The organism is Hoeflea sp. AS16 (assembly GCF_038900095.1).
Classification (GTDB): Bacteria; Pseudomonadota; Alphaproteobacteria; order Rhizobiales; family Rhizobiaceae; genus Hoeflea.
The window spans coordinates 573,287-627,601 of record NZ_JBBMQQ010000003.1; the positions used below are offsets into that span (position 1 = coordinate 573,287).

Sequence of the window (54,315 nt, forward strand, 5' to 3'; positions counted from 1 at the left end):
CAATGTCTCGGCAATTGTCGAGGCGCCGGGATCGAAACGGATCCGGATTCACAATTTCTATGTGCCTGCGGGTGGCGATGAGCCGGACCGCGAGATCAATCCGAAATTCGCGCACAAGCTGGATTTCGTCGAGGAGATGAAGCTGCTTCATGCCGAAGCGGAACTGGCCGACGGCGTGTCTTCGATTCTTGTCGGTGACCTCAACATCGCGCCGCTTGAAACCGATGTCTGGTCGCACAAGCAACTTCTCAAGGTGGTCAGCCACACTCCGGTCGAGACCGAGAATTTCCTGGCGATGCAGAAGGCGGGTGCCTGGGTCGACCTGATTCGCACCCATATTCCGCCGGAAGAGAAGATCTTCACCTGGTGGAGTTACCGGGCCAAGGACTGGGATGCGGCCGATCGCGGGCGGCGGCTGGACCATGTCTGGTCATCGGCGGATCTGGCGCCGGCGCTCAAGCGCATCGATGTGCTGCGTGAAGCGCGCGGCTGGGAACGGCCATCCGACCATGTCCCCGTGACGGCCCATTTCGATTTTTGAAGGCTGACGGATCGGGCAACCGGACGGGTCAGGTGGCGAAGCGCCCGGATATCTTGCCCAGATCTGCATTGAGCGCCGCCATGTTTTCCTCGATCCGTTGACGGACGATACCGGCGATGTCCGGATATTCTTCCAGCATGCGGCGGAACAGCGGCCGGTTGATGCGGATAACCTCGGCATTGTCCGGCGCAATTGCGCTCATCGACCGGTTGACCGAAGTCACCATCGCCAGTTCGCCAAGCAGGGTGCCGCGTTCAGCGAAGCCGAGAGAGATGGCGCGGCCATCCTTGCCGGTCCGCGACAACTCGAAACGGCCGCTGGCGACCACGAACGCGCAATCGGCGGGGGTGCCTTGCCGGAACAGCATCTGGCCGGCCTGCATCTTTCGCCGTTCCGCGCCAAACGCGATCAGCCGCAGCTTGTCCTCGCTGATATCGCTGAACAGCGGGACAATCGACAATAGGGCGATATCGTCATTCAGAGCCACGGATGCACTCCTTGAAAACCGGTGTCAGTGAAAGCCGGCCAATGGCAGCAGGCCGACATCAGGGTATGAGCTTGTAGCCACCGCTTTCGGTCACCAGGATTTCGGCATTCGAGGGATCGGCCTCGATTTTCTGGCGAAGGCGGTAGACGTGGGTTTCGAGCGTATGGGTGGTAACACCCGAATTGTAGCCCCAGACCTCTTCCAGCAGCACATCGCGGGTGACGACTTTCTGGTCGGCGCGATAGAGATAGCGGATGATGGCCGCTTCTTTCTCGGTCAGCCGGATCTTGCCGCCCTTCTCGTCGATCAGCAGCTTCTGGCTCGGCTTGAAGATATAGGGGCCGACGGTGAAGGTGGCGTCTTCGCTCTGCTCATGCTGGCGCAGCTGCGCACGGATGCGGGCCAGCAGCACGGCAAAGCGGAAAGGCTTGGTGACATAATCGTTGGCGCCGGCCTCAAGCCCGAGAATGGTGTCGGAATCGGTGTCGTGGCCGGTGAGCATGATGATCGGCGACTTGAAGCCGCCCTTGCGCAGCAGTTTGACGGCTTCGCGCCCGTCCATGTCGGGCAGGCCGACATCCATGATCAGAAGGTCGACATGTTCGTTCCGCGCTGCCTGCACCCCCTTGGTTGCCGAGGATTCCTGGGAAATGGCAAATTCCTCATAGAGCGAAAGCTGTTCGACAAGGGTTTCCCTGAGGTCATCGTCATCATCTACCAGCAGGATCGAGCGAGCGGTCATTGCGGCTTCCTTCTTCATCGGGCGTCAATTCCGGAGCGGTCCGGCGTCACGGATGTGTCATATGGCATTGTGTTCCTGTTTAGGCACTTTCGGCGCGAGGGCAAAGTGCTAAATAGTCGTGTCTGGTCACAGCAGGAGCACTTGAACGTGAGGCCGATGTTACACAAACCGCCGCTGAAACGGCCCCAGGCCCACACATTCGCGGTGCGTGTGTCGCCGACCGACCGGTTGAAGGCGCTGGTTCGTATCGGGCCAATGACGCTTCAGGCGGCGCTGGGACGCGGAGGCGTTACCGCGTTCAAGCGGGAAGGCGATGGCGGCACGCCGCGCGCGGCGATGGCCGTTCTGGCCGGGTTCCGCCGTGGCGGCATGCTGACGCCGGACCATGCCGGGCTGAAATTGCGGCGGGTGGGCCGCAGGGACGGATGGTGTGACGCACCGGACCATGCGGCTTACAACAGGCATGTGCGGCTGCCGTTTGCCGCGAGCCATGAAACCCTGGTTCGCGACGACATTCTCTATGATTTCGGCTTCGTGCTCGACTGGAACATCCGTTCACGGCGGCGCGGGGCGGGCAGCGCGATATTCCTGCATGTGGCCAAACCCGGATTTCCGCCGACACAAGGCTGCATCGCGCTCAAACGCCGCGACATGCTGAGACTCATGCCGTTGCTCAGGCGCGGAACCATGATCCGCGTCGAATAGACCGGCGGTCCAAAAGGCTCAGACCCCGAACAGGCCGATCGTCGCGCCGATCCCGATCATTACCAGCAGCCAGTGCAGGCCGTCGATCAGGGTCAGGTCCCAGCCGAAATTCTGATACCGCTGATTAATGGTCATGGTGGTGAAAATGATGCCGGCCCAGATGAAAAGCCCGGAAATGATGCCGTTGGACAGCGTGACCTGACCGGCCCCGAGATGGCCGATGATGCCGGCGGTGACGAAGGCCAGTCCAAGTTCGAGAATGAAGGTGGTGATCATCAGCGGTGCCATTGCCGGTTTCGACCCGGCAGGATCAAGCCTTGCCGCCTTCATCCAGGGCTTGGTCAGCGTTGAATAGTAGATCGCGCCGATGACGAAGGCGACGATGGCAGCGACCAGGATCGCCAGATAGTTCATGCCCGCGAAATTCATGTGCCTCTCCCGTTCAAAAGGCGGAATATACCACGAATCGCGCACTCTTTTAGTGGTCAGCCGGGTGTCGATCTGAATTCGAAAAACGGCCCGAAAAGACCAGCAGGTCGTGCTGTCTGCACACCGGGCGGGTTCCGGATGTCTGAGTATCAAGCCTTGCCAAGGTAATGGATTATTACCGGAAGGGTGGCGCGCCTTGTCAGCTGCCTTTTGACCGGTGCGCGTCAACATACGACCGCAGGACCGCATTCATTCGCGTCAGATGGCCTTTTCCCTGCGCTTTGAAGAATTCAAGGACATCTGCATCGACGCGCAAGCTGATTGGCTCCTTGGTCTTGGTGTGATTGACCAAGATCGCATCATCCCAAAAATCCTTTGGCAGCTCTGGTGCGGCTTGTGCATTGGCGGGAGCCTGTGTTTCGCCCCGTTCCTTCATCTTGCGCAGGTCGCTAAGACTTGCTTTCTTCATACCTTGCCCGGTCACTTTGACCTCCTTTCCACGCTGTTATGAGGCGATAAACTTCACCTCTCCTGGTATAAACGACCGTGTAAATCTCGCCGTCGGCAATACCCAGAGCGATCATGCGTTTTTCGCCATAATCCCTGCGTGTGTCTTCTTTTTCCAAAACATTGTTTTCAAAAATAAGGGCCGCCTCTAACAGGTCGACGCCGTGTTTTTGATAAATTTCGGAACGTTTGGCTTCGTCCCATTCGAATTCCATTTTCTAGTACTTGGAATGTATTTTTCTACATACTTGTTCCTATTTCGGTTCTCACAATTGAGGGGGTGTCATTATTAATCGTATCGACGATGTCGATTAATATTGTATATACAAAACGTATATACATCTCAAGAGAAAACACTTTTGCCTCACCCGGCGATCCGCCACACCGACGTCCTCTTGATTTCGCTGTCTTCCAGCGCGCGGGTGACCGGCACGTTGTAGGTGGCTAGAAGATCCATTTTGTCGCGGGGGCAGTAGGCCCGGCCGGGATCGCCCACCAGCACTAGGGCGCCGCGCTGCGCCAGGGCGCTAAACCAGGGCCAGATCAGACTTGCCATGGCCTGGTCGTAGAAGACGTCGCCGGCGAGGACGACGTCCCAGCCCTCGTCATTCCCGATCAGATCGGTCTGGCGGAAGTCGAAGCTGACGCCGTTTTCAGCTGCATTGAGCCGGGTTGCGGTTGCGGCCCAGGGATCGATGTCGGCAGCCGTGACACTGGCAGCGCCTGCGCGCTTTGCGGCGATGGCGACAAGGCCAGAGCCGGTGGCGAAATCGAGAACCGATTTGCCTTCGACCAGATCCTTATGGTCGATGACATGCCGCGCAAGACCCTGGCCGCCGGCCCAGGCAAAGGCCCAGAACGGCGGCGGCAGGCCAAGTGCATCGAGTTCTTCCTCGGTCTTGAGCCACAACTCGTGGGCTTCATCGGCCAGATGCAGCCGGATTTCCGGGACATGTGGCGGCGAGCCAAGCGCGGTGTTGGCGCGGATGAAGATCTCCGGCTCGGTTTTCATCAAGCCGCTCCGCTATCGCGTGTCACTCCGGCGATCGTGGCGGATTGTCGAGATTGCCCATGCGGCAGACCTCGAGATACTCTTCCTCGGTCACCGGCTGAACCGACAGCCGCATTGATGTCACCAGGCTCATCTGGGCCAGTTTCGGGTTGGCCTTCACATCCTTGAGTGTCACCGGTTTGGGCATGTCGCACACGGCGCGGATATCGACACATTCCCAGCGCGGGTCGTCGGTCGTGGTGTCGGGATGGATGAGATTGCAGACCTCGGCAATGCCGACCACTTCAAGACCTTCATTGGAGTGGTAGAAGAAGGCCTTGTCGCCGAGTTTCATGGCGCGCATGTTGTTGCGCGCCTGATAATTGCGGATGCCGTCCCACTGCTCGCCAACGTCGCCCTTGGCCTTCTGCATTTCCCAGGACCATTTGAATGGCTCGGACTTGAACAGCCAGTAGGCCATCTTATGCCTCCGGATTCCTGAAGACCCAATTGTAGGCCCGCACTTCGACCGATTCGAAGAGGCCGGCGATGGCATAGGGATCGCGTGCGGCGATGGCTTCGGCCTCGGCCTTGCTGTCGGCGGCAATCATCACCAGGCTGCCCATCGGCTTCTCGTCATCGTCAAGCAGCGGTCCGGCCATCTTCAGGATACCCTGTGCATCCAGTGCCTTGAGGTGTTCGACATGAGCGGGCCGCTCGGCCATCCGCTTGTCGAGTGAGTTGGGCTTGTCTTTGCACATCAGGGCGTAAAGCATGAATTCTCCATCAGGTGGTGTTTGTGGCAGCGATCAGAACGGCCGATCCATCTGCCGGTGAATTCTATGCCCTGCCGGGCCGGTGGTTTCAATACCGGCTCAGGCCTTTGCGCCACGTTTGCCATGACCGATCACGGCCGTGGCGGTCTGATCGAGCGGCCACCGCGAGCGGGGGGCGAGGCTGAGCTCATCGGCCGGCAAACCTGCGGCCAGGCGTTCGGCGCCGGCCCAGGCGATCATCACCGCATTGTCGGTGCACAGGTTGAGCGGTGGCGCGATGAAGCGGAAACCGGCTTTGGAGGCGCGGTTTTCAAGCGTGGCCCGGATTGCCTTGTTGGCGGCGACACCGCCCGCGACCACCAGCGCAGGCTTTGATTCGGTTCCGAAACGCTCATTGAAGCGATCAAGCGCCATCGCAATCCGGTCGTCGATGCTGGACGTGACCGATGTCTGGAAGGCGAGGCACAGATCGGCGATGGTCTGCTGCGACAGGGGCGCCTGCTCTTCCGCCATCTGCCGCACGGCGGTCTTGAGGCCGGAGAAGGAGAAATCCAGCCGCGGGTCGCGCCGCATCGGCACCGGCAGGCGGAAGTGCTTGGGCTCGCCTGCAAGGGCTGCCTGTTCCACGGCCGGGCCGCCGGGATAGCCGAGACCCAATAGTTTCGCGGTCTTGTCGAAGGCCTCGCCGAGCGCATCGTCGATGGTGGTGCCCCAGCGCTCATACTCGCCCACCCCCTTGACCAGCACGATCTGGGTGTGGCCGCCCGATACCAGCAGCAGCAGGTAGGGGAAGGCCACATTGTCGGTCAGCCGCGCGGTCAGCGCATGGCCTTCGAGATGGTTGATGCCGATGAAGGGTTTTCCAGCCGCCATGGCAATGGCCTTGGCCGTCATCAGCCCGACCATCAGTCCGCCGATCAGGCCGGGGCCGGACGTGACCGCGACCGCATCGACATCAGCAAGCGGCACGCTGCTTTCCTCAAGTGCCTGGATAACCAGCCGGTCGAGTGTCGAGACATGCGAGCGGGCGGCCAGTTCGGGCACCACGCCGCCAAAGTCGGAATGCAGGTCGAGCTGGCTCAACACCACGTCGGAGAGAATTTCGCCGCTGCCGTCGGGGTGGCGGCGGACGACGGAGGCGGCTGTCTCGTCGCAACTCGTCTCGATTCCCAGAATGTCCATGCTGCCGGTTTTCATGCCTGGTCTTTGCTGTTGGTGCTGCAGCGGATGCATCCGGTGGGACGTGCGCTGCAAATGCCTTGAAGTGATGCATGCATGTCACGTTCAAATGAAGCCAGTTGAACGTGACATGCATGAGCCCGAATGTTGCGCTCGGGAGATGATCCCGGTACCTGTCTGTCGGTAACAACGGATCGGATGTCTTGCAAATGAAACCTTACCGCATCGGGACCCGCGGCAGTCCGCTCGCACTGGCGCAGGCCTCTGAAACACGCGCCCGGCTGATGGCTGTGCATGGCTTGCCGGAAGAGGCTTTCGAGATTGTCGTGCTGTCGACCAAGGGCGACCGGGTGACGGACCGGCCGCTGTCGGAAATCGGCGGCAAGGGGCTTTTCACCGAGGAAATCGAAGAACAGCTGAGCGACGGGCGGCTGGACCTGGCCGTGCATTCATCCAAGGACATGCCGACGGTGCTGCCTGACGGGCTCGGCCTCGTGGCCTTTCTCGAGCGCGAGGATGTGCGGGATGCATTTATCGGCCGTACGGCACCGCGGCTTGAAGACCTGCCGCGCAATGCGGTGGTCGGATCGGCTTCGCTGAGGCGCCAGGCGCTGATCCGGCGGTTGCGTCCGGATGTCTCGGTGATCACCTTCAGGGGACAGGTGGAAACACGGTTGCGCAAGCTCGACGAGGGTGTGGTCGATGCGACGCTGCTTGCCCATGCCGGACTGAAGCGGCTCGGCTACACCGAGGTCATCACTGACCTGCTTGATTCGGAAAGTTTTCCGCCGGCACCCGGGCAGGGTGCGATCTGTATCGAGGCCCGTCTTGATGATGCGCGCACCGCCGAATTGCTGGCGCCGATCAATCATGCCGACACGCAAGCGGCGCTGTTGTGCGAACGCGCCTATCTGGCTGCGCTTGACGGGTCCTGCCGCACCCCGATTGCCGGGCATGCAACGATTTCGGGCGACCGGATCTCGTTTTTCGGGATGATTCTCACCCCTGACGGCACCGTCTGGCATGAAAGCCGCGCCAGCGGAGCCACCGGTGATGCCGCAGCACTGGGGACCGAAGCCGGGACCGAGGTGCGCGAACGTGCCGGCAGCAGCTTTTTCGACAGCTGGGCCTGAGGCGGGGCCATGCGTGTTCTGGTGACACGGCCGGAACCGGGCGGGCAGCGCACTGCCGATCAGCTTGCCAGGCTAGGCCATGTCCCGGTGCGGATGCCGCTGTTCGAGACCGTGGTTACCGCGGGGCTTGATGATCTGCCGCCGGTCGAGGCGATCAGCGGGCTGATCGTCACAAGCGCCCGGGCATTTGCGATGTTCGGCAATGGCGGTGTGAGCGGAACGGGGCTCGTCGATGTGCCCGTTCACGCTGTCGGGCCTGCGACGGCACAGGCGGCGCGGGAAGCGGGGTTTGTCCACGTTGCCGAAGGCGGGGGAACGGCAGAGGCCCTGACGGCGACCCTGACCCACCTGCTGGACCGAGATGCGGACGACGGGCAACCGGCCGGTTCGGCGGTTCGTCCGGGCGCGCTGGTCTATCTGGCGGGTGTGCCGCGCACGCGGGTGATCGAGACGGCGCTCGAGGGAGGCAAACACGGTTTTACGGTGGTCGAATGCTACAAAATGGAGGAAATAAGTTATTCGACTGACATCTTAAAATCGGACTTATTGTCGCCGTCACCAGACGTCGTCCTGTTCTATTCGGCCAACGCCGCGCGATGGTTTTCGGAGCTGGTTGACGCCGCCAACCTTGCAAAAACCCTTGATTTCACTCGTTTCCTCTGCCTGTCGCCGGCAATTGCCGATCAATTGCGCGAGACCTGGCGCGAACGTGCGACCGTTGCCGAGCGTCCAGACGAGGACAGCCTGCTTGCATCGCTTGCCGCGTTGGGATGATTTGCCGGAACAACCGCCACGGTTTGAGCGTATTGCAACCAAAGAATGCGCAAGATCAGCCGCTTCAAACCAGACCATTCAGGAGATGCCATGAGCAAGGGCCCCACCCCGCGACACTCCAAATCGCCGAAACCCGTGACCATTGACCTCGATGCCACCGACGTGACGCCGAAGGGTGAGACGTCGAAAGCAAAGCCGTCCGCAACCGGACCGGCAGTTGCCAGGACGCCCGATCCGGTGGAGCCGAACAAGACTGACAGCAAGGCTGTGAAATCCGGTGGAACCGATGCGGCTGGGAAGAGCGACAGTACCTCCAAGCCTGCGCCCGATCTGAAGAGTGATCCCAAAATTGATCCGAAAGCCGGCTCGAAGCCGGATGCATCGGCGCAACCGGCCAAAGCACCGGATTCGGCCAAGACTGCAGATCCGAAAGACAGCAAATCCGCGGACACGAAGCCCAAGCCGGCAACGGCCGGTTCGGCGGGTGCAGCGAGCGCCAAGCCTGCGGCGGCACCTTCCAAAAGCGGCGGCGGTGTTGGCATGGTAATGTCCGGCCTGATTGGCGCCGTGATCGCGCTTGGTGGCGGTTATGCCCTGCAGGCAGGCGGGATCCTGCCTGCTCCCGGTGCGGGCAGTGACCAGGTTGCGCCGGTGGCATCCAGGGTTGATGCACTTTCATCACAGGTTGAATCGCTGTCGGCACAAGTGTCCGCTTCCGGCGGTGCTGACGCTTCGGCCATTCCGGCGGAGCTTTCAGCCCGTCTCGACAGTCTGGAAGCTGATCTTGCCAAGGCGGCGGAGAATTCCGCCGGCGATGGCAGTGATCCGGCAGCCCTGAGTGCACTGGAAAACCGGCTTGCAGGTCTCGAGAGCAAAATTGCCGAGCTTGCCGATGCAGGTGTCGAAACCGCTGCCGATCCGGCACTGGCTGCCGAAATGAGCGAAATGAAGGCGGCCCAGAGCGGGCTTCAGGCATCGCTGGTGGAGCTTCAATCGCGTTCCGATGCGCTGGCAAGCAAGATCAGCGAGCTGGAACAGGCGCAGCAGAAGCTTTCCGAACAGGTTGATGCGCCCTCACGGCAGATCGATCTGGCGCGCGCCATCGCTGCAACGGGTCTCAAGTCGGCAATTGACCGGGGCGGCTCGTTCACCAGCGAACTCGAGGCCTTTGCCTCGGTGGCCCCGGATGATCCTGCGGTAGCCGAACTCCGGGACCTTGCCACGCGTGGTGTCCCGAGCCGCGCCGAACTGGTCGCGGGTTTTTCCGATGCTGCGAGCAAGGCGATTGCAGCGGCCAATCCCGGTGATCCCGAGGCCGGGCTGGTGGACAGGCTGATGTCGAGCGCGATGTCGGTGGTCAAGGTGCGCAAGGTCGGCGACGTCGCCGGCGACAGCGTCGAGGCAATTGTCGCCCGCGCCGAAACGCGATTGCTCAACGGCGATCTCGATGCTGCGGTCAGCGAATGGAACACGCTTCCCGAAGCGTCCCGCGCCGCCGCTTCCGATTATGGCAATGCGCTGGCCGCGCGTGCCCGTGCAGAAAAGCTGATCGCCGCCGCGATGGCGCCGTCAGCGGCTTCTGCCGCCCCGGCCAACTAGGAGACCCATGATGATCCGGTTGTTATTCTTTGTTGTGCTGGTTCTTGCTCTGGGCTTCGGTTTTGCCTGGCTTGCGGACCGGCCCGGTGATCTTTCCATAGTCTGGCAGGACCGCCGTATCGAAATGTCGCTGATGACGGCGGTGACGGTGATCGTGTCGCTGATTGCGGCGATCATGATCAGCTGGTGGCTGGTCCGGACGATCCTGTATTCGCCGCGCACCTTTGCCCGCTATTTCCGGGCCAACAAGCGCGACCGCGGTTACCAGGCACTGTCGACCGGTTTGCTGGCCGCGGGTGCCGGCGATGCGGCGATGGCGCGCAAGATGAACAAGCGGACCAAGGGCCTGCTGAATGCCGACCAGGAGCCGCTGATTCATCTTCTCGATGTTCAGGCTGCGCTGATCGAGGGCCATCACGAGGAAGCCCGCAAGCTGTTCGAGGCGATGGCCGAGGACCCGGAAACAAGGCTCCTGGGCCTGCGCGGGCTCTATCTCGAGGCACAGCGCCAGGGCGCGGACGAAGCCGCGCAGCATTATGCCGAAACTGCCGCGGAACAGGCGCCCCAGTTGCCGTGGGCCGGGGCTGCGGCACTGTCCTACAGGACGCGGGAAGGCAAATGGGACGAGGCGCTGCAACTGCTCGAGCGTCAGCGCCAGGCCGGCACGATCGAGGCAAAAGTTGCCGACCGGACCAAGGCCGTGCTGCTGACCGCGCGGGCGCGTGACACTGTCGACAGCGATCCTTCTTCGGCGCGTGACGATGCGCTGCATGCGCTGAAACTGGCGCCGGCGTTCCCGCCCGCTGCGGTGACAGCGGCGAAAGCGCTTTTGCGCCAGGACAATCTGCGCAAGGCCGCCAAGATCCTGGAAACCGCCTGGAAGGCCAATCCGCATCCCGAGATCGCCGAAGCCTATGTGCGGGCGCGAATCGGCGATACCTCCGCCGACCGGCTCAAGCGGGCGGAACGGCTTGAAAAGCTGCGGCCGCTCAATCCGCTGTCGTTTGATGTCGTGGCGCGTGCTGCGCTGGAGGCGCACCGGTTCGATCTTGCACGGGAAAAGGCCGAAGCCTCGGCACGGCTGCAGCCCTGCGAAGGCATATATCTGCTGCTCGCCGATATCGAGGAAGCGGAGACCGGCGATCAGGGCCGCGTGCGCCACTGGCTGAGCCAGGCGGTTCGTGCACCACGCGATCCGGCATGGACGGCGGATGGCTATGTGTCGGAGACCTGGGAGCCGGTGTCGCCGGTGACCGGCAAGCTGGATGCGTTCGAATGGAAGGTTCCTGTCGAGCAGCTGGCGGGTCCGAGCCTCGACATTCAGCCACCGGCACAGGCCTTTGACAAGGCGATGGCCAGCCTGCCGCCGATCCGCGAGACGGCCGGTGCCAGTGCGGCATCTGCCTCTGCCACGGTGTTTGAAACGGCAACCCCGATTGCCGACCCGCTGGTTGAAGCCGTGGTCTCACCGGCAAGCGCCGATGAGGCTGCGCATCCCGCAACCAAGGCCGCACCCGATGTCGACCCCAAGGCAAAGCCTGCGACGGTCATTGATGCGGACGTTGTCTCCGATCCCGCCCCGGACGCCGCAAATGCAAACGGAGCCGCGGTCACGAGCGGTGGAGAACCGGAGGCCGGGGGCAAGGAGGGGGCTGCCGCAGCACCTGACAAGCCCGATGCGCTGAAAGAGGCCGCGGCTGGCGCGGTGACGCCGGAGGAAACGGCAGAGGCCGCAAAAGCAGAGAAAAAGCCTGCGGCAATCGATCCGGAAGCTGAGGCCCGTGCCAAGGAAGCCAGTTTTCTGACCCATCGCCCCGATGATCCGGGTGTCGATGTCAATGCCGAGCCGGAAAAGCCCGGACGTTTCCGGCTGTTCTGAGCTGGTGTTGAGAGGATAGTGAATGCTTGATCAAATACGCGCTTTTCTGGGCGGTCTGCGCGACGGAAAACAGACAAGGCCCGATGCCAGCAATCCCGATGTGGCTGCCGTGGCCCTGTTCTTCCACGTCATTGGCGCGGACGGGGTGGTCGATGCGGTCGAATCCGACAAGCTCAAGGCGGTTATTGCGCAAGAGTACAATCTGACCGGCGCCGAGATGCGCCAGCTGATTGAAGCCGGTGAAGAGGCCGACCGCGAGGCCGTCGATCTCTACCAGTTCACCAGCATTCTCAACCGCTCGCTGGAGCCGGATGCGAAGGTGCATTTCATCGAGCTGTTGTGGAACCTGGCTTATGCCGACGGCTACCGGCATGAACTGGAAGATCACGTGGTCTGGCGGATCGCCGACCTGATGGGCGTATCGAGCCGGGACCGGGTTCTTGCCCGCCAGCGGGCGCTTGCCGCGGCGGGGCTCGATGAGGCGGAGGCCGCGGGTGACGGCGACTGATTCGGGGCCGGGCTTCAATTCAAGCCGACATTCGCCGGCCGCTGCTGGGGTGGCTCAGGCAGTTCCTGGACCGGATTTTTCCGGCTGATCCAGTCCGGCCTTGATTGCGGCCCGGCTTTCCTCGGCGTCGCGGTCCAGCGACTGGATCTGACGCAGTTGCGGGAAACCGAAACTCCAGGCCAGTGCCACGGCAAGGGTTCCGGCGCCGCCGATCACCACCGCGGCAACCGGGCCGATCAGCGAGGCCATGATGCCCGCGCGGAATTCGCCGAGCTCGTTGGATGCACCGATGAAGACCATGTTGACGGCGCTGACGCGGCCGCGCAACTCGTCCGGCGTCCACAATTGCACCAAGCTCTGGCGGACATAGACCGAGATCATGTCGGAAGCGCCCATGACGATCAGCGCGGCCATGGTCAGCGGCAGGGATTTCGACAGGCCAAAGACAACCGTTGCCGCGCCGAACACACCGACAGCGATGAACATGGCGCGCCCGGCATGTCCGCGGATCGGCCGTGAGGCCAGATAGATCGCCATGCCGATGGCGCCGATACCGGGACTGGCACGGAGGAAGCCCAGCCCCCAGGGGCCGAGTTCAAGCACATCGCGGGCAAAGACCGGCATCAATGCCGTCGCGCCGCCGAGCAGAACGGCGAACATGTCGAGCGAGATGGCGCCCAGCACGATCTTCTGGTTGCGGACATAGCTGAAGCCGGCCACCAGTGTCTTCCAGCTCTGGGCCTCACCGCGCGAGCGCTGCAGCGGCGGCGGCACAAGGGCGATGGCAATGATCGCGGCAAGGAAGAAGAGACAGGCAGTCAGGTAGGGCGCCGTTGCGCCCAGACCGTAGAGCAGGCCCCCGGCGACGGGACCGACGATGGTTGCGGTCTGCCAGGATGTCGAGTTCCATGCAATCGCATTGGGCAGGTCCCTGGCCGGAACCAGATTGGGTGCCAGCGACTGTGAGGCGGGGGAGAAAAACGCCCGCGAAATGCCGATGACCAGAAGTACGCTGAAAATCGGCAGTGGTGACGTGAGACCGCGCCAGGCGAAAATGACCAATGCCAGCGCCGACAGGCCGATGGCGATCTCGCAGATCAGCATGATGGTGCGGCGGCCATAGCGGTCGGCGGCAGCGCCGGTAAACAGGATCAGCACCAGCGCCGGCAGAAACTGGAAAAGACCGACAAGCCCGAGATCGAAAGGATCGCGGGTCAGGTCGTAGATCTGCCAGCCGACCGCCACGCTGATGATCTGCATGGCAAATGTCGACAGAAACCGGGCCGTGAAATAGAGCGTGAAGGCGCGGTGGCGGAAAGCGGCATAACGGTCGTCCGCGAGGGCAGGGGCTTGCATGGGTTTTGTCCGGTTGATGCATGGGGAGCTATACACGAGCCACGGGCCGGTGCCACCACCTTGCAGGCGGGCGGATCGGGCCTTAACCCTGCCAGATCATAGGCGAGGCTGTGCTCTTGCCGCTCGGGCTTCGAGTGTCTACATGTCTGTCACGCGATGAACAGCCGGAGAATCTTATGATTGCAGTGTTTTCGACCATCGACATGGTTCTGGGCCTTTATACCTGGATCATCATCGGCAGCGCCATATTCTCCTGGCTCTACGCCTTCAACGTGGTCAATCCGAACAACCGTTTTGTCGGCATGATCGGTGAATTCCTCTACAAGGCGACCGAACCGGCGCTCCGACCGATCCGCCGGATCATCCCGGATCTCGGCGGGCTCGACATTTCGCCGATCGTGTTGCTGATCGCGATCTTCTTCCTGCGCACCTTCATCGCGACCTCGCTCGCGCCGATGTTCTTCTGAGTAGCTGGTACAAAATCATTGATGAGGGCGCCGAACTTGCGGTTCGGTTGACGCCTGCTGCCTCCACCGACAGGATCGAAGGTCTGGTCGAGGATGCCGCCGGCGTTGTCCGCCTGAAAGCCCGGGTCAGGGCTGTGGCCGAGAACAACAAGGCCAACCGTGCGCTTGAAAAACTGATCGCCAAGCAGCTCAGGATCCGCAAGACCGCGGTCCGGGTTGTTTCCGGCGAGACAAGCCGGTCCAAGATCATCCGCATTGAAGACGATCCGGCAGAACTGCCAGCGGCTCTCGAGGCACTGGCAGGCTGAAACGGATCGCGCCACCGGTCCGGAGGACGGGTGGCGCGATGGAATGGTCAGATGGCCGGCTTAGATGCTAGGGCGATATCAGCCCTTGGTCTTGGCCCGCTCGATCGCTTCGGTAATCAACTGGCGGGAAACCGCGGCGTCGCGCCAGCCGCCGATCTTGACCCATTTGCCGGGTTCGAGATCCTTGTAGTGCTCGAAAAAGTGCTCGATCTGCTGCAGCGTGATTTCCGGCAGGTCGGTGTAATCATGGACACCGGCATAGCGCTGGGTCAGGTGCGGCGACGGCACTGCGATGATCTTCTCGTCCTGTCCGGCATTGTCTTCCATGACCAGAACGCCGATCGGGCGGACATTGATCAGGCAGCCCGGGATCAACGGCCGGGTGTTGCAGACCAGAACGTCAATCGGGTCGCCGTCGTCCGAGAGGGTATGCGGAACAAAGCCGTAGTTCCCCGGATAGGTCATTGGCGTGTACAGGAAACGGTCGACGACCAGTGTTCCCGCGTCCTTGTCCATCTCGTACTTGATCGGCTGACCGCCGACCGGCACCTCGATGATCACGTTGACGTCGTGTGGCGGCTTTTCGCCGATGCTGATGGCGTCTATGCGCATGATCGCTCCAATTCGGATTTCTGGTGCATGCCGTGCTCGGGTGGGAGGTGATGAGCTGAACGTGCATGCGTCAATTCGGGGTCCGTCGCAGCCCTGCGCCATCAGTCGATGGCGCGCGGCATCAGACGGCTCCGGAATTAAAGCCAAAGCGGGTTCGGTGCAACAGGACTTTTGGTGTGTTCGGTCCGGCGAGTGTTGTCAGGACCAGACGAAGGCGAGTTTCTTCAGTGTCTTGCCGTCAAAGGTCTCGTGACCTTCAGCCACATCGCGCCCGCCTTGGAACCGGTAGAATTCGACGGCGGTGTGATTGTCCTCGAGACACCAGACGACGACGCCCTTGCAGCCGAGCGATTCGAGCAGGTGGCGGGCTTCGGTGAACAGGCGCTTGCCCAGTCCAACGCCCTGGAATTCCGGCTTCAGGTAAAGCTCGTAGATTTCGCCTTCCTGCGGCAGGGAGCGGGCGCGGTTCAGTCCCAGCGTGGCGTAACCGGCCACCGTGCCGCCGACATCGAGCACCAGGATGGATGTCGAGCCACGCACGGCGCGCTGCCACCAGCTGATGTCGCGGCGTTCCAGCATGTGCCGCAGCGCCTTGTAGGGCAGGATGCCGGCATAGGCATGGCTCCAGGCCGCGCGATGGGTCCCGGCAATGGCTTCCGCATCCTGCGGCTCGGCATGCCGTATGTCGATCGTTAACGTGCTCATGCGCTCACACTACCGTTCATGGTGTGTCCGAAGAAGGCACAGACGTCCTGCTCCAGTGTCTGCCCACAGCATTGTTTTGTGGACGGCGTGAACTGAGTTAACCGTTTGTTAAGGAAATATGCAAGGGCGGCGGTCGCTCGCGACTGCGCGCCTGTGCGCGCGGTTCAGGCGGCGGCGAAGCGGTCGAGGCTTTTCTGTGCAGCTTCGAAGAACTGGCCAACCTGGAGGCCGTCGACCAGTGCATGGTGAACCTGCACGGCGACCGGACAGCTCCAGCGGCCTTCCGGGCTTTCGACAAACTTGCCCCAGGAAAAGCGCGGAATGCAGTCATCCGGACCGGGCAGTGCATTGTCGAGCGCGGTAAAATCGATCCACGGCAGGCAGGAGAGATAGGCGAGGTCGAAGCGCTGGCCGGTGTTGGCGCCGAGGTCGGTGCCCTTCGCGGTTTCCTCGATGATCGCCTTGCAGCTTTCATCGAACCGGTTCCAGTCCTCGAAATAGGGGATATAGGCGTAGCCGAAGGTATCTCCGGGGCGCGGCACCGTGGCCGACAGCGAAATCGCGTCGTACTCGAGAACCCGGTCGCCCTCGAACCGCATCTTCAGCGCCGGCACGGCATGAACGCCTGCTCCGATGGCATGGATGAAGGCCCGGTAGGGCGAGACGCCTTGCGGCTTGCCCCGGGTCATCAGGGCCGTGATATCGACGCGCGCGGTGGTGGCGAACTGCGGCCGGTCATAGGTCCGGAACAGGTTGAACTGTCCGGCCCTTGACCAGGTCGCAAGATCGATTTCGCGCGCGTTCGAGATACCCGACGTCATCAGGCGGCGTTTGCGCCGGATTTGCCCTGACGCTTGCGATCGTTGGCGTCGAGGAAGCGCTTGCGCAGACGGATCGACTTCGGCGTCACTTCCATCAGCTCGTCGTCCTGGATCCACGACAGCGAACGGTCCAGCGTCATGCGGATCGGGGTCGTCAGCTTGATGGCTTCGTCCTTGCCGGCAGCACGGATGTTGTTGAGCTGCTTGGCCTTGAGAACGTTGACCTCGAGATCGTTGTCACGGGTGTGGATGCCGATGATCATGCCCATGTAGACCTTGTCGCCCGGCTCGATGATCATCGGTCCGCGGCTTTCGAGGTTGAACATGGCGTAGGCAACAGCCTCGCCGGACATGTTGGACAGCAGAACGCCGTTGGTCCGGCCCGGGATGTCGCCCTTGTAAGGCTGGTAATCGTGGAACAGGCGGTTCATCACGGCGGTGCCGCGGGTGTCGGTCAAAAGTTCCGACTGGTAGCCGATCAGGCCGCGTGTCGGCGCATGGAACACCAGGCGCACGCGGTTGCCGCCCGACGGGCGCAGTTCGGTCATTTCAGCCTTGCGCTCGGACATCTTCTGCACGACGACGCCGGAATGCTCTTCATCGACGTCGATGACGACTTCCTCGATCGGCTCCAGCAGCTTGCCGTCTTCATCCTTGTGCATGACGACGCGCGGACGCGACACGGCCAGCTCAAAGCCTTCGCGGCGCATGGTTTCGATCAGAACGGCCAGCTGCAATTCGCCGCGACCGGACACGAAGAACGAATCCTTGGCGCTCGATTCCTCGATCTTCAGGGCGACGTTGCCTTCGGCTTCCTTGAACAGGCGGTCACGGATGACGCGGCTGGTCACCTTGTCGCCCTCGGTGCCGGCGAGCGGCGAGTCGTTGACCATGAAGCTCATGGTCACGGTCGGCGGATCGATTGGCTGTGCAGTCAGTGGCTCGGTGACCGAAGGGTCACAGAACGTATCGGCGACGGTGCCCTTGGACAGGCCGGCAATGGCGACGATGTCGCCCGCATGGGCTTCGTCGAGCGCCACGCGCTCGAGACCGCGGAAGGAAAGAATCTTGGAAACGCGTCCGGTTTCCACCAGGCTTCCATCGCCATGCAGAACCTTGACCGGCTGGTTGGCCTTGACGGTGCCGGAATGGATGCGGCCGGTGATGATGCGGCCGAGGAACGGGTTGGCTTCAAGGATCGTGCCGATCATGCGGAACGGGCCTTCGGCAACCGTGGGCTCGGGAACGTGCTCGAGAACCAGGTCGAACAGCGGAGCAAGCGTGCCGCCATCTTCCGGACGATCCGGTCCGGTCGACATCCAGCCATTGCGGCCCGAACCGTACATGATCGGGAAGTCGAGCTGCTCGTCGGTGGCGTCAAGCGCTGCAAAAAGGTCGAAGACTTCGTTGATGACTTCGTCGACGCGGGCGTCGGGACGGTCGATCTTGTTGATGGCGACGATCGGACGAAGACCGACCTTCAGCGCCTTGCCGACAACGAACTTGGTCTGCGGCATCGGGCCTTCAGCTGCGTCAACCAGAACGATCGCGCTGTCCACCATCGACAGGATACGCTCGACTTCGCCGCCGAAATCGGCGTGGCCCGGGGTGTCGACGATGTTGATGCGGTTGCCCTTCCAATCCACCGAAGTGGCCTTGGCGAGAATGGTAATGCCACGCTCCTTTTCGATGTCGCCCGAATCCATGGCGCGTTCCTGAACGCGTTCGTTTTCGCGGTAGACACCGGATTGCTTGAGCATTTCGTCAACTAGCGTGGTTTTACCATGGTCAACGTGGGCGATAATCGCAATATTGCGCAGGGACATAGATCAGGTCTCATTCTGGAGAATACAAAAACGCCGGATGCTGATCCGGCGCGGGCCGGCAAACGCCGGGCTTTGGGCGGCTTATACAGGGTTTTTTGCGGTTGCGAAAGATATCTTTGCCTCAGAGCCTTAACGGACCGAAAGAAGGGCGCAGAGCGCCCTTCTTCATCATGTCGTACCGGAAACGTAACAATTAGTCAGGCGCTGCGAACCGGGTCCAGCGTGATGTTCCAGAGTTCTTCGTCATCGCGATTCATCAGCCGGACGGTGAGTTGTTCGGTGGCGCCGTCGATGTCGACGAGGCCGAAAAACTGCAGTCCCATGGACGGCGGCAGGTTGGCGCCCTGCTCTTCGGTGGGGGCCGCGACGAACTTGACCTCGGGGCCGAATGTCCCGTCCAGCGCGTTGGGGCCGAAGGTGCCTGCGTGCAGCGGACCGGAGACGAATTCCCAGAACGGTTCGAAATCCTGGAACTGCGCCCTGGCCGGATCATAGTAGTGGGCTGCGGTGTAATGCACGTCGGCGGTGAGCCAGACCGTGTTGGTGATGCCGGCATTCTTGATGTAGCGCAGCAGATCGGCGATCTCGAATTCGCGGCCCCTGGCGGCGCCGTCATCGGCATTGGCTATGGCTTCGAACCTGGTGTCGCCGTCACGCACCACCAGGCCGATGGGCATGTCGGCGGCGATGATCTTCCAGGTCGCCTTCGAGTTGGCGAGCTCGCGCTTGAGCCATGCTATCTGTTGCTGACCCATGAACGCGGTCGCATCGCTGGGCGCATCCTGCATGTTTTCGCTGTTGGCAGCCCGGTAGGAGCGCATGTCGAGGAAGAACACGTCGACCAGCGGGCCGTAGGCGATCTTGCGGTAGACGCGGCCCGGCTCGGCAGGGGTGTAGCTGATCGGGGTGAGTTCATGGAATGCGCGGGCGGCATTGGCCGCGAGCACATGCACCGACTTTTCGGTGTAGCGGTCATCGTCTGTCAGATCCTTGGAGTCCGACCAGTTGTTGAGAACTTCATGGTCATCCCACTGGAAGAAGGTCGGGCAGACAGCGTTGAGCGCCCGCACATGCTCGTCCATCAGGTTGTATTTCCACTGGCCGCGGAATTCGTCGAGCGTTTCGGCGACCTTGCGCTTTTCGTCGATCAGCACCTTGTTGATCCACTTGCTGCCGTCCTTGAGGTCAACTTCATCTTGCATGGCGCCATCGGCATAGATGGTGTCGCCGGAATGCAGGAAGAAGTCCGGTTCATGCCTGGCCATGGTGGCGTAGGTCTTCATGCCGACTTCATCGATGCCCCAGCCCTGACCGGCGGTGTCGCCCGACCAGGCAAAGCGGATGTTGCGGCGGGAGGCAGGTGCCGTGCGGAAACGGCCGACAATCGGTTCGGACACGGTGTTGATGTCGGACAGGTCGGCGGCGCTGAAGCGGTAGAAAATGTCCTGGTCGGATGGCAGGTTCTCGATCAGCCGCTTGGCGGCGAAGTCGGTATCCGGCAGCGCATTCATCGGCGGCAGCTTGATCGAATTCTTGAAGCTCTCGACGGTGGAGATCTCCATGTTGATGCGCGACGGCCGGTCGACGCGGGTCCAGATCATGCCGGAAGAGGTGTTGACGTCACCGGACTGGACACCGTGGGTGAAAACCGGGCGCTGGGCGGCGCGGGAGTAGGACGGTGCGGCAAGGCCGGTTGCGGTCACCAGCGAGGTGGCGCTGGCGGAGACGAGAAAACTGCGGCGGGAAAGAGACATCTGGCTTCTCCTGATTGATCGTGACCCGCAAGGGGCTGACCAGGACAGATTGCAAGAATATGTGACAGCTACTTCTCGGTTTGGTGAAAGCTTGATCAAGCTTTGATGACAGGCGGGTTTTGCCGCGCCGGCCGGATGCGGTATCAAGCAGGGAGAGAAGAGGCCGCGGGAGGCAAACATGCGCAAATTGCAGGCACAGGGCATCCACCACATCACCCTGGTGGGGGCGGATCGGCAGACCTCCATCGATTTCTGGGAAGGCGTGCTCGGCATGCCCTTCGTTTTCGAGCAGCCCAATCTGGACAGCGCTTCGGAAAGCCACCTTTATTTCGATCCCGGCGATGGCCGGCTGATCACCGTTTTCACCAGCGAGGACCGCAAGCCTGATCCGGCACGGACCTCGACCGAGCCCGGCGCGGTTCATCATCTGGCCATCAACGTGTCAAAGGCCACTTTCTCGCAGGCCATCGAGCGGCTTGACGAACGCGGGATCAAGCACAGCGGGGTCAAGGACCGGGGCTTCATGGACTCGATCTATTTCAAGGACCCGCTGGGTTTCCTGATCGAGCTTGCCGCCTACCGGTTCGAACCGCCTGCCGGATCCTCCCATGCCGAGGTGCTGCTTGAAGCGCACCGGCTGAGGGTCGCCAGGGGCGACTACAACATCGCGGAAACCCATCTCGCCGACGCGATCGAAGCGATCATCCTGAGATCGCAGCAATCGCTGTCGGACGACCGGACGCCGAAAAAGGCCTATTGAGGCCTTTCGCGGTGCCGGACGGTCGATGGCGGATGCGGCTTAAGCGAGGCCGCGTTTTTCCAGCATAGCAGTGGCGTCCGGCATACGGCCGCGGAAAGCCTGGTAGAGTTCACCCGGATCACGCGATCCGCCGGCCGAATAGATGTGGGTGAGCAGCTTTTCCGCCATTGCCGGGTCAAACGGATTGCCGGTTTCCTCAAAGGCCGAGAATGCGTCGGCGTCCAGCACTTCCGACCACATGTAGGAATAGTAGCCAGCCGAATAGCCTTCGCCGGAGAACACGTGCAGGAAATGCGGACTGGCGTGGCGCATGACGATGGCCTCGGGCATGCCGAGCTTTTTCAGTGTTTCGGCCTCGAATGTTGCCGGGTCGGCCTTTTCACCGGCGGTGTGCCAGGCCATGTCGACCAGCGCGGAGGCGGTGAATTCAACGGCGGCAAAACCGGCATTGAAGGTCTGGGCTGCCAGCACCTTGTCGAGCAGCGCCCGCGGGATCGGCTCATTGGTCTTGTAATGGCGCGCGTGTTTTTCGAGAATTTCCGGAACAGTCAGCCAGTGCTCATAAAGCTGCGACGGCAGTTCGACGAAATCGCGGCTGACCGAGGTGCCGGAAAGCGACGGGTAGGTCACGTCCGACAACATGCCGTGCAGCGCATGGCCGAATTCATGAAACAGCGTGCGCGCATCGTTGAGCGACAGCAGTGCTTCTTTGCCGGGAGCAGGCTTGGCGAAGTTCATCACGTTGGTGATGATCGGAACCTCGCCCTTTGAGCCGTCGGGCATGGTGAGCTTGTGCTGGCTGCGCATGCCGCTCATCCAGGCGCCGGAGCGTTTTGAAGGCCGGGCGAAATAATCGGCGATGAAGGTGGCGAGCATCTTGCCGTCACGTCCGGTCACCTCGAACACCCGGGCATCGGGATGCGGACCGCGAATGTCGGGGCGTTCGGTCATGGTGATGCCGAACAGCCGGTTGGCCACGTCGAAGCAGGCTTCGATCATCTTGCCGAGCGGGAAATAGGGCTTGAGTTCGGCCTCGGAGAAATCAAACCGGCGGGCCTTGAGCTTTTCCGCATAATGCCGCCAGTCCCAGGCCGCCACCTCGTGGTTGCCGCCTTCTTCGGCAATCAGCTTGGCCAGTTCGGCACGGTCGGCGTCGGCGTGCTCGACGGCACGGGTCCAGACATTGCCGAGCAGCTCTTCGACGGCTTCAGGGGTCTTGGCCATGGTGTCGTCGAGCTTGTAGGCGGCATAGCTGTCATAGCCCAGAAGCGTGGCCTTCTCGGTGCGCAAGGCGACGATCTGGGAGATCAGCGCGGTGTTGTCGGTTTTGCCGCCATTGATGCCGCGGGCAATCCAGGCCTTGAAGGCCGTCTCGCGCAAATCCCGGCGTTCGCTGGCGGTCAGGAACGGCTCGATGATCGAGCGCGACAGGGTGACGGCATATTTGCCCTTGTGGCCGAGGTCTTCGGCGACGGCTGCCATGGCGGCGCGAAGATCATCGGACAGCCCTTCGAGGTCGGCGCCATCGTCGAGCAGCATCAGCCAGTCTTTTTCATCGGCGAGAACATTCTGGCCGAAGCGTGCGCCGAGACCGGCAAGGGTTTCGCCAACTTCCGCCAGGCGCTTCTGCCCGGCTTCGTCGAGACCTGCGCCGGACTTGATGAAGGATTTCCAGACCCGCTCGAGCAGGCGGTCCTGCTCGGGTGTCAGGCCGATGTCCTTGCGGCTCTGGTAGAGGCTGTCGACGCGCTCGAACAGTGCCCGGTTCATGGCGATCTTCGAGTAGTGGCGCGACATGCGCGGGGCGATGTCGCGTTCCAGCGCCTGGATCACCTCGTTGGTGTCGGTACCGGCACGGTTCCAGAACAGGCTCGAAACCCTGGAGAGCTTGTCACCGGCGAGTTCCAGCGCCACCAGCGTGTTGTCGAAATCGGGCGCCTCGGGGTTCTCGGCGATGGCCTTGATCTCCGCATCATGCTCGGCGAGCGCGATTTCAAAAGCCGGGGCGAAATCGGCATCCTTGATCTTGTCGAATTCCGGCAGACCGAGCGGTGCGGTCCAATTGAAAACGGGGGAAGCATGTGCGGTCATGAAGGACTCCTTGTCATGCCGCCTCATGTAGGCCCGGCGGGCGCGATGAACAAGACGCCCGGCGCAACGGATTCAGCGGCGGGAAACGAAAAGGGCGGGACCTTTTCAAGTCCCGCCCTTCGGATTGGTGGAATTGTTGAACCTAGTTCTTGCGGTCGCGGGCAGCGAGAGTCCGCAGGCGTAGGGCGTTCAGGCGGATGAAGCCTTCGGCATCCTTCTGGTCGTAGGCGCCTCGGTCGTCCTCGAATGTCACCAGCGCGTCGGAATAGAGCGACTTGTCGCTTTCACGGCCGGTGACAATGACGTTGCCCTTGTAGAGCTTGAGCGTGACTTCGCCCTCGACATGTTTCTGGCTCAGGTCGATTGCCGCCTGCAGCATTTCGCGTTCCGGCGAAAACCAGAAGCCGAAATAGATCAGCTCGGCGTAACGCGGCATCAGCTCATCCTTGAGATGGGCGGCGCCGCGGTCGAGCGTGATCGATTCCATCGCCCGGTGGGCGGTGAGCAGGATGGTGCCGCCCGGGGTCTCGTAGACGCCGCGCGACTTCATGCCGACAAAGCGGTTTTCGACCAGGTCGAGCCGGCCGATGCCGTTGTCGCGGCCGTAGTTGTTGAGTTCGGCAAGGATGGTCGCCGGGCTCATGCGGACGCCGTTGATCGAGACCGCGTCGCCCTGTTCGAAGCCGATCTTGATGATGGTCGGCTTGTCAGGTGCCGCTTCCGGCGAAATCGTGCGCATGTGCACGTATTCGGGGGCTTCGACAGCCGGGTCTTCCAGCACCTTGCCCTCGGAGGAGGAGTGCAGCAGGTTGGCGTCGACCGAGAACGGGGCTTCGCCCATCTTGTCCTTGGCAACCTGGATCTGGTGCTCTTCGGCGAACTTGATCAGGTCGGTGCGGCTCTTGAACGACCAGTCGCGCCACGGCGCGATGATCTTGATGTCGGGGTTGAGAGCGTAGGCCGACAGCTCGAAACGGATCTGGTCATTGCCCTTGCCGGTGGCACCATGGGCGATGGCGTCAGCGCCGGTCTCGCGGGCGATCTCGACCAGCCGCTTGGAGATCAGCGGGCGGGCAATCGAGGTGCCGAGCAGGTAGACGCCCTCATAGACCGCATTGGCGCGGAACATCGGGAAGACGAAATCGCGGACGAATTCCTCGCGGACATCTTCGATATAGATGTTCTTGTCGGGGATGCCGAGCATCTCGGCCTTCTTGCGCGCCGGCGCCAGTTCCTCGCCCTGACCGAGGTCGGCGGTGAAGGTGACGACTTCGGCGCCGAACTCCGTCTGCAGCCATTTGAGAATGATCGAGGTGTCGAGGCCGCCGGAATAGGCGAGAACGACTTTCTTGACGTCCTTGTGCGATGCCATGATTTTGGTCTTTCTGTTTTGAGCCTTGCCCCGGAGCGTTTTCGACTTCAGGGCCCCTGAATTTTGCGGCACTTTTAGCCGGTTTGCCGCGCCATGCAAGGGTCAGACCCCCTCATATGGGGGGACCCATATGAGGGAATTGCGTTTGTCGGGGTGATAGCACAGGTTTCTCCAGCACACAGATCAACAACGAGGAGGGTGAAGAGGATGACCAATTTTCGATCCGTGATGAGTATTGGCAAACTTGCCGTGGTGACTGGCGGGGCCTCCGGAATCGGGTTGGCTGCTGCAAAAACCTTCTCAGCTCGCGGGATGCGAGTTGTTCTGGTCGACAATGACAGCGACAAACTTGGGGAAGCCAAAAAGGCGCTCGCAGCACAGTCGTCAGCCGCTGTTGTTGTATCCATCGTCGCTGATGTCAGTGATCTTGATGCGGTCGCCGCCCTCGAACGGGATGTGGTCAAGCGGTTCGGCTCTGTTCACCTGCTGATGAACAATGCTGGCATTCAGCCCGGTAGCAGTCTGTTTGGGCCACAGGCCAACTGGGACAAGGTGCTCGGCGTCAATCTTATGGGTGTCATCAATGGTGCCCGCGTGTTCGGGCCGGGCATGATTGCGCATGGCGAGCCTGCGATGATCATCAACACCGGATCGAAACAGGGCATCACCACGCCGCCGGGCGATCCCGCCTATAATGTCGCCAAGGCCGGGGTGAAGGCGTTTACCGAAGCGCTGGAGCACGAGCTGCGCAATACCGAGGGCTGCAAAGTCAGCGCGCATCTGCTGATCCCCGGCTTCGTCTACACGCCACTGACGTCACGGGGGCGGACGGAAAAGCCCGACGCTGCATGGACGCCGGAACAGACAGTCGACTTCATGATGGAGAGCCTGGAGAAGGCCGATTTCTACATTCTGTGCCCGGACAACGATGTCGACCGCGCCACGGACGAAAAGCGCATTGCCTGGGCAGCCGGTGACATCACCGAAAACCGCCCGCCACTGTCGCGCTGGCATCCGGAATGGGCGGAGAAGTTCAAGGATTTTCTCAAGCAGTAGAGCGATTCGGACTTTCTCTAAGAAAGAAGGGAAGACTGCCGATTGGCAGACCTGCGAAACCGGCTTAGACGTGTTTGATCACCGATCAGGATCATTGCCATGTTGATGGATTACATTCCCGGACTGCCCGTCCTTGCCACGTTCAGTCTCGCCGTACTCTTGCTGGCGATCACGCCTGGCCCCGACATGACGCTGTGGATGAGCCGGGCCATTCGCGATGGCAGGGCCATCGGCATGATGGCGATGCTGGGTACCAATCTCGGGATTGTGATTCACACGCTGCTTGTCGCCTTCGGCGTTTCAGCGCTGATCGTCGCTTCGCCGGTGGCCTTTCTTGTGCTCAAGACCGGTGGCGCGGGATACCTGCTCTGGCTGGCCATCCAGGCGGTGCGCAACCGTTCGGTGCTGGCCGTCAAGGCGACGGGCAAAGGCAGTGCATCGATGGGGAAGGCGTTTCTCAACGGCCTTTGGGTCAATCTGCTCAATCCGAAGGTGATCATCTTCTTCATGACCTTCCTGCCGCAATTTGTCAGCGTCAAGGATCCGCATGTGACCGGCAAGCTGATCTTTCTCGGTGTGCTGTCGATCCTGATTGCGCTGCCGATTGCCATCGTGGTCGTGCTCGGTGCCAATAGGCTGGCCGACTGGCTCAAGCACAAACCGCAGGTGATGCGCGCCGTGGATTATGTCTTTGCTACTGTGTTTTCGGTGTTCGCGGTCAAGATCCTGCTGACCCAGAGCCGCTGATCAGCTTTCGATATCCGCGATATCCGTTGTCTTGGCGCGCTGGCTCGGCAGCCAGCGGCCAGCATTGCGGCCGGTGAAAAGCCAGTAGATGCTGGCGCCGATGATGCCGCAGGCGACGTGGACTGCGATCAGCCATGACGGTTCCGTCGTTGCCGCCGCTGCCGAATTCATGGTTGTGGTCATCTGCAAGCTGCTGGCAGCGAGAGCGATGCCGCCGCCGGCCAGCGCGTGGCTGAGCCAGTCGCGCCGCCGCCAGAATTCGAAGATGGCAATGATGGCGAAGGCCGGCAGCAGCACCGCCCGTGCGAACAGGCTTGCCACCCCGAACACGCCGATGACCAGTGTCACGGTGAGTTCAAGTTCGCTGAAGCGGCCGAAATCCTCCGGCACGACGAGGCGGGCGAGAAAGGCATAGGCAAGGCCCGCCGCCAGGCATCCGGCGAAAAAACCAAGCGCGATGGCAAACATCCGGACGAGAAGGCGGAGAATATCGCTCATGCCGGCGGGATCAGTCTGCGCCGTGGCCGGCGATCATCATGGCCTGCAGGGCCATGTTTTCCAACTCGTCACGATCCTTCTTGCGCATGCGCTCGGATTCGCTCTTGAGCTGACCGCAAGCGGCCAGGATATCACGGCCGCGTGGCGTGCGGATCGGTGAGGCATAGCCATTGGCATTGACGAAATCGGCGAAGGTTTCAATCGTTTCCCAATCCGAGCACTCATAATCGGAGCCGGGCCAAGGGTTGAACGGAATGAGATTGATCTTGGCCGGAATGCCCTTGAGCAGGCGTACCAGTTCCTTGGCGTCTGAAAGGCTGTCATTGACGCCCTTGAGCATCACATATTCAAAGGTGATGCGGCGGGCATTGGAGATGCCGGGATAGTTGCGGCAGGCGTCGAGCAGTTGTTTCAGAGGGTATTTCTTGTTGATCGGTACCAGTACGTCGCGCAACTCATCCCGCACAGCATGTAGCGAAATCGCGAGCATGACGCCGATTTCTTCGCCGGTGCGGGAAATTTCAGGCACCACGCCGGAGGTCGACAAGGTGATGCGGCGGCGTGACAGGGCAAGACCGTCGCCATCGGCAGCAATCAACAGCGCCTTCTTGACGTTGTCGAAATTGTACAGCGGTTCGCCCATGCCCATCATGACGATATTGGTGACCTTGCGGCCTTCTGATGGCACGATCGCGCCTTGCGGCGTGTCCCTGTGCGGGAAATCACCGAGCCGGTCGCGGGCGACCAGCAATTGCGACAGAACTTCTTCGGCGGTGAGGTTGCGCACCAGCTTCTGGGTACCGGTGTGGCAGAAGGTGCAGGTCAGCGTGCAGCCGACCTGGCTGGAAATGCACAGCGTGCCGCGGCCTTCCTCGGGAATGTAGACCGTTTCCACCTCGACCGGACGGCCCGCGCCGCGCGGCGGAAAGCGCATCAGCCACTTGCGGGTGCCGTCATTGGAAATCTGCTCCTCGACGATCTCGGGACGGGCCACGGTGTAGAGCTCGGCGAGCTTTTCCCGCAATTCCTTCGAAATCGTGTGCATGTCGGCGAAATCGGATGAACCGCGGACATAAAGCCAGTGCCAGATCTGGTTGACCCGCATCTTGCGCTGCTTTTCGGGCACGCCGGCGTCGGCCATGGCGGCAACCATTTCCTCGCGGCTCATGCCGATCAGTGTCGGCTTGCCGTCCATCGCCTGGCTTGCTGCCTTGGCAGCCTGAGACGGGGCGGGACGCGCGGAAGGGTCTGTCAGGTCAATGGTCACTGGCATCACGGACTCGGTTCTGATGTTGCAAGATTGGCCGCGTCCTACCAGCTTTTGATGCTCACGTCACCATTGCTGTGGCGGCTCAGCTCCGATGCACCGGCAGGACCGGCGGCTTGTGCGGCAGCAGCCTTGCGCGGATGCGCTGCCACAAATGGCCCGGCCATCCCCGCACCGGGGTGCACGAACCCGGTGCCTGCTTGCGGGTAGGTGATGCCTTGCGGGTGGTTGTTGGGCGATCATGTGGCGGGTGCGGCTGCTGCGCCCACGGGCCGAGCCGGCAGGCGATCATGGTGGCGTGGTCGTAATAGCTCATGGCGGTCTCCTGTTTTCATCAGGAGAGCAGACCCCTGCTGACAGTACGGTGTCAGCAGGGGCTGTGATAGTGTCAGCAGCAGCACCGCTCCGCCAAGGATGAGACCATGCGCCGTTCCGACCGACTGTTTGAAATCATCCAGATCCTCAGATCTGCCAAAAGGCCGATGACGGCCGACAGCCTGGCGCGTCAACTCGAGGTTTCGATCCGGACGATCTACCGGGATATTGCCGCGTTGCAGATGATGAGCACACCGATCGAGGGGGAACCGGGCATCGGCTACGTGATGCGCAAGGGCTACGACCTGCCGCCGCTCAATTTCGATCTCGAGGAAATCGAGGCGCTGCGGGTCGGCCTGGCCTTGCTGTCACGCACCGGCGACAGCGCGCTGCAGCGGGCCGCGAGCCGGATTCACAAGAAGATCGATGCGCTGCACGGCCCCGCAGACTGGCTGCAGGTGGCGCCCTGGGGGGCGGCAATCGATGATCCGGACAAGGGATGCGTGTCGATGTCGATGCTGCGCGACGCGATCCGCAGTGAACGCAAGCTGGAGCTGGTCTACCAGGACGAGCAGGGATGCCGGACGACGCGAACGGTGCGACCGCTGGCGCTGGTCTATCATCTTGAATGCGTGATGCTGGCGAGCTGGTGCGAACTCAGGGCCGGGTTCCGGCATTTTCGCACCGACCGGATTTATGAATGCCGTGCGCTGGACCAGTTCTTTGCCGGGCAGGGCGATACTCTCAGGGCGATCTGGCCGGATCAGCACCGCTGGGATGCGGCGCAGCCGGGCATCGTGGAAGCGACGTGACTTACTGGATTTCCAGCTCCGGCTCCGGGATGCGCTCGGGGATCACCGGAGTGGCAGCCGCGGGCGACGGCCTGAGCATGGCATCGACGAAGCCGGGAATGTCCATGCGCGGCAGCGCCGGTTCTCCGGTCAGCTGCTTGAGGCCGACCAGGGTCGCGTAGATCAGCGTTGCCCGCGAGCGGGCTTCGGGACCGGTCAGGCCGGATCCGCGCATCTGCAGGGTGAGAAAGGCCAGCCGTTCGGTATCGGCATCGCGGACAACGTTCTGCACGGCTTCGTCGCCGGCTGCCCAGTGGCGCACAGCGACCTCGGTCATGGGGCCGCCATAATCGCGCGTCGGCACATGCAGGATGTCTTCAATGAAGCGTATGAACAGATCGCGCGGCGTGAGCTCCGGCGAGACCATGGAGGCGATCACATCGCTGGTGGTGATGCGGCGCCAATGCTCGACCATGGCCGCGCGGAGTGCGGCCAGATCGGCAAAATGCCAGTAGAACGAGCCCTTGGTGACACCCAGTTCCTTGCAGAGGAAGTCGACCCGGATCGCCTTCGGGCCGGAGCTGGTCAGCAGCTTGAATGCGGCCTTGATCCAGTCTTCGGGCGTGAGTGTCTGTTTCGTGCTCATGCCGCTCGTATCCAACGTATTGCGTCATTCAATCAAAAGATGCGATTTCATACACAGGCTATGGATAACAAATGGTTAATCGTGCCGGACAGGCGCGGGCCGGCCTTGCATGGCTCAGGCCTTCGCCGGCAGCTGCGCCGTGCACAAAAAAGAAGGCCGGGTGGCCGGCCTTCTTGCGTGTTCTCTGGCAGAGAGAAATCAGTTGCAGTTGGAAATCTGGTTGAGTGCGGCGGTTACGCCCTTGAGCGAATAGCTGTAGGAGGTGTTGGTTCCGCGGCGCGAGATTGCCTTGACCGTCATCGAGGATCCGGCCTTCATCGCAGCAACCAGCTGCGGCTCCTGCGCGGCATTTTCGACCCAGGCAGAATTGCCACGGGTGAACAGCGTGAAGTTGCGGCCGTCGATATTGACGGTGATCTTGGAGGATTCCTGCAGCGGATATCCCATCATTGCCTGCGGTTCGTAGCTGACGTTCTGGCCAGGCCGCTGCGAAATGAGGAAAAAGATATCGCCATGATCGACGTTGGCCGGTGCGGAACTGGTCGGCACCGAGAGAACGTAGCAGACCTTGCCCCCTGCTGAATTGTACGAGTAAGCCCCCCAGGCATCAAACTGCTGGATCCTGGTGGGCGATTGCGCCGCCGCGGCGGCGGTCAATGCAAAAAGCGCCGTCACTGCGGTTGCGATTGTCTTCCCAAACATGGCTTTCCTACCGGTTCGTGGTCCTGTGTCACGCACTGTGGGCCGTGACATTTCCCGCTTGTTGCGAGCTGATTGGTTCATTTTGACTTAATCCTGGTTACCAAACCGTCAATGAATCCCGAAGCCGGGCAGTTATCCTGTTCGGCTCCGGGGCGGCGTGTCCCTTGCTCACCTTTTGTAACAGCCTGAATCCGGCAACAGTTTGACCTTGGTGCAATCCGTTGTAGGTGTTGCTATGTTGGCTGCAAGACGGCGGCTGGTCGCCTTAAGCATACGGAGTTGCGCGCGGTTAATGTCGAACGAGATGAAAGAGCGGCTGGTCCGGCTCGCCGCGGCGGTTGCCGAGAGGCGGGATGAGACAGCATTTGCGGAATTGTTCGACTATTTCGCGCCACGGATCAAATCCTATCTGCTGCGGCTCAACATGGAGCCCGGACAGGCGGAGGAACTGACCCAGGAAGTCATGATCACGCTCTGGCACAAGGCCTCGCAGTTCGATCCGGCCAAGTCATCGCTTTCCACCTGGCTGTTCCGGATTGCGCGCAATCGCCGCATCGACGCCTTCCGGCGCGACAAGTCGGCGCTGCTTGATGCGGATGATCCGGCACTGCAGCCGTCGCAACCGGACGCGGCGGACGATATCGTCGAAGCCGAGGAACGCGACGAGCGTGTGAGAAAGGCAATGCTCGATCTTCCCGAGGAACAGGCGATGCTGGTGCGGCAGGCGTTTTTTCTCGGCCGCTCGCACAGCCAGATTTCCGAAGACACCGGCCTGCCGCTGGGGACGGTCAAATCCCGTATCCGGCTGGCTTTTGCACGGCTGCGCCGCACCCTGGAAGGCGATGGCGGCGAGATGACGCTGCATTAGGGCGCTTCATGGTCGGAATAGACCATTATGCCGGAACTGGTTTGGTCCGAGATGAAGGGATTGGAGAAGGCCGCACCGCGGAATGTGGAGCCGATTATGTCCATTCGGGTTGATCTGTATCGGTAGTATTTGAATTTGTTGAAGGAGCGTTCGATCGGATCGCGCTGCTTGTAGATTCATGCCAAATCGCAAGATCGGTCGAGCGCGGCGTATCCGGATGGGTCTAGCTGACGTCGCCACGGAGCAAGAAACGAAGAGACGATGACGACGGCGCTTGAAAACTACCATGCCCGGATGCAGCGAGTGCTGCGCCATATTGACCGGCATCTGGACGACGATCTGGATCTGGACTCGCTAAGCCGTGTCGCGGCGTTCTCGAAGTTTCATTTCCACCGGCAATTCATGGCGACCTTCGGGCTGTCCGTGCATCGCTATGTCCAGCTTGCCCGCATGAAGCGGGCATCTTTCGGGCTGGCCTACAGGGATGCCCAAAGCGTGACCGAGATCGCCATGGATGCCGGGTACGATGCGCCAGATGCCTTCGCCCGTGCCTTCAGGCAAAGATTCGGGCAATCGCCTTCGTCGTTTCGGAAATCTCCCGACTGGGAGCCGTGGCTTGCGGCCTTGGGGCCTCTCGACAACGCTAGGAGCAAGCTCATGCAGAAGAAATTTACAGCTGACGACGTAACAATCCGCGATGTGCCCGCCACGTCTGTGGCGATCATCGAGCATCGGGGTGACCCGGATACGCTCGGCGCTTCTATCCAGCGCTTCATCGACTGGCGCAGAGCCGCCGGCCTGCACCCGAAAACGAGCCCGACTTTCACCGTCTGGCGGTCTGAACGGCGTCCCGCGTCACCTGAAGATTATAGCGTGGATCTGTGTGTCGGGACCGGAGAGCCGCTCGAGACGGAAGGTGCCGGAGTCAAAGCCGGCGAGATCCCTGGCGGCCGCTGCGCGGTGCTACGCGTCGTAGGCGACACTCACAATCTGGAGCCCGCCGCCCTTTATCTCTATCGCGACTGGCTTCCGGCCAGCGGCGAAGAGGCGCGGGATTATCCGATCTATTGCCAGCGATTGAGCTTCCTACCGGAGGTGCCGGAGCACGAGGCGGTCGCCGACGTGTTCCTGCCACTGAAATAGAGTCCCCTGATTGCGGCCTGTCCCTTCTGATCGCCAGAAGCGGACAGGCTGTCGCCTGCCCTTCCCGGTCAATCCCGGATTTTGTCCTTGGTGAGTTCCGCCAGCGACTTGCGCGCGGCAATACGATGGGCTTCGGTGAGATTGGAGCGGACCGTGGCGATCGCCAGCGTCAGAACCGCGATATCATCGGAAAACCCGACCAGCGCCAGAAAATCCGGAACCGCGTCCATCGGCATGATGAAATAGGCGAGTGCGCCCAGCAGCACGGCCTTGGCCTTGCCGGGCGTTTCGGGATCGAGCGCACAATAGTAAGAGGCGACCAGGTCTTCGGCAAAGGGGATCTGTCCGGCAGCCTTGGCAAAGGTGCGCCAGAAGCCGGCGCGAACGGATTTTTCGTCTGCACCCTTGGTCTTCTGCCCGGCCATGTGGTCCGGTTCGAGGATTTCGCCGTCAAGGCCGGTCATGTCCTGCCTCCGTTCGCCTTTTTCATCAATTCCATAGCCCGAATATGGTGGTTGCGGCGGCTTTCTTCAATGTTGGCGGCCGGTTCCGGCGGCAATATGGTCCATGGCGATTGCCAGATCGAAGTCGAGAATGGTCAGCCCGCCGGCGTCATGGGTGGTCAATCGAACCTCGACCGTGCGGTAGACATTTTTCCATTCCGGATGATGATCGAGCTTTTCGGCAACAAGCGCCGCGCGGCTCATGAAACCAAAGGCTTCGCTGAAATCGGCGAATTTGAATGTCCGGCTGAGTGCGGTTTCACCGGCGTCAATGTCCCAGGACGGAACCGTGGCAAGCTTTTCGGAAATGGCTGTGCTATCGAGTTTCTGGCGTGGCATGGCGTGCTCCCGGGTTGGCATCTGGCGCGTTCGAGTTTTGGCAAAATGGCGGTTTGACGATGACATCTAGCGTATCGGGCGATGGAGAAAAGACGGTAACATCAGTCTTGTTTGTCTGCATGGGCAATATCTGCCGCTCGCCTCTGGCCGAGGGCATTTTCCGCGAGGGCCTGGCCCAAGCGCGATTGAGCGAGCTTGTGGCGGTCGATTCGGCCGGAACCGGTAACTGGCACCAGGGCGATGCCCCCGATCCGCGCTCGGTGGAAACGGCGGCCAGGTACGGTATCGATATTTCCGGTCAGCGCGCACGGCAGCTGACGCCGGAAGATTTCGACCGTTTCGACTTGATCTTCGCCATGGACCGCTCCAACGAGGCGACAATGCGGGCGCGGGCGCCTTCCTCGCGGCATGACAGGATCTTCCTGTTTCTCGAGCACACGCTGGGCAGCCGCGCCGATATACCCGACCCCTATTATGGTGGTGGCGACGGGTTCGAGGATGTCTATCAGTTGTTGCGCGAAGGCTGCAGCGAGCTGGTCTCCAGGCTCGGCAGGGAATTGCGCCAGCCCAGCGGATAGGCCTCCTCGACAAGATATGGCCCGCCGCCGACCGAATCGCGCGACGACATCACCACGAAACGGCTAACATCAAAAGGCAGGGTGCAGAAATCACCGCGTCCGCCGAGATATTTGACCACATCGGCGACCCGTGCATTGCGCAGCCGGGCAAGCGTTACATGCGGCGAGAAGCGGCGCGGATCAGGGGCGAGGCCGTGACGCTGGCAGATCCGCTCGATTTCTGCCTGCAATGCCATGAGTTCCGGCGAGGGCGAGACGCCGGCCCAGATGGAATGGGGCTTCTTCGATCCGAACGATCCCATGCCGGAAAGCGTCAGGGAAAAGGAGGGCCGGTCGATCCGGTCGAAGGCCGCGATCAGTTCGTCGGCGGTATGGCAATCAATGTCGCCGATAAAGCGCAGGGTGATGTGGTAATTCTCGCCCCGCATCCAGCGGGCGCCGGGCAATCCGCCGCGCAGGAGGGAGAGGGACAAGGCCGCCTCCCGGGGAACTTCGAGTGCGGTAAAAAGTCTGGGCATTGGTCGTCCCCCGAATCACCGTTTCATCCAAACGAATCACGGCACAGACGACAGGGCAAGCGGCTAGATTTCACATTTCGGACGGCAGGCGGTGTTATTCGGCCTGGATGTCGGCGATGAATCGCTCCGCCGCCGGAATGAAATTCTCCACCATCACGTTGATTCCACTGGCGTTTGGATGCATGCCGTCGGTCAGCTGCAAGTCCGGGTTGCCGGTTACCCCGTCGAGAAAGAACGGATACAGCGTCAGGCCGTATTTGATGGCGAGGTCGGGATAGATCGCGTTGAAGCTGGCTTCATAGTCCCCCCCCATGTTGGGCGGGGCGAGCATGCCGGCAAGCAGGATCGGAATGCCGCGCTGCTGAAGCCGAACGATCATGGCCTCCAGATTCTCGCGGGTTTTCTCCGGCGGCAGTCCGCGCAGGGCGTCATTGGCGCCGAGTTCGAGAATGACGCCGTCGACACCATCTGGAATTGACCAGTCGAGTCGCGCCAGGCCGCCGGATGTGGTGTCTCCGGACACCCCGGCATCGATGATCGTGACGTCGTGGCCGCGTTCACGCAACGCGGCCTCAAGACGGGCCGGAAACCCCTCGTCACCCTTGAGGTTGTAGGCCGCCATCAGGCTGTCGCCGAAGCCGACAATCTTGATTTCGCCAGCATCAGAGGCATCGACAGGGGCGACGGCGACACCGAACGCGAGGCACAATGCAGTGATCAAGGCCTTAAAACGCATGGGGTAAACCTTTAAAACACATGGCATGGCTCCTAAGTGCTCGACATCAGCCGGTTCAAGCCCGACCGCTTCCTTTCCATATAGGATGTTCAGCCCGTGTCTCAATCCATAGCCAAACCCATTGTCACTTTGCGCCAGGCCAATCTGACGCTCGGCAACGGGGCCTCTTCCGTGCACGTGCTCAAGGGCATCGATATCGATATCAACCAGGGTGAATCGGTCGGCATCGTCGGGCCATCGGGATCGGGCAAATCAACGCTTCTGATGGTGATTGCCGGGCTTGAACGGCTTGATTCGGGCGAAGTGCATGTTGCCGGTCAGGCGCTGCATACTTTGAGCGAGGACGCGGTCGCTGCCGTGCGCGGGCGCTCGATCGGCATCGTGTTCCAGTCCTTTCACCTCATTCCCAACATGACGGCGCTGGAAAATGTCGCCGTGCCGCTGGAGCTTGCCGGCAAGGCGAACGCCTTCGAGCGTGCGCGCGAAGAACTGATTGCGGTCGGCCTGGGCGAGCGCCTGACCCATTATCCGGGGCAATTGTCGGGTGGCGAGCAGCAGCGCGTGGCAATCGCGCGGGCGCTGGCGCCGGATCCGGTGCTGATCGTGGCGGATGAGCCGACGGGCAATCTCGACGGTGAAACCGGTCGGCAGATCGCCGATCTGTTGTTTGCCAAGCAGGCCGAGCGCGGCACCACGCTGCTGCTGGTCACCCATGATCCGGTTCTGGCGGAACGCTGCGAACGGCAGATCTCGGTGCGATCTGGCCGGATTGTTGCCGGTGACGAAGAGCAAGCTGCCGCCAAGGTGATCGCCTGATGGCGTCGGCGGCGGATAATACCGGGGCAAACGGGCTGCGGCTCGGGCTGGCGGCACGGCTGGCGCTGCGCGAACTGCGCGGCGGGCTGTCCGGGTTCTACATCTTTCTTGCCTGCGTGGCGCTTGGCACCGGCGCAATCGCCGGGGTCAACTCGGTCTCGCAGATGATGACCGGCTCGATTGCGTCGGAAGGGCAGACGATTCTTGGCGGCGACATCCGGTTTGAAAGTGACAACCAGGACATCGGCGATGGCGAACGGGCCTATGTCGAAGGGCTTGGAGATGTTTCGGCCGGCGCCAACATGCGGACGATGGCACGCAAGCCGGACGGCTCGGACCAGTCGCTGGTCGAATTGCGCGCGGTGGATGATGCCTACCCGCTCTATGGCGGTTTCGAGACCATTCCGGCGATGCCGATCGAGGAAATGTTTGCCGAAACCAATGGTGTCTATGGCGCCGCGGTGGCGCAGATCTTTCTCGACCGGCTGGGATTGAGCGTTGGCGACACCGTTCTGGTCGGCGAGGCAAACCTCGAGATTCGCGGTGTCATCGCCGCAGAACCCGATTCGCTATCGGAAGGTTTTGGATTTGCGCCGCGGCTGATGATGTCGCGTGCCGCACTGGATGCGGCCGGGCTGATCCGGCCGGGCAGCCTGGTGGAATACAGCTACCGGGTGCGCCTTGCTGACGGAGCAAGCGCCAAGGATCTTGCCGCCCTGCGGGAGGATGCCACCAGCCGCTTTCCCGATGCCGGCTGGTCGATCCGCACCAGCCAGAACGCGGCACCGTCGCTGACCCGCAATATCGAGCGGTTCTCGCAGTTCCTGACCCTGGTCGGGCTGACGGCGCTGATCGTCGGCGGCGTCGGCATCGCCAATTCGGTGCGGGCCTGGCTGGAAGGCAAGCGCGGCGTCATCGCCACGCTCAAATGCGTCGGCGCGCCTGCCAAATTGGTGGTCGCCATCTATCTGATCCAGGTGATGCTGATTGCCGGGTTCGGCGTGGCGCTGGGGCTGGCTCTCGGGGCGGCGACGCCGTTCCTGGCCGCAGGCGCCCTGACCGGTATCATTCCCATCGCGGTCTCGGCCTCGTTCTATCCCGCGTCGCTGGCGATCGCGGCCGGCTTCGGGCTGATGACGGCGTTTGCCTTCGCGGTGCTGCCGCTTGGCCGGGCCGGCGAGGTTCCGGCAACCGCCCTTTTCCGGCAACAGGGATTTGAGGCAAGCGCGTTGCCGCGCTGGCCCTATCTGCTGATTGCCGCGCTGACGCTTGCGTCACTGGGCGTGGCTGCGATCTGGTTTGCCGATGACCGGCGGATTGCCAGCGTGTTTGTCGCAGCGGTAATCGCGGCTTTCGTGGTGTTGCGGCTTGTCGGCTACGGGGTGCAGCTGATCGCACGAAAATGGCCGACCGTGCGCTCGACCCCGCTGCGGCTGGCGATCGGCAACATCCACCGGCCCGGCGCATTGACGCCGTCGGTGGTGCTGTCGCTCGGCCTTGGGCTGGCGCTGCTGGTGACGCTGGCGCTGATCGATACCAATCTCAGGCGCGAATTGTCCGGCAATCTGCCTGAGCGCGCGCCGAATTTCTTCTTCGTCGACATCCAGGCAAACGAGATTGACGGGTTCGAGAAGGTGGTGTCGGAGCTGGCGCCGAACGGCAAGATCATCAAGGTGCCGATGCTTCGCGGGCGGATCACCCAGCTCAAGGGCGAGGACGTCAACGCGGACAATGTGCCGGCGGAAGCGCAATGGGTGCTCAGGGGCGACCGCGGGGTGACCTACGCCAAGAACCTGCCTGAAAATTCGCGGCTTGCCGAAGGAAAGTGGTGGGCGCCGGACTACGAGGGTGAGCCGCTGGTGTCATTTTCGGCCGAGGAAGCGCGCGAAATCGGCCTTGGCGTCGGCGATACGATTACGGTTTCCGTGCTTGGCCGCTCGATCACGGCACGGATTGCCAATCTGCGCGAGGTCGAATGGGAATCGCTGTCGATCAACTTCGTGATGGTGTTCTCGCCCAACACCTTCGCCGGCGCACCGCATTCATGGATGGCGACATTGTCGGATCCCGATGCGGATGCCGCGGTCGAGGGAGAGGTGTTGCGCGCCGTCACCCAGGCCTATCCGACAATCACCAGCGTGCGGGTCAAGGATGCGCTGGAACTGGCCAACCGGCTGGTCGGCCAGATCGGTATCGCCATCCGCGCCGCGGCGCTGGTGGCGCTTGTGGCCTCGGTGCTGGTGCTCGCCGGTGCGCTGGCGGCGGGCAACCGCTCGCGGATTCACGATGCGGTGGTGCTCAAGACACTTGGAGCCACACGGGCGACGCTGATCCGGGCCTATGTCTACGAATACGGCCTGCTGGGACTGGCAACAGCGGTGTTCGCGCTGGCCTTCGGCGGCGTGGCATCGTGGTTCGTGGTCAGCCGCATCATGACGCTGCCGTCGGAATTCATGCCCGATATCGCGCTTATGACGCTCGCAGGGGCGCTGGTTCTGACTGTCGGTATCGGATTGCTCGGTACATGGCGGGTGCTTGGCCAGAAGGCGGCGCCGGTTTTGCGCGAGCTTTAGGGGCAGATTGACGCATTTATTAAGCAAACGCAGAGGTTTCCGTCCATCTTCTACGACGGAGGGTCTTGCCGTGGACATAGTTCATCCTCATATTGTGGACAGGCATGCTGGAGCCCCGCAGCGGCGCCTGGGTCTTTGAGCCCGACACCGTAAACCTTACCGGGGCTTATAAAGAGGAAAACATGGCTGACTTTCGCAATTCGAATGTCCGCGCAGCCAATGGCGCCTATGCAGGCACCGACATAGATGCAGGCCTCCGCGCCTACATGCTGCGCGTTTACAATCTCATGGCAATGGGCCTGGGTATCACCGGTGTCGCGGCCTACGCGATCGCAATGTTTGCGACCACCAATGATCCGGCCGCTGCCGTGGCAACGCTGGGCAATGGCAAGATGCTGACCGGCCTTGGTGCCGCGCTTTACGGTTCGCCGCTCAAATGGGTGGTGATGCTGGCGCCGCTGGGGATGGTGTTCTTCCTCAGCGCCCGCATCGAGAAGATGAGCGTTTCGGCTGCGCAGACCACCTTCTGGGTGTTTGCTGCACTGATGGGCATCTCGCTGTCGTCGATCTTCCTGGTCTACACCGGCGCATCGATCACGCAGACCTTCTTCATCACCGCAGCTTCGTTTGGTGCGCTGTCGCTCTACGGCTACACCACCAAGAAGGACCTGTCGGCGATGGGTTCGTTCCTGATGATGGGCCTGTTCGGCCTGATCATCGCGATGGTGGTCAACATCTTCCTGCAGTCGAGCGCGCTTCAGTTCGCGATCTCGGGCATTGGCGTGCTGATCTTTGCCGGTCTGACCGCCTATGACACGCAGCAGATCAAGTCGATGTATTATGAAGGCGACACCGACGCCACCGCCGGCCGCAAGGCGATCATGGGTGCGCTGCGTCTGTATCTCGACTTCATCAACCTGTTCATGTTCCTGCTGCAGTTCCTCGGCAACCGCGAGTAGCAGCACCGGACTGAATTTGGAAAAGGCGGTCTTCGGGCCGCCTTTTTTGTTGGCCGGAAGCCGCGGCAGCGATAAACCGGTATCCTCACCCACCGGACCGGCCCCATGATCATCCGCGACGCGACATCTGCCGATCTCACAGAGATCACCCGAATTTACGCCGACAGCGTTGTCAACGGCGTGGCCAGCTACGAGCTGGTGGCTCCGGACGAGGCCGAGATGGGGCGGCGTATGTCCGCGATTTCAGACAATGGCTATCCCTATCTGGTTGCCGAAGACGAGGCGGGCGCAATTCTGGGATACGCCTATGCCTCGGCCTTCCGGACCCGGCCGGCCTACCGCTGGCTGGTGGAGGACTCGATCTATCTGGCGCCGGAAGCGCGCGGCAAAGGCGTCGGGCGGGCGCTGCTGGAAATCCTGATCGGCAAGTGCGAAGCCCTCGGCTTCCGGCAGATGATTGCGGTCATCGGCGGGGCGCATCCGGCCTCGATCGCCGTGCACCAGAAAGCTGGCTTCGTCAGTTCCGGGATGATTTCAGGCTCCGGCTACAAGCACGGGCGCTGGCTCGATACGGTTTTCATGCAAAGACCGCTCGGGCAGGGCAAGTCCACGGATCCCGACCCGGACGTCTATCCCGGCACATTGTTTGGCGGTTAGGCGCTGTCAGCGCACCAGGCGCGGGGCCTTGTCGAAGTATTTCAGCACGATCTCGAGTTCGTGGCCGCGCTTGAGCACCAGGCCCGCGGCGGAAATGATGGCGAAAGCGCCTTGCTTGCGGGCCCGGGAGGGATCCTTCTCGATGCGGTAGAGCGGCACTTCACTGGCGCGGCGGAAGGCGGAAAAGACGGCCTTGTCGCGCAGGTGGTCGATGGCGTAGTCGCGCCAGTGGCCCTCGGCAACCATCCTCGAATAGACCTGAAGGATCCGGTCCAGCTCACGGCGTTTGAATGTCACCGGCTCCGGCGTATTGCGGCGGCGAAGTTCAGCCAGGTCAACGGTTGTTGCTGATTTCTGTGGCTGGCCGCTCTGATTGCGGGGTGACGCGTAATCCGCTCCGTCAGCCATTATCGGGCCTGCAAATCAATAATCATGGCACCAGTGTGCCTGACACAATCACAAATTCAAGCTTCGATGACGAAATTCGCAGATACAGCCGGCCAGTTGCGTTCCGCATTGCAGCATCACGAAAGGCTTCAGGCGGTCGCGTTTGTTTACTCCACCGGGGCCGGAAAATGGTTTTGGACCCATTTGGGCCGTATTTCAGCCAAATCCTTGCCGGAATTGCCCACGATTATCTGATCGTTGCCTCAGACGGTTCGAACCGGGGACTTCGTTTTTTCAGCCCCCCAGCCCCTCGGAGTCCCCGGGACGGATCATCTCGAAAGCAAACGGGCCTTGTAACCGGAAACGGTTTTCAGGTCTGGCAGACAAGAGCGTCACAGGTCACTCCCCCCGTCCTGGACGAGAGGCAACAGCTTGATACACCTTGTATTAAACCGGCTTCGAGCCGGTCTTTTTTTGTCCGGAAAAGCGGATCAGATCCTGGCAGCGCCGAGAATGCGGCCGGGTGAGCCGTCCGGGCTTACCACTTGCAGAAGAATGGCGCAGCGGCGTCCGGGATGCGCGGAGATCACCGATGAGGGCAGTTTCAGCTCAACCCGGTTGCCGTTCCACATGCCGACGGTTTCCATGTCGCGGACGCTGTGGCGGTAGGTGATGGTGCGTCCGGCATTTTCGCCGCGCTTGATCTTCACCGTATTGGCATCATCAAAATAGACCGCGACGATATCCGCCTTGCCCTCGCCGGGGCCGACGGAAATCCGCAGCTCGTCGGCATGCATGATCGCCGTTACCTCGACCGTGAGACCCTCTCCAATCGAGGACAGCTTGTCCATGACCTTGCCGATTGCAGCGCCATCGGCGCCATTGACGTGATCTTCTCCATTGATGACGGCCTGCGGCGTGTAGACATTCTTGCGGCGCAGCGTGCGGGCGTAGCCATATTGCCGCTCGGTGCTTGCGGCGCTCGACAGCGTGTCGGACCAGCCGCGGTAGTTCCAGTAGTCAACGTGATAACCCAGGGCCAGCACATCGTCCTCTTCGGCCAGGCGCGCCAGTTCGGCGTCGGCTGGCGGGCAGGAGGAGCAGCCCTGGCTGGTGAACAGTTCCACCACACCTTTCAGATCGCCCGCCTGTGCGGCAGCCGGCGCCGCAAGCAGCGATGTTGCTGCTGCAAGGGCGGGAAGGGCAATCGCCAGGAAAAATGTGGGCGTCATCATAAGGGGCAATCCGTTCAGATCAGGGTGATACTCCGCGAGGTCATGCAATTGTGTAGCGCGGAGTGCCGTACACGTCCAAATCACATTCGATTGACCCCGTCACGCGGGATACTTCCCCGTGAGGCAAAGATCCGTCTCGAGGCCGTCACCGCCGGGACATGGCCTGTTGCCCAACAAAAAAGGCCGGGCGCAATGCCCGGCCTTCTGTCTTGACTATGGCGATGCAGCTACTAGGCAGCCAGGTCGCGCAGAACGGTCTGCAGGATGCCGCCGTTCTTGAGATATTCCAGCTCGTCGAGCGTATCGACGCGGCAGAGGATCGGCACATCCTTGACCGAACCGTCGGCGAAGGTGATGTGGGCGATCTTCTTCTCGCGCGGCTGGATGTTGGCCAGTCCATCGATGGTGACGGTCTCGTCACCCTTCAGGCCGAGGCTTTCCCAGCTGGTGCCTTCCTCGAAGACAAACGGGATGACGCCCATGCCGACCAGGTTGGAGCGGTGGATGCGCTCGTAGGACTGGGCGATGACGGCGCGGACGCCGAGCAGATTGGTGCCTTTTGCAGCCCAGTCACGCGACGAGCCATTGCCGTATTCGACGCCGGCGAAGATCACCAGCGGCACGCCTTCGGCTTTGTACTGCATGGCGGCATCGAAGATCGAAACCTCCTCGCGGGACGGGTAGTGGAAGGTGTAGCCGCCTTCGCGTCCGTTCGGCCCGAGCATGTGGTTGCGCAGCCGGATGTTGGCGAAGGTGCCGCGCATCATGACTTCGTGGTTGCCACGGCGCGTGCCGTACTGGTTGAAGTCGGCAACGCCAACGCCATGATCCATCAGGTAGGCGCCAGCCGGGGACTGGGCCTTGATCGAACCGGCCGGCGAGATGTGGTCGGTGGTGATCTTGTCGCCGAACAGGCCAAGGATGCGGGCACCCTTGATGTCGGAGATACCTGCGCCGGTCTTGCCCATTCCGGCAAAGTAGGGCGGGTTCTGCACATAGGTCGAGTTGTCGTCCCAGGCATAGGTCTGGCTTTCCGGAGCCTCGACGGCCTGCCAGTTTTCATCACCCTTGAACACGTCGGCATATTTGGCCGCGTAGAGTTCGCGGGTGACGTATTTCATGATGAATTCCTGGATCTCCTTGGAAGAAGGCCAGATGTCCTTGAGGTAGACCGGGTTGCCGTCCTTGTCGTCGCCGATCGGCTCGGTGGTCAGGTCCTTCTGCACCGAACCTGCCAGTGCGTAGGCAACCACCAGCGGCGGCGAAGCCAGGTAGTTGGCCTGCACGTCCGGCGAGATGCGGCCTTCGAAGTTGCGGTTGCCCGACAGCACGCCTGCGGCGATCAGGCCCTTGTCGTTGATGGTCTTGGAGACCGGGGCAGGCAGCGGGCCGGAGTTGCCGATGCAGGTGGTGCAGCCGAAGCCGACAAGGTTAAAGCCGAGCGCATCGAGATCGGTCTGGAGACCGGACTTGGCGAGATACTCGGCCACCACCTGGCTGCCGGGAGCCAGCGAGGTCTTGACCCAGGGCTTGGTCTTCAGGCCCTTGGCGACAGCGTTGCGGGCGAGAAGGCCGGCACCGATGAGCACGCTCGGGTTGGAGGTGTTGGTGCACGAGGTGATTGCGGCAATGGCGACGTCGCCGTGGCCGAGATCGTAATCCTCGCCTTCAACCTGGTAGCGGTTGTCCAGCTGATCGGGCTTCTTGTATTCGTCGACCAGCGACTTGGCGAAGCCCGACGCGATGCTTTCCAGCGGAATGCGGCCTTCCGGACGCTTCGGGCCGGCCATCGACGGCACCACGGTGCCGAGGTCGAGGTCGAGCGTGTCGGTGAACACCGGATCGGCGGCACCGGTTTCGCGCCACATTCCTTGCGCCTTGGAATAGGCTTCGACCAGTTTGATGCGGGATTCTTCGCGGCCCGACATGGTCAGGTAGTTGATGGTTTCGCCATCAACCGGGAAGAAGCCGCAGGTCGCGCCGTATTCCGGACCCATGTTGCCGATGGTTGCGCGGTCGGCGAGCGACATCGAATCAAGGCCGGGGCCGAAGAATTCGACGAACTTGGCGACAACGCCCTTCTTGCGCAGCATCTGCACCACGGTCAGCACCAGGTCGGTGGCGGTGACGCCTTCCTTGAGGGCGCCGGTGAGGCGGAAGCCGATGACTTCGGGCAGCAGCATGGAGATCGGCTGGCCGAGCATGGCCGCTTCGGCCTCGATGCCGCCAACGCCCCAGCCGAGCACGCCAAGACCATTGATCATGGTGGTGTGGCTGTCGGTGCCGACGCAGGTGTCGGGATAGGCGGTGATTTCGCCGTCCTCGTCCTTGGTCCAGACGGTCTGGCCGAGATATTCGAGATTGACCTGGTGGCAGATGCCGGTGCCGGGGGGCACGACGCGGAAGTTCTTGAACGCCTGCTGGCCCCACTTCAAAAAGCGGTAACGCTCGCCGTTGCGCTCGTATTCGTGCTCGACGTTGTGTGCCAGCGCCTGCGGGGTGCCGAATTCATCGACGATGACCGAGTGGTCGATGACGAGGTCTACGGGAACCAGCGGGTTGATCTTCTGCGGATCGCCACCGAGCGCCACCATCGCGTCGCGCATGGCTGCGAGGTCGACCACTGCGGGAACGCCGGTGAAATCCTGCATCAGCACGCGGGCCGGGCGATAGGCGATTTCAGCTTCGGCCTTGCCCTTGTTGGTCAGCCAGGCAACGACAGAGAGGATGTCGTCCTTCTTGACGGTACGGCCATCTTCGTTGCGCAGCAGGTTCTCGAGGATCACCTTCATCGAGAAGGGAAGCGTCGAAACGCCGGTCAGTCCATTCTTTTCGGCCTCGACGAGGCTGTAATAGACATATTCGGTGTCATCGACCTTGAGGGTGGAACGGCAATTGAAGCTGTCGAGTGATTTGGCCACAGGCAACCCGCTTTCATTAGTTCAGCCGATTTTGAGGGCGAACTCCTTACACGCTGATTGCGTGACCAAGGATGCGGGTACGGTCATTTCCGCTGTCCGCCCGTGACGCTTGGGGCATCATGTTCGGCGCTAGATTGAATTCACGCCGACCGCTGGCGTGGTTGCGGGCGTTATAGATAATTTCGTAAGAACGTGCCAGATCAACCAATGTCCCATTTGAATGTTTTTTTGGGTGGTTAGTTTTTACTGAATGGGAGCGCCGGGCACCGCCTGGCGGCCCGGGATGCGGGGGCCGATGCGGGCAGTAGCCACGAAACTGAAGGGACGGCGCGGCGACAGCGTGCTGTTTGACGATGTGGGCTTCACGCTTGGCCGGGGCGAAGCGCTGGTCATCACCGGTCCCAACGGGTCCGGAAAATCGACCCTGCTTCGAATTCTGGCGGGATTGCTGGCTGCTGATTCGGGTACGTTTTCCCTGCATGGCGACGACGGGAGCGCGCTGCCGGTTTCCGAGTACAGTCACTATCTCGGCCACCGCAACGCGATGAAGCGGGAACTCAAGGTGTCCGAAAATCTCGCGTTCTGGAAAAGCTTCCAGCGCGGCGACAGCGGCGAAGGGCTGCCAATCGACGAGGCGATCGACCAGGTCGGGCTTACCGGCGTGGCGCATCTGCCGTTCGGCTACCTCTCTGCGGGTCAGCAGCGGCGCATCGCGCTGGCGCGGCTGCTGGTCAGCCACCGGCCGCTGTGGCTGCTGGATGAGCCGACGGCGGCGCTCGACAAGCGCTCGGACAAGCTGTTTGCCGATCTGGTGCGCGACCATCTGGCCGCGGGCGGGCTGGCGATTGCCGCCACGCACCAGCCGCTCGGGCTCGACACTGTCAGCTCGCTCGAACTGTCGGGCATTCACACCACGGTTTCGGGAGAGATCTGGGCATGATGGCATTGCTCAAACGCGATCTGGCGATTGCCACCCGTTCGGGTGGGGCTGCGATGCTGGGCGTGCTGTTCTTTCTCGCCGTGGTGGCGGTGATTCCCTTCGGCATCGGCCCGGATCTCAACCTGCTGGCGCGGATCGGCCCGGCGATCCTGTGGATCGGGGCGCTGCTGGCCTCGCTCCTGGGTCTCGACCGGCTGTTCCAGGCCGACCGGGAAGACGGATCGCTCGACATGCTGGTGATGCAGGACTGGTTTGTGCTGGTGCTGACGGTTTTCGTCAAAAGCCTGGCCCACTGGCTCGCCACCGGCCTGCCGCTGGTGCTGGCCGCACCGTTGCTGGGGCTGCTGATGAACATGAGCGCCACCTCCACCGGGGCGGTGATGCTGACGCTGCTGGTCGGCACGCCGGCGATCTCCTTCATCGGCGCGGTGGGGGCCGCGGTGGCCGTGGTGCTGCCGCGCGGCGGGCTGCTGGTGTCGATCCTGATCCTGCCGCTGGCGATCCCGATCCTGATCTTTGGAGTGAGCGCATCCTACGCGGCGGTGACCGATCCCGATCCGTTCCTGCCGCCGTTCATGATCCTGTCGGCGATCGCGCTGTTTTTCGCGGCGCTTGGCCCGGTGGCGGCGGCGGCGGCGCTCAAGGGAGCATCCGATTGATTTGTCGCATTGAAACCGGACGCGGCAAGGATTAGAAAAAAGCCATGAGTGACACCACCATTTCCCAGGGCTGGTTTACGAGCCTTGCCAATCCGACCCGGTTTCTCGCCCTTTCCGGGCGAATCCTGCCGTATCTTGCGACGGCGGCCGTGCTGTCGCTGGCAATCGGGCTGTACATGTCGTTTGCCTCGCCGGAAGATTACCAGCAGGGCATGACGGTCAGGATCATGTTCATCCACGTGCCGGCGGCGTGGCTGGCCATGATGTGCTATTCGGTGATGGCGATTGCCTCGATCGGAACGCTGGTCTGGCGGCATCCGCTGGCCGACGTCGCGGCCAAGACGGCGCTGCCGATCGGTGCCGCGTTCACCTTCCTGTCGCTGCTCACCGGCTCGCTCTGGGGCCGGCCGATGTGGGGCACCTGGTGGGTGTGGGACGCGCGGCTGACCTCGGTGTTCGTGCTTTTCCTGATGTATCTGGGGCTGATGGCGCTGCACAAGGCGATGGATGATCCGGCCCGCGCGGCGCGGCCTGCGGCGGTGCTGACGCTTGTGGGGTTCATCAATATCCCGATCATCAAATTCTCGGTCGAATGGTGGAACACGCTGCACCAGCCGGCCAGCGTGATGCGGCTGGACGGGCCGACCATTCACCCGTCGATGCTTTATCCCCTTTTGGTGATGGCGCTTGCCTATACCCTGATCTTTTTCACCCTTCACCTGATGGCGATGCGCAACGAGATCCTGCGGCGCCGGGTGCAGGCAATGCGGCGCAGTGCGGCGCAAGCAATAGGCGGCGGTGCGTGACATGATGAGCCATGAAGCCTTTGTTTTCCTCTCCTATGCGGCAACCGCGCTGACGCTCGCCGGATTGCTGATCGGCATCCTGCTTGACGGGCGGGCGCGGCGGCGCGAACTGGCCGAGCTCGAGGCGCAGGGCGTGCGGCGGCGCTCGAAGGCAGCCGGCGGGGTCACGCGATGAGCGAAAAGACCAATGACGAGACCGGTTCCGCAGCTTCGGGCCGGCGGCGACGGCTGATTGCGTTCTTGCCGCTGGTGCTGTTCATCGCACTGTCGGGCGTGTTTCTCTACCAGCTCGGCTCGGGCAAGGATGCCAGCGAAATTCCCTCGGTGCTGATCGGCACCAAGGCGCCGTCGCTCGATCTGCCGCCGCTGGAAGGGCTGAGCGCCAATGGCGCACCGGTGCCGGCGCTGACCGATGCGGCAATCAGGGGCAAGCTGGCGCTGGTCAATGTCTGGGCCTCCTGGTGCGTGCCCTGCCGGCAGGAGCATCCGGTGCTGCTGGAGCTGTCGCGCGATCCGCGGATCACGCTTGTCGGCATCAACTACAAGGACAAGAACGACAACGCGCTGAGGTTCCTGGCCGAACTGGGCAATCCGTTTGCCGCCGTCGGCATCGATCCGGCCGGCAAGTCGGCGATCGACTGGGGCGTTTACGGTATTCCGGAAACCTACCTGGTGGCGTCCGACGGCACCATCCTGTTCAAGCAGATCGGTCCGTTCACGGTTGAAAGCCTGCGCGACAAGCTGTTGCCGGCGATCGAGAAGGCGATGACGCCTTCAAGCTGACGGGTTTTTGCCGCGTTGCCCGCGCACAGGTCTCGCCGTGAGCCGGTCCCGGCGCTATCCTTGCCGGCATGAACACACCCAAATCCTTCCGCCGCCTGGTTCCTGACGGCGATACCCATGAACGCGATGTCTGCAGCACCTGCGGCTTCGTCAATTACCAGAACCCGCGCATCGTCGTCGGATCGGTGGTCCGGCACGAGGGCAAGGTGCTGCTCTGCCGCCGCGCCATCGAGCCGCGCCGCGGCTTCTGGACCGTGCCGGCGGGTTATCTCGAACTTAACGAAACGCCCGAAGACGGCGCCCGCCGCGAGGCGCGGGAAGAAGCGCTGGCCGATCTGCAACTCGGCGAATTGCTGGCGATCTATTCCGTCCCGCACTTAAGCCAGGTGCAACTGATCTGGCGCGCCGAACTCATCGATCCGGGCGCAGGTGCCGCGCTGTTCGGCATCGGCGAGGAAAGCCTCGAGGTGGCGCTGTTCGACTGGGACAAGCTGCCGGTCGACGAGATCGCCTTTCCGACGGTGCACTGGATGCTGGGGCATGAGCGCGAGGTGATGGCGAAGGGCTATTCCGGGCCGTTCGGGAATGCGGGGTGATTTCACGCGTTAGCTGTTCGTCTTTCGACATGCATCCTTTCAAAGGGATACAGCGTCCTTTGCGCATCCAATTGGATGCGCGGCGCTGTAGCGCGGATAAATGCGGCAAGCGGAGTTGATCAACGTGGTCGCTTCGGCAGTCTTTTCGCTTCCTGGGCCAAAGCGGCAATCTGTTCATCGGCTTTTTGCTGTCGTTCTAGCTTCCGTTGCGCATCGAACTTTTCATACTGCTCCTCTGCGCGCACCTTCGCATTTGAAGCGCTGACTCGTCCGCCGGTCCGCAGAACAGCTCGCCCCAGCTGCTGCAATTGTTGTTCGAGAAGATCTTGAGCATCCTGCATCACCACAAGCCTACCCATATCGAGCTGATCTTCAAAAATGTCGAGCAGGATGCTGGTGAGCCGATTGAGCTCCTTGATTTCACCCTCGGCCAGATAGTTTTTCGAAATACCTACATCTGCCTTGCGGATATTGTCATACGGCCAAGTTCGCAGTCCCATGTTCTCAGCGGTATGGTCGGCTCTGGATGCAATGATTTCCGCGGGTGTGTGGGAGGTGACGGCATAGACCAGCTTGGCCTGGGTTTTTTGGTAAAAATCACGTGCCATTTCAGTGCTGCCATCATAGTCTTGGCACAGTGCACAAATCTGGCGAAGCTCGCGGTAGAGATTGGCTTCGTCCGAGCGAATATCGCGGATAATTTCGCGAAGTTCAGCAATTCGATCTGCATTATCGGGTTGCTTGAGCCGGGAGGAATCGACGACGAATCCCTTTTTGGCGAACTGCACAAGAATTCCCGTGGCCCAGCGGCGGAAAAGTGTGGCTTGCGCGGATGAAACCCGGTAGCCAACGGAGATGACAGCGTCGAGGTTGTACAACGTCGCTGGACGGCCGGTGGTTGTTTGCACTTTTTGCAAAGAACTCGGTTCGTCGAGTTCGCCCTCTTCGAAAATGTTGGATAAGTGCCGAGAAATCACTGAAACATCGCGCCCAAATAACTGGCCGATCTGCGCCTGCGTCATCCAGAGGGTTTCACCCTCGAAGCGGATATCCAGTTTCAATCCCTTGTCTGAACCATAAACCAGAAACCGGTCGCCGGTTTCGACGTCCTCAATCAGGTGGACTGGTCCATTTTTATCATCGCTCATAGAAAATCCTACTCTTCTGAATGAGAACATTATAGCAACAAAAAACTGTGTCGGCATCCTTCGTGTTCGGCGCCGGAGAAGAAAGGCTGCGAAGTGCAGCTGTTCGACTGGGATGCTCTGCCGATGGACGAGATTGCCTTTCCGACCGTACACTGGATGCTCCGCCACGAGCGCAAGGTGCAGCGCGAGGGCTATTCCGGGCCGTTCGGGAATGCGGGGTAGGGTTGGGGTGATTTATCGCTGGAGAATGGATCATTGCTAAGAGGCGGAGCGGCGGTGACAGGAGTGTTGATCAACGGCAAGAACGGGCGGGGAGCGGACTTTGCAAATCTGACACTAAAAGCGGTCGACCCGGCCAAACCACGCAAAGTCGGTCATTGTGTGCGTCGAACGACCCTGCACGATCATGATGTGAAGTCGGCATCTACCGAACAGGCACGGAACAATTTGGAGTGCGCAGCTCCCATTGTCGCGAATTGAGCGATTGCAATCGCAAGCATGCAAGAGCCGTCTTCACATCGGGCAGTGCTCCTCGCTTCCTAAACACACCCTTGACAGACGCACAAGAAACAATGTTTACAGCTACTTGCTTGAAGAGCTGTGGCGACACGACCTGCGCCACTAAAATGCCCAGCACGTCCTTAATGTGTTTGGGTCCGGGCAACACGGTCGAAACCTGTGGCATCCTTGGTTGGGCGCTGCATTTCGAAATGTTGTAAAAAATTGGCCAAAATGAAAATGAACCAACGCAATGCCTATCCTGGGTACCTTGGCCTTGTCTGCGCTACCCTGCTTGCCCTCACATCCCCCGCAACGGCCTTTGATGCACCAGCGCGGATCGACCGGAATTTGAGCCTTAGTGCCGGATGCGGCTTGACGGCCTTCGTCGATAATACTGGGGGCGGATTGGCATCTGTACGCGTCAGACCTTTGGGTGTTGGTGCCACGCAAACCCAAGCGGCAGGGGGAGGAAGCTTTTTTAATGGTGGTATAAGCTCCACTTTTTCCGCAATAACAGCTGCGAACCTGGAAGCGAACTGCAGTCTTGCAGATGTGACTAACCTTGTTCAACAAGGCGCCTCAGGAACCTATGCTGCCGATGCTTATATCGGGGTTACATTTGAAGCGACACGTACCAGCGACGGTGATCGCTACGCCTACCGTGCCGAAATCAGCGGGGCAACGGGAACGACCGTTACGGCCAGCCAAACCCTGGTCAATGCGGCACCAACGGTAACGCTCGGCACCCCCACCGGGCCCGATGGCAGCGGAAATTATACCGTGATCGCCACGTTGTCTGAAAACAGCCCCGATTTCACAGCCGGTAGCCTGACGTTGACAAACGCCACCGCGACAGTGTCCGGCAGCGGCAGCAGTTACACCATTGTCCTGACCCCGGCGGCGACCGGAGCGGTCAGTGCGTCAGTCGCAAAGGGAGCCTTTACTGACAACGCAGGGCTTGGAAATTGGGTCGCCTCAAATGAAGTGGCATTTTCAGCTGATCTCACCGCGCCAACGGTCAGTATTTCGTCATCCAGCACAACCGTTGCCGGAGCAGCGACAGTTGAGATTACAGCCACCTTTTCCAAGGCTGTGATCGGTTTTGCCGCAAGCGACATTTCTGTTTCCAACGGCTCGGTTACGAAGCTTTCAGGAAGCGGTGCGGACTATCTCGCAACGATCTCGACAACTGGCAAAGGCGATACCGAAGTCTCGATTCCAGCTGGCAGCGTGACGGATGCGGCAGGAAACGCCAACACGGCATCGAACACCCTGTCCATTGCCAACGCCGCTGTTGAGGAAACGCAAAAAATCATTGCAAGGTTCATGCACTCGCGGGCGACACAGTTGGTCGCAAACCAGCCGAATCTCACCGGGTTTCTGTCCGGGAGCAGCACCAGTGCCCTCGACTTGACCGCGAAAAGGGGTAGAGGCGGCTTTGACTTCGCCAGTGCGCCTGGCGCCGCCAATGACAATGACAATGACAATAATCATCACGTCTGGGCAAGGTTGAGCGGCTCCTGGACAGAAGAGGGTACGAGTAGAACCCGCTATGCCTTCGGTGTCATAGGGAGCCACGTCAAATTGTCTCCCAATCTGCTGGTTGGCGGGATGATTGAAGTAGACTTTCTGAGCCAGAAGGACGAGGCGGCCCGCATTGACGGCCAAGGCTGGCTGACCGGCCCATATTTCGTGGCGCGCAGCCCGGTGCATCCATTGTTCCTTGAAGGCAGGTTTCTTTATGGTCAGACGAAGAACACTATCTCGCCCTTTGGAACCTATTCGGACAGGTTTAAGACACAAAGGCTGCTGACACAGCTCAAGGTAACCGGAGAAGCCCGCCGGGGGCGGACAACATGGATGCCTTCAGTTCAGCTTTCCTACACAAGCGATACCCAGAGGGCCTATACCGACGGGCTTGGCAACTCTGTTCCAGAGCAAGGTGTTGAATTGATCCAGGCCGAACTTGGCCTCGATGTCCGCCATCAGCTCCGTCTGCCAAGAAACAGCGGCGCATTGGAACTGACCGGCGGCCTCGCTTATGTCGGCTCATCTAACAGGGGGTCAGGACATGCGTCTCTGGTTGTGCCGGAGTATGCGGATGGCCATGGCAAAGTGAAAGCGGGAGCAAATTACACGCTGCCCAATGGAGCGGTTTTGGCGGTGGACGTCTACAATGAAGGCATTGGCGCCGCCGGCTATGAAAGCTATGGGGTGCAATTCGGATTCGACCTGAGGTTCTGAACGATCCGTTTCCCCATGATGTTCAGGCAAACCTGATCTTCAGATTGTGGCCAGTTCGAAACCAGTGGCGAAGTGTTTGACGATGGGAAGAACCTATGGTGACTTCGCTGCGGTGCAAATGTCGTGATTGGGCTGTAAGCGGTCGTTGAACGTAATTTGCGTCGACGGCAGCAATGGGCCGAAAATTCCGGCACAGTTCACAATCCGAAGAACGCGAACGCCTTCAAACAAGCATCAGGTGTCTTCAGTTACCCCTTCGCTTCTTCCGCGTCCTCATCGGGCAGCGCGTGGCGTTGCATCAGCGGCAGTTGCGCCAGTGTGAACAGGATCGACAGCGGCATGTTGCCCCAGAGCTTGAAGCCGACCCAGAAATCGGTCGAGAAATTGCGCCAGATGAACTCGTTGACCACGGCCATGATCAGGAAATAAAGCCCCCAGCGCATGGTCAGGATGCGCCAGCCTTCGGCGTCGAGCTTGAAGGCGGAATCGAATACGTAGCCCAGGAACGACTTGCCGAAGAACAGCCCGCCGAGCAGGATCACGCCAAACATGGTGTTGATGATGGTCGGCTTGATCTTGAAGAAGGTTTCGTCCTGCAGCCAGAAGCCGAGCGCGCCGAAAACGAAGACGATCCCGGCCGAGAGAATCGGCATGATCGGCAGCGTGCGCAGCTTGAGCCACGAGATGGTCAGGGCGATGGCGGTCGCGGCCATGAAGAAGGCGCTGGCCACGAAGATCGGCTTGCCGAGCGCCTCGAGCAGCGGATATTGCTCGGTCAGCCATTCGGCCTTGGCATTGGCAAAGAAAAACACCAGCAGCGGGCCCAGTTCCAGGGCCAGCTTGAGCAGCGGATTGATGCGCTTGCGCTCGGGATCGCCCGGTTCGCGCTCGAAGATATGGGTCTCGTGGTCTGCAGCCTGATCGGCAGCCCCGGCTTCGGGTTGCTTGCGGTTTCCGTGTTCAGTTGGGGCGGTCATTTCATCTCTCCGGCCGGTTCGCCGGCAATGGCGGATGCGAAATCTGCCGCTTCAAAGGGTTCAAGGTCGTCTACACCTTCGCCGACACCGACGAAATAGACCGGCAATTTGTGTTTTGCGGCGATGGCGACAAGGATGCCGCCGCGCGCGGTGCCGTCGAGCTTGGTCATCACCAGCCCGTTGACGCCGGCGACATTCTTGAAGATCTCGACCTGGTTGAGCGCATTCTGGCCGGTGGTGGCGTCGAGCGTCTGCAGCACCGTGTGCGGGGCGTCGGGATCGAGCTTGCCGATGACGCGAACCACCTTGGCGAGTTCGTCCATCAGCTCGGTGCGGTTCTGCAGCCGTCCGGCGGTGTCGATGATCAGCACATCGGCGCCATCGTCGCGGGCGGTCTCGAAGGCCTCGTAGGCCAGGCCCGCGGCATCGGCGCCGAGCTTGGTCGAAACCACCTTGGAGCCGGTGCGGTCGCCCCAGATCTTGAGCTGCTCGATTGCCGCGGCGCGGAAGGTGTCGCCGGCAGCCAGGGTGACTTTCAGCCCGCCGGCGCTCAATTTGGCGGCGAGCTTGCCGATGGTGGTGGTCTTGCCGGTGCCGTTGACGCCGACAACCAGAATGACATGCGGCTTGTGGCTGAGATCGAGCTCCAGCGGTTTTGCGACCGGGGCCAGCACCTTGGCGATTTCCTCGGCCATCACCTTCTGCACTTCGGCGGGCGAGATGTCCTTGCCGTAGCGGCTCGAGGACAGCGAATCGGTGATGCGCATCGCCGTCTCGACCCCGAGATCGGCCTGCAGCAGGATGTCTTCGAGTTCCTCGAGCGTTTCCTCATCGAGCTTGCGCTTGGTGAAGATGCCGGTGATCTGGCCGGTCAGCTGGCCGGAGGTGCGCGACAGGCCCTGGCGCAGGCGCTGCCACCAGTTGCCCTTTTCCTCTTCCACAGGTTCGGCCGCAACAACCGGTTCGGCGCTTGACACGGTGTCGCGAACGACAAGCTTTCTAGGCTCAGGCTCAGGCTCAGGCTCAGGCTCAGGCTCAGGCTCAGGCTCAGGCTCAGGCTCAGGCTCAGGCTCAGGCTCAGGCT

Annotated in this window: 59 protein-coding genes (1 of these 59 running past the window's edge); 27 read left to right on the forward strand and 32 right to left on the reverse strand. The window is 61.4% G+C overall.

Translation table 11 applies throughout. The features are described from left to right. Window positions 1-541 carry the 3' portion of an exodeoxyribonuclease III gene (locus WNY80_RS11080; RefSeq protein ID WP_342887420.1) on the forward strand. 272 nt of this gene lie to the left of the window's left edge, so 541 of the gene's 813 nt are visible here — the last part of the coding sequence; its start codon lies beyond the left edge, outside the window; its stop codon occupies window positions 539-541. Window positions 542-569: 28 nt separating this feature from the next. On the opposite strand, the gene WNY80_RS11085 is transcribed toward WNY80_RS11080, so the two are convergent. Together WNY80_RS11085 and WNY80_RS11090 are read right to left on the reverse strand one after the other, a co-directional pair. Then, window positions 570-1,028 (reverse strand): cyclic nucleotide-binding domain-containing protein, encoded by a 459-nt coding sequence (locus tag WNY80_RS11085; protein WP_342887421.1) that lies wholly within the window; start codon window positions 1,026-1,028, stop codon window positions 570-572. A 58-nt stretch (window positions 1,029-1,086) separates the two neighbouring features. Beyond that, a complete protein-coding gene (locus WNY80_RS11090) occupies window positions 1,087-1,770 on the reverse strand; it encodes a response regulator transcription factor (protein ID WP_342887422.1) in 684 nt (227 codons plus the stop codon). A gap of 156 nt (window positions 1,771-1,926) precedes the next feature. On the opposite strand from WNY80_RS11090, the gene WNY80_RS11095 reads away from it, so the two are divergent. Then, complete coding sequence (locus tag WNY80_RS11095; protein WP_342887423.1) at window positions 1,927-2,475, forward strand: L,D-transpeptidase family protein; 549 nt, start codon at window positions 1,927-1,929, stop codon at window positions 2,473-2,475. An 18-nt stretch (window positions 2,476-2,493) separates the two neighbouring features. Here the strand turns inward: WNY80_RS11095 and WNY80_RS11100 are convergent, their stop codons facing one another. From WNY80_RS11100 to tsaD, 7 genes are all read right to left on the reverse strand, one after another. Continuing rightward, a complete protein-coding gene (locus WNY80_RS11100) occupies window positions 2,494-2,904 on the reverse strand; it encodes a DUF1761 domain-containing protein (protein WP_342887424.1) in 411 nt (136 codons plus the stop codon). Between the two features lie 199 nt (window positions 2,905-3,103). Beyond that, window positions 3,104-3,388 carry a BrnA antitoxin family protein gene (locus tag WNY80_RS11105; RefSeq protein ID WP_342887425.1) on the reverse strand — a complete coding sequence of 95 codons (285 nt, stop codon included), beginning with the start codon at window positions 3,386-3,388 and terminating at the stop codon, window positions 3,104-3,106. Next, window positions 3,354-3,626, reverse strand: coding sequence for a BrnT family toxin (locus WNY80_RS11110; protein WP_342887426.1), 273 nt, complete (start codon window positions 3,624-3,626; stop codon window positions 3,354-3,356). The genes WNY80_RS11105 and WNY80_RS11110 overlap by 35 nt, the downstream gene beginning before the upstream one ends. Before the next feature lie 149 nt (window positions 3,627-3,775). Continuing rightward, window positions 3,776-4,423 carry a methyltransferase gene (locus WNY80_RS11115; protein ID WP_342887427.1) on the reverse strand — a complete coding sequence of 216 codons (648 nt, stop codon included), beginning with the start codon at window positions 4,421-4,423 and terminating at the stop codon, window positions 3,776-3,778. A gap of 22 nt (window positions 4,424-4,445) precedes the next feature. Further along, window positions 4,446-4,883 carry an EVE domain-containing protein gene (locus WNY80_RS11120; RefSeq protein ID WP_342887428.1) on the reverse strand — a complete coding sequence of 146 codons (438 nt, stop codon included), beginning with the start codon at window positions 4,881-4,883 and terminating at the stop codon, window positions 4,446-4,448. A gap of 1 nt (window position 4,884) precedes the next feature. Next, window positions 4,885-5,178: a YciI family protein gene (locus WNY80_RS11125; RefSeq protein ID WP_342887429.1), complete on the reverse strand. Its 294-nt coding sequence runs from the start codon at window positions 5,176-5,178 to the stop codon at window positions 4,885-4,887. A gap of 99 nt (window positions 5,179-5,277) precedes the next feature. Beyond that, window positions 5,278-6,360, reverse strand: coding sequence for a tRNA (adenosine(37)-N6)-threonylcarbamoyltransferase complex transferase subunit TsaD (gene tsaD, locus WNY80_RS11130; RefSeq protein WP_342887496.1), 1,083 nt, complete (start codon window positions 6,358-6,360; stop codon window positions 5,278-5,280). A gap of 200 nt (window positions 6,361-6,560) precedes the next feature. Between tsaD and hemC the strand changes: the two genes are divergently transcribed. The 5 genes from hemC to WNY80_RS11155 all read left to right on the forward strand — a co-directional run bounded on the left by hemC (window position 6,561) and on the right by WNY80_RS11155 (window position 12,250). After that, window positions 6,561-7,490 carry a hydroxymethylbilane synthase gene (gene hemC, locus WNY80_RS11135; RefSeq protein WP_342887430.1) on the forward strand — a complete coding sequence of 310 codons (930 nt, stop codon included), beginning with the start codon at window positions 6,561-6,563 and terminating at the stop codon, window positions 7,488-7,490. A gap of 9 nt (window positions 7,491-7,499) precedes the next feature. Then, window positions 7,500-8,264: a uroporphyrinogen-III synthase gene (locus tag WNY80_RS11140; protein WP_342887431.1), complete on the forward strand. Its 765-nt coding sequence runs from the start codon at window positions 7,500-7,502 to the stop codon at window positions 8,262-8,264. A gap of 90 nt (window positions 8,265-8,354) precedes the next feature. Then, entirely contained in the window at window positions 8,355-9,863 is a 1,509-nt protein-coding gene (locus tag WNY80_RS11145; protein ID WP_342887432.1) for a mitofilin family membrane protein, read from the forward strand. 10 nt (window positions 9,864-9,873) lie between these two features. Continuing rightward, window positions 9,874-11,742 carry a heme biosynthesis protein HemY gene (locus tag WNY80_RS11150; RefSeq protein ID WP_342887433.1) on the forward strand — a complete coding sequence of 623 codons (1,869 nt, stop codon included), beginning with the start codon at window positions 9,874-9,876 and terminating at the stop codon, window positions 11,740-11,742. A 22-nt stretch (window positions 11,743-11,764) separates the two neighbouring features. Beyond that, window positions 11,765-12,250 carry a TerB family tellurite resistance protein gene (locus WNY80_RS11155; protein WP_342887434.1) on the forward strand — a complete coding sequence of 162 codons (486 nt, stop codon included), beginning with the start codon at window positions 11,765-11,767 and terminating at the stop codon, window positions 12,248-12,250. A gap of 54 nt (window positions 12,251-12,304) precedes the next feature. Here the strand turns inward: WNY80_RS11155 and WNY80_RS11160 are convergent, their stop codons facing one another. After that, a complete protein-coding gene (locus WNY80_RS11160) occupies window positions 12,305-13,606 on the reverse strand; it encodes an MFS transporter (RefSeq protein ID WP_342887435.1) in 1,302 nt (433 codons plus the stop codon). Window positions 13,607-13,782: 176 nt separating this feature from the next. Here WNY80_RS11160 and WNY80_RS11165 point away from each other — a divergent pair, with 176 nt between their 5' ends. After that, window positions 13,783-14,073: a YggT family protein gene (locus WNY80_RS11165; RefSeq protein WP_342887436.1), complete on the forward strand. Its 291-nt coding sequence runs from the start codon at window positions 13,783-13,785 to the stop codon at window positions 14,071-14,073. After that, complete coding sequence (locus WNY80_RS11170; protein WP_342887497.1) at window positions 14,070-14,381, forward strand: DUF167 family protein; 312 nt, start codon at window positions 14,070-14,072, stop codon at window positions 14,379-14,381. Before WNY80_RS11165 ends, WNY80_RS11170 begins: the two co-directional genes overlap by 4 nt. 78 nt (window positions 14,382-14,459) lie before the next feature. Here WNY80_RS11170 and ppa read toward each other — a convergent pair whose 3' ends face one another. From ppa to WNY80_RS11195, 5 genes are all read right to left on the reverse strand, one after another. After that, window positions 14,460-14,993 (reverse strand): inorganic diphosphatase, encoded by a 534-nt coding sequence (gene ppa / locus WNY80_RS11175; protein ID WP_342887437.1) that lies wholly within the window; start codon window positions 14,991-14,993, stop codon window positions 14,460-14,462. Between the two features lie 198 nt (window positions 14,994-15,191). Then, complete coding sequence (locus WNY80_RS11180) at window positions 15,192-15,698, reverse strand: GNAT family N-acetyltransferase (RefSeq protein ID WP_342887438.1); 507 nt, start codon at window positions 15,696-15,698, stop codon at window positions 15,192-15,194. A gap of 164 nt (window positions 15,699-15,862) precedes the next feature. Next, on the reverse strand, window positions 15,863-16,519 hold the full coding sequence (locus tag WNY80_RS11185) for a chloramphenicol acetyltransferase (RefSeq protein ID WP_342887439.1): 657 nt from the start codon (window positions 16,517-16,519) through the stop codon (window positions 15,863-15,865). Further along, on the reverse strand, window positions 16,519-18,345 hold the full coding sequence (gene typA / locus WNY80_RS11190; RefSeq protein WP_342887440.1) for a translational GTPase TypA: 1,827 nt from the start codon (window positions 18,343-18,345) through the stop codon (window positions 16,519-16,521). Before typA ends, WNY80_RS11185 begins: the two co-directional genes overlap by 1 nt. A gap of 197 nt (window positions 18,346-18,542) precedes the next feature. Further along, window positions 18,543-20,099, reverse strand: a complete 1,557-nt coding sequence (locus tag WNY80_RS11195; protein WP_342887441.1) for an alkaline phosphatase — start codon at window positions 20,097-20,099, stop codon at window positions 18,543-18,545. A 178-nt stretch (window positions 20,100-20,277) separates the two neighbouring features. Between WNY80_RS11195 and WNY80_RS11200 the strand changes: the two genes are divergently transcribed. Continuing rightward, complete coding sequence (locus tag WNY80_RS11200; protein ID WP_342887442.1) at window positions 20,278-20,859, forward strand: VOC family protein; 582 nt, start codon at window positions 20,278-20,280, stop codon at window positions 20,857-20,859. A gap of 39 nt (window positions 20,860-20,898) precedes the next feature. On the opposite strand, the gene WNY80_RS11205 is transcribed toward WNY80_RS11200, so the two are convergent. Then, a complete protein-coding gene (locus tag WNY80_RS11205; RefSeq protein WP_342887443.1) occupies window positions 20,899-22,950 on the reverse strand; it encodes a M3 family metallopeptidase in 2,052 nt (683 codons plus the stop codon). A gap of 142 nt (window positions 22,951-23,092) precedes the next feature. After that, complete coding sequence (locus tag WNY80_RS11210) at window positions 23,093-24,322, reverse strand: argininosuccinate synthase (protein ID WP_342887444.1); 1,230 nt, start codon at window positions 24,320-24,322, stop codon at window positions 23,093-23,095. A 207-nt stretch (window positions 24,323-24,529) separates the two neighbouring features. Between WNY80_RS11210 and WNY80_RS11215 the strand changes: the two genes are divergently transcribed. Beyond that, the gene (locus tag WNY80_RS11215) at window positions 24,530-25,378 is read left to right on the forward strand and encodes an SDR family NAD(P)-dependent oxidoreductase (RefSeq protein ID WP_342887445.1); all 849 of its coding nucleotides are present in this window, start codon (window positions 24,530-24,532) and stop codon (window positions 25,376-25,378) included. A gap of 105 nt (window positions 25,379-25,483) precedes the next feature. Continuing rightward, window positions 25,484-26,125 (forward strand): LysE family translocator, encoded by a 642-nt coding sequence (locus WNY80_RS11220; RefSeq protein WP_342887498.1) that lies wholly within the window; start codon window positions 25,484-25,486, stop codon window positions 26,123-26,125. Here the strand turns inward: WNY80_RS11220 and WNY80_RS11225 are convergent, their stop codons facing one another. The 3 genes from WNY80_RS11225 to WNY80_RS11235 form a co-directional block, all read right to left on the reverse strand. Beyond that, window positions 26,126-26,623 carry a hypothetical protein gene (locus WNY80_RS11225; RefSeq protein WP_342887446.1) on the reverse strand — a complete coding sequence of 166 codons (498 nt, stop codon included), beginning with the start codon at window positions 26,621-26,623 and terminating at the stop codon, window positions 26,126-26,128. Window positions 26,624-26,633: 10 nt separating this feature from the next. Beyond that, the gene (gene rlmN, locus WNY80_RS11230; protein ID WP_342887447.1) at window positions 26,634-27,896 is read right to left on the reverse strand and encodes a 23S rRNA (adenine(2503)-C(2))-methyltransferase RlmN; all 1,263 of its coding nucleotides are present in this window, start codon (window positions 27,894-27,896) and stop codon (window positions 26,634-26,636) included. 79 nt (window positions 27,897-27,975) lie between these two features. Then, window positions 27,976-28,206 carry a hypothetical protein gene (locus WNY80_RS11235; RefSeq protein WP_342887448.1) on the reverse strand — a complete coding sequence of 77 codons (231 nt, stop codon included), beginning with the start codon at window positions 28,204-28,206 and terminating at the stop codon, window positions 27,976-27,978. Between the two features lie 106 nt (window positions 28,207-28,312). Here WNY80_RS11235 and WNY80_RS11240 point away from each other — a divergent pair, with 106 nt between their 5' ends. Continuing rightward, window positions 28,313-29,017: a YafY family protein gene (locus WNY80_RS11240; RefSeq protein WP_342887449.1), complete on the forward strand. Its 705-nt coding sequence runs from the start codon at window positions 28,313-28,315 to the stop codon at window positions 29,015-29,017. A gap of 1 nt (window position 29,018) precedes the next feature. Here the strand turns inward: WNY80_RS11240 and WNY80_RS11245 are convergent, their stop codons facing one another. Both WNY80_RS11245 and WNY80_RS11250 read right to left on the reverse strand, forming a co-directional pair. Then, window positions 29,019-29,642 (reverse strand): TetR/AcrR family transcriptional regulator, encoded by a 624-nt coding sequence (locus tag WNY80_RS11245; protein ID WP_342887450.1) that lies wholly within the window; start codon window positions 29,640-29,642, stop codon window positions 29,019-29,021. Window positions 29,643-29,840: 198 nt separating this feature from the next. Continuing rightward, on the reverse strand, window positions 29,841-30,344 hold the full coding sequence (locus WNY80_RS11250) for an invasion associated locus B family protein (protein WP_342887451.1): 504 nt from the start codon (window positions 30,342-30,344) through the stop codon (window positions 29,841-29,843). 292 nt (window positions 30,345-30,636) lie between these two features. Between WNY80_RS11250 and WNY80_RS11255 the strand changes: the two genes are divergently transcribed. Further along, window positions 30,637-31,212: a sigma-70 family RNA polymerase sigma factor gene (locus tag WNY80_RS11255; RefSeq protein WP_342887452.1), complete on the forward strand. Its 576-nt coding sequence runs from the start codon at window positions 30,637-30,639 to the stop codon at window positions 31,210-31,212. A 261-nt stretch (window positions 31,213-31,473) separates the two neighbouring features. Further along, window positions 31,474-32,355 carry an AraC family transcriptional regulator gene (locus WNY80_RS11260; RefSeq protein WP_342887453.1) on the forward strand — a complete coding sequence of 294 codons (882 nt, stop codon included), beginning with the start codon at window positions 31,474-31,476 and terminating at the stop codon, window positions 32,353-32,355. Between the two features lie 68 nt (window positions 32,356-32,423). Here the strand turns inward: WNY80_RS11260 and WNY80_RS11265 are convergent, their stop codons facing one another. Together WNY80_RS11265 and WNY80_RS11270 are read right to left on the reverse strand one after the other, a co-directional pair. Then, window positions 32,424-32,819, reverse strand: coding sequence for a YkvA family protein (locus WNY80_RS11265; protein WP_342887454.1), 396 nt, complete (start codon window positions 32,817-32,819; stop codon window positions 32,424-32,426). 66 nt (window positions 32,820-32,885) lie between these two features. Further along, window positions 32,886-33,197: a 4a-hydroxytetrahydrobiopterin dehydratase gene (locus WNY80_RS11270; RefSeq protein WP_342887455.1), complete on the reverse strand. Its 312-nt coding sequence runs from the start codon at window positions 33,195-33,197 to the stop codon at window positions 32,886-32,888. 59 nt (window positions 33,198-33,256) lie between these two features. On the opposite strand from WNY80_RS11270, the gene WNY80_RS11275 reads away from it, so the two are divergent. Then, a complete protein-coding gene (locus WNY80_RS11275) occupies window positions 33,257-33,775 on the forward strand; it encodes a low molecular weight protein-tyrosine-phosphatase (RefSeq protein WP_342887456.1) in 519 nt (172 codons plus the stop codon). On the opposite strand, the gene thpR is transcribed toward WNY80_RS11275, so the two are convergent. Next, on the reverse strand, window positions 33,703-34,293 hold the full coding sequence (thpR, locus tag WNY80_RS11280; protein ID WP_342887457.1) for an RNA 2',3'-cyclic phosphodiesterase: 591 nt from the start codon (window positions 34,291-34,293) through the stop codon (window positions 33,703-33,705). The two genes, WNY80_RS11275 and thpR, sit on opposite strands and share 73 nt — an antisense overlap. Window positions 34,294-34,387: 94 nt before the next feature. Continuing rightward, on the reverse strand, window positions 34,388-35,029 hold the full coding sequence (locus tag WNY80_RS11285) for an arylesterase (RefSeq protein WP_342887458.1): 642 nt from the start codon (window positions 35,027-35,029) through the stop codon (window positions 34,388-34,390). A 108-nt stretch (window positions 35,030-35,137) separates the two neighbouring features. Between WNY80_RS11285 and WNY80_RS11290 the strand changes: the two genes are divergently transcribed. The 4 genes from WNY80_RS11290 (at window position 35,138) to WNY80_RS11305 (ending at window position 40,034) form a co-directional block, all read left to right on the forward strand. Further along, a complete protein-coding gene (locus WNY80_RS11290) occupies window positions 35,138-35,845 on the forward strand; it encodes an ABC transporter ATP-binding protein (RefSeq protein ID WP_342887499.1) in 708 nt (235 codons plus the stop codon). Continuing rightward, window positions 35,845-38,418 (forward strand): ABC transporter permease, encoded by a 2,574-nt coding sequence (locus WNY80_RS11295; protein ID WP_342887459.1) that lies wholly within the window; start codon window positions 35,845-35,847, stop codon window positions 38,416-38,418. The genes WNY80_RS11290 and WNY80_RS11295 overlap by 1 nt, the downstream gene beginning before the upstream one ends. A gap of 182 nt (window positions 38,419-38,600) precedes the next feature. Next, window positions 38,601-39,377, forward strand: coding sequence for a Bax inhibitor-1/YccA family protein (locus tag WNY80_RS11300; RefSeq protein WP_342887460.1), 777 nt, complete (start codon window positions 38,601-38,603; stop codon window positions 39,375-39,377). 105 nt (window positions 39,378-39,482) lie between these two features. After that, window positions 39,483-40,034 (forward strand): N-acetyltransferase family protein, encoded by a 552-nt coding sequence (locus WNY80_RS11305; RefSeq protein ID WP_342887461.1) that lies wholly within the window; start codon window positions 39,483-39,485, stop codon window positions 40,032-40,034. Between the two features lie 6 nt (window positions 40,035-40,040). Here the strand turns inward: WNY80_RS11305 and WNY80_RS11310 are convergent, their stop codons facing one another. From WNY80_RS11310 to acnA, 3 genes are all read right to left on the reverse strand, one after another. Then, window positions 40,041-40,442, reverse strand: coding sequence for a DUF2794 domain-containing protein (locus tag WNY80_RS11310; protein WP_342887462.1), 402 nt, complete (start codon window positions 40,440-40,442; stop codon window positions 40,041-40,043). A gap of 470 nt (window positions 40,443-40,912) precedes the next feature. Then, window positions 40,913-41,653 (reverse strand): DUF1223 domain-containing protein, encoded by a 741-nt coding sequence (locus tag WNY80_RS11315; RefSeq protein ID WP_342887500.1) that lies wholly within the window; start codon window positions 41,651-41,653, stop codon window positions 40,913-40,915. 233 nt (window positions 41,654-41,886) lie between these two features. Next, window positions 41,887-44,577: an aconitate hydratase AcnA gene (gene acnA, locus WNY80_RS11320; RefSeq protein WP_342887463.1), complete on the reverse strand. Its 2,691-nt coding sequence runs from the start codon at window positions 44,575-44,577 to the stop codon at window positions 41,887-41,889. Between the two features lie 295 nt (window positions 44,578-44,872). On the opposite strand from acnA, the gene ccmA reads away from it, so the two are divergent. From ccmA to WNY80_RS11350, 6 genes are all read left to right on the forward strand, one after another. Beyond that, the gene (gene ccmA / locus WNY80_RS11325) at window positions 44,873-45,517 is read left to right on the forward strand and encodes a heme ABC exporter ATP-binding protein CcmA (RefSeq protein ID WP_342887464.1); all 645 of its coding nucleotides are present in this window, start codon (window positions 44,873-44,875) and stop codon (window positions 45,515-45,517) included. Next, window positions 45,514-46,176, forward strand: a complete 663-nt coding sequence (gene ccmB, locus WNY80_RS11330) for a heme exporter protein CcmB (protein ID WP_342887465.1) — start codon at window positions 45,514-45,516, stop codon at window positions 46,174-46,176. Before ccmA ends, ccmB begins: the two co-directional genes overlap by 4 nt. Window positions 46,177-46,220: 44 nt before the next feature. Beyond that, complete coding sequence (locus WNY80_RS11335) at window positions 46,221-46,982, forward strand: heme ABC transporter permease (protein WP_342887466.1); 762 nt, start codon at window positions 46,221-46,223, stop codon at window positions 46,980-46,982. A gap of 1 nt (window position 46,983) precedes the next feature. Continuing rightward, a complete protein-coding gene (ccmD, locus tag WNY80_RS11340; protein ID WP_342887467.1) occupies window positions 46,984-47,157 on the forward strand; it encodes a heme exporter protein CcmD in 174 nt (57 codons plus the stop codon). Continuing rightward, a complete protein-coding gene (locus WNY80_RS11345) occupies window positions 47,154-47,765 on the forward strand; it encodes a DsbE family thiol:disulfide interchange protein (RefSeq protein WP_342887468.1) in 612 nt (203 codons plus the stop codon). Before ccmD ends, WNY80_RS11345 begins: the two co-directional genes overlap by 4 nt. Before the next feature lie 68 nt (window positions 47,766-47,833). Beyond that, a complete protein-coding gene (locus tag WNY80_RS11350) occupies window positions 47,834-48,361 on the forward strand; it encodes an NUDIX hydrolase (protein ID WP_342887469.1) in 528 nt (175 codons plus the stop codon). A 119-nt stretch (window positions 48,362-48,480) separates the two neighbouring features. Here the strand turns inward: WNY80_RS11350 and rhuM are convergent, their stop codons facing one another. Next, window positions 48,481-49,509 carry a RhuM family protein gene (rhuM, locus tag WNY80_RS11355; RefSeq protein ID WP_342887470.1) on the reverse strand — a complete coding sequence of 343 codons (1,029 nt, stop codon included), beginning with the start codon at window positions 49,507-49,509 and terminating at the stop codon, window positions 48,481-48,483. Window positions 49,510-50,241: 732 nt separating this feature from the next. Here rhuM and WNY80_RS11360 point away from each other — a divergent pair. Continuing rightward, complete coding sequence (locus WNY80_RS11360) at window positions 50,242-52,254, forward strand: Ig-like domain-containing protein (protein ID WP_342887501.1); 2,013 nt, start codon at window positions 50,242-50,244, stop codon at window positions 52,252-52,254. A gap of 248 nt (window positions 52,255-52,502) precedes the next feature. Here WNY80_RS11360 and WNY80_RS11365 read toward each other — a convergent pair whose 3' ends face one another. Together WNY80_RS11365 and ftsY are read right to left on the reverse strand one after the other, a co-directional pair. Next, window positions 52,503-53,231, reverse strand: a complete 729-nt coding sequence (locus WNY80_RS11365) for a septation protein A (protein ID WP_342887471.1) — start codon at window positions 53,229-53,231, stop codon at window positions 52,503-52,505. Beyond that, window positions 53,228-54,315 (reverse strand): signal recognition particle-docking protein FtsY (gene ftsY, locus WNY80_RS11370; protein ID WP_342887472.1); only part of this gene is annotated, 1,088 nt, incomplete at its 5' end. The genes WNY80_RS11365 and ftsY, both read right to left, overlap by 4 nt.

Excerpts from the sequence above, each read along its gene's own strand:
- WNY80_RS11155 (WP_342887434.1), top strand. The coding sequence starts at position 11,765 with ATGCTTGATCAAATACGCGCTTTTCTGGGCGGTCTGCGCGACGGAAAA.
- WNY80_RS11110 (WP_342887426.1), bottom strand. The coding sequence starts at position 3,626 with ATGGAATTCGAATGGGACGAAGCCAAACGTTCCGAAATTTATCAAAAA.
- WNY80_RS11100 (WP_342887424.1), bottom strand. The coding sequence starts at position 2,904 with ATGAATTTCGCGGGCATGAACTATCTGGCGATCCTGGTCGCTGCCATC.
- WNY80_RS11250 (WP_342887451.1), bottom strand. The coding sequence starts at position 30,344 with ATGTTTGGGAAGACAATCGCAACCGCAGTGACGGCGCTTTTTGCATTG.
- WNY80_RS11225 (WP_342887446.1), bottom strand. The coding sequence starts at position 26,623 with ATGAGCGATATTCTCCGCCTTCTCGTCCGGATGTTTGCCATCGCGCTT.
- ccmA (WP_342887464.1), top strand. The coding sequence starts at position 44,873 with ATGCGGGCAGTAGCCACGAAACTGAAGGGACGGCGCGGCGACAGCGTG.
- WNY80_RS11255 (WP_342887452.1), top strand. The coding sequence starts at position 30,637 with ATGTCGAACGAGATGAAAGAGCGGCTGGTCCGGCTCGCCGCGGCGGTT.
- WNY80_RS11145 (WP_342887432.1), top strand. The coding sequence starts at position 8,355 with ATGAGCAAGGGCCCCACCCCGCGACACTCCAAATCGCCGAAACCCGTG.
- WNY80_RS11335 (WP_342887466.1), top strand. The coding sequence starts at position 46,221 with ATGAGTGACACCACCATTTCCCAGGGCTGGTTTACGAGCCTTGCCAAT.
- ppa (WP_342887437.1), bottom strand. The coding sequence starts at position 14,993 with ATGCGCATAGACGCCATCAGCATCGGCGAAAAGCCGCCACACGACGTC.
- WNY80_RS11185 (WP_342887439.1), bottom strand. The coding sequence starts at position 16,519 with ATGACGTCGGGTATCTCGAACGCGCGCGAAATCGATCTTGCGACCTGG.
- WNY80_RS11360 (WP_342887501.1), top strand. The coding sequence starts at position 50,242 with ATGAAAATGAACCAACGCAATGCCTATCCTGGGTACCTTGGCCTTGTC.
- WNY80_RS11365 (WP_342887471.1), bottom strand. The coding sequence starts at position 53,231 with ATGACCGCCCCAACTGAACACGGAAACCGCAAGCAACCCGAAGCCGGG.
- rhuM (WP_342887470.1), bottom strand. The coding sequence starts at position 49,509 with ATGAGCGATGATAAAAATGGACCAGTCCACCTGATTGAGGACGTCGAA.
- WNY80_RS11275 (WP_342887456.1), top strand. The coding sequence starts at position 33,257 with ATGACATCTAGCGTATCGGGCGATGGAGAAAAGACGGTAACATCAGTC.
- WNY80_RS11210 (WP_342887444.1), bottom strand. The coding sequence starts at position 24,322 with ATGGCATCGCACAAGGACGTCAAGAAAGTCGTTCTCGCCTATTCCGGC.
- WNY80_RS11295 (WP_342887459.1), top strand. The coding sequence starts at position 35,845 with ATGGCGTCGGCGGCGGATAATACCGGGGCAAACGGGCTGCGGCTCGGG.
- WNY80_RS11300 (WP_342887460.1), top strand. The coding sequence starts at position 38,601 with ATGGCTGACTTTCGCAATTCGAATGTCCGCGCAGCCAATGGCGCCTAT.
- WNY80_RS11285 (WP_342887458.1), bottom strand. The coding sequence starts at position 35,029 with ATGCGTTTTAAGGCCTTGATCACTGCATTGTGCCTCGCGTTCGGTGTC.
- WNY80_RS11090 (WP_342887422.1), bottom strand. The coding sequence starts at position 1,770 with ATGACCGCTCGCTCGATCCTGCTGGTAGATGATGACGATGACCTCAGG.
- WNY80_RS11265 (WP_342887454.1), bottom strand. The coding sequence starts at position 32,819 with ATGACCGGCCTTGACGGCGAAATCCTCGAACCGGACCACATGGCCGGG.
- WNY80_RS11125 (WP_342887429.1), bottom strand. The coding sequence starts at position 5,178 with ATGCTTTACGCCCTGATGTGCAAAGACAAGCCCAACTCACTCGACAAG.
- WNY80_RS11095 (WP_342887423.1), top strand. The coding sequence starts at position 1,927 with ATGTTACACAAACCGCCGCTGAAACGGCCCCAGGCCCACACATTCGCG.
- WNY80_RS11180 (WP_342887438.1), bottom strand. The coding sequence starts at position 15,698 with ATGAGCACGTTAACGATCGACATACGGCATGCCGAGCCGCAGGATGCG.
- WNY80_RS11195 (WP_342887441.1), bottom strand. The coding sequence starts at position 20,099 with ATGTCTCTTTCCCGCCGCAGTTTTCTCGTCTCCGCCAGCGCCACCTCG.
- thpR (WP_342887457.1), bottom strand. The coding sequence starts at position 34,293 with ATGCCCAGACTTTTTACCGCACTCGAAGTTCCCCGGGAGGCGGCCTTG.
- rlmN (WP_342887447.1), bottom strand. The coding sequence starts at position 27,896 with ATGCCAGTGACCATTGACCTGACAGACCCTTCCGCGCGTCCCGCCCCG.
- WNY80_RS11270 (WP_342887455.1), bottom strand. The coding sequence starts at position 33,197 with ATGCCACGCCAGAAACTCGATAGCACAGCCATTTCCGAAAAGCTTGCC.
- ccmD (WP_342887467.1), top strand. The coding sequence starts at position 46,984 with ATGATGAGCCATGAAGCCTTTGTTTTCCTCTCCTATGCGGCAACCGCG.
- WNY80_RS11260 (WP_342887453.1), top strand. The coding sequence starts at position 31,474 with ATGACGACGGCGCTTGAAAACTACCATGCCCGGATGCAGCGAGTGCTG.
- WNY80_RS11120 (WP_342887428.1), bottom strand. The coding sequence starts at position 4,883 with ATGGCCTACTGGCTGTTCAAGTCCGAGCCATTCAAATGGTCCTGGGAA.
- WNY80_RS11200 (WP_342887442.1), top strand. The coding sequence starts at position 20,278 with ATGCGCAAATTGCAGGCACAGGGCATCCACCACATCACCCTGGTGGGG.
- WNY80_RS11235 (WP_342887448.1), bottom strand. The coding sequence starts at position 28,206 with ATGAGCTATTACGACCACGCCACCATGATCGCCTGCCGGCTCGGCCCG.
- WNY80_RS11205 (WP_342887443.1), bottom strand. The coding sequence starts at position 22,950 with ATGACCGCACATGCTTCCCCCGTTTTCAATTGGACCGCACCGCTCGGT.
- typA (WP_342887440.1), bottom strand. The coding sequence starts at position 18,345 with ATGTCCCTGCGCAATATTGCGATTATCGCCCACGTTGACCATGGTAAA.
- WNY80_RS11315 (WP_342887500.1), bottom strand. The coding sequence starts at position 41,653 with ATGACGCCCACATTTTTCCTGGCGATTGCCCTTCCCGCCCTTGCAGCA.
- ccmB (WP_342887465.1), top strand. The coding sequence starts at position 45,514 with ATGATGGCATTGCTCAAACGCGATCTGGCGATTGCCACCCGTTCGGGT.
- WNY80_RS11310 (WP_342887462.1), bottom strand. The coding sequence starts at position 40,442 with ATGGCTGACGGAGCGGATTACGCGTCACCCCGCAATCAGAGCGGCCAG.
- WNY80_RS11140 (WP_342887431.1), top strand. The coding sequence starts at position 7,500 with ATGCGTGTTCTGGTGACACGGCCGGAACCGGGCGGGCAGCGCACTGCC.
- WNY80_RS11150 (WP_342887433.1), top strand. The coding sequence starts at position 9,874 with ATGATCCGGTTGTTATTCTTTGTTGTGCTGGTTCTTGCTCTGGGCTTC.
- WNY80_RS11115 (WP_342887427.1), bottom strand. The coding sequence starts at position 4,423 with ATGAAAACCGAGCCGGAGATCTTCATCCGCGCCAACACCGCGCTTGGC.
- WNY80_RS11305 (WP_342887461.1), top strand. The coding sequence starts at position 39,483 with ATGATCATCCGCGACGCGACATCTGCCGATCTCACAGAGATCACCCGA.
- WNY80_RS11220 (WP_342887498.1), top strand. The coding sequence starts at position 25,484 with ATGGATTACATTCCCGGACTGCCCGTCCTTGCCACGTTCAGTCTCGCC.
- tsaD (WP_342887496.1), bottom strand. The coding sequence starts at position 6,360 with ATGGACATTCTGGGAATCGAGACGAGTTGCGACGAGACAGCCGCCTCC.
- WNY80_RS11240 (WP_342887449.1), top strand. The coding sequence starts at position 28,313 with ATGCGCCGTTCCGACCGACTGTTTGAAATCATCCAGATCCTCAGATCT.
- WNY80_RS11245 (WP_342887450.1), bottom strand. The coding sequence starts at position 29,642 with ATGAGCACGAAACAGACACTCACGCCCGAAGACTGGATCAAGGCCGCA.
- WNY80_RS11345 (WP_342887468.1), top strand. The coding sequence starts at position 47,154 with ATGAGCGAAAAGACCAATGACGAGACCGGTTCCGCAGCTTCGGGCCGG.
- WNY80_RS11160 (WP_342887435.1), bottom strand. The coding sequence starts at position 13,606 with ATGCAAGCCCCTGCCCTCGCGGACGACCGTTATGCCGCTTTCCGCCAC.
- WNY80_RS11215 (WP_342887445.1), top strand. The coding sequence starts at position 24,530 with ATGACCAATTTTCGATCCGTGATGAGTATTGGCAAACTTGCCGTGGTG.
- WNY80_RS11165 (WP_342887436.1), top strand. The coding sequence starts at position 13,783 with ATGATTGCAGTGTTTTCGACCATCGACATGGTTCTGGGCCTTTATACC.
- WNY80_RS11350 (WP_342887469.1), top strand. The coding sequence starts at position 47,834 with ATGAACACACCCAAATCCTTCCGCCGCCTGGTTCCTGACGGCGATACC.